Genomic DNA, 57,671 nt, shown 5'->3' on the forward strand with positions numbered 1-57,671 from the left:
AAGTGGTGAAGGTTTTGTAGATACAGCAGTGAAGATATTAATGTCAGTAGTAATAGGAGCATTAGTACTTGGTGGATTATATCTATTATTTAAGGATACAGTTCTTCCAACTTTAACTCAAAGAATAAAGGAGATGTTTAATTTTAAGGGCTAAAGTAACATTTCAAAGGGCTTGTGAGTTTAAACTTCAAGCCCTTTAACCTTTTGGAGGTGATGACCTTGGAAGCATTACTTGTAATGCTAATTGCAGGAATATTAAGTGGTTGCCTTGTGTATGTAAATTCACTTTTAAACGACCTTGTGCCTATAGCTCTTCATGCAGAAAAATATATGGATACTTTACTTGGCACTAATGGATTTACAGAAGTATTTAATATATTTTTAGGTTTTGGTATATCACTTATTGTACTTAAATTCTTAAAGAAAGGCTTTGAACAGTATATACTTTGGACAGAAGGGGATGCAGACGCAGATCCTTTAGTATTTCTTACAGGATTTTTTAAATCATTGGCTATAGCGGTAAGTTTTCCTACACTTTATCTATGGCTTACAACTATAGTTGAAGACTTAACTGGTAAAGTTATAAATTTAATAAGTAAAGGTATGAAAACAGATTTTTCAGCAATTATTACTGGAATATCAAGTGCAGGATTATTTACGGCCATAATATCTTTAATATTTTTTATATGTTTCTTTCTTCTATACTTACAGTTTCTTATGAGAGGAATGGAAATATTAATATTACGCATAGGACTTCCACTAGCTTGTGTAGGGATTTTAGATGCAGACAAAGGGGTATTTAGAACATATATACAAAAGTTTTTCCAATCAACATTAGCAGTAATGGTACAGATAGTTCTTGCAAAGGTAGGGGTAGCCTTAATGCTAAATACTCATGTATTTTGGGGAATAGCAGCATTGATTCTTGCCATTAAAACACCAAGATTTTTGCAAGAATTTATTATAATATCAGGTGGTCAAGGTTCAGGAGTAATGGGAACAATATATCAATCAGTAAGACTTGTGCAGATAGCAAAAGGGGTGTTTAAATAGTGGATTTGGTAAAAGAGATGGCAGATGCTTTTATGATATTAATAAGAGTGGGATCAGGATTTAGAATAGTTTATTGCTTTATTCGTATGGGGGCATCTGAGGAAGAGAGCGCTATGTATAAGAAAAGAGCTAAAAACACACTGATATTTTATATACTTGCAGAAAGTATATGGCAGATTAAGAATATAATTTTACAGTATTATACCTTATAGTGTCAGAAAATAATATATAATAAAAGGTAAGAATATAAAAAATATGGTTGGTGATGTGAATGATTAGGAACAGACAATTGGAACTTTTACTTTATTTGCTTAAAAATAAAAAAACAACATACAAGCAGTTAGCACGAGAATTTGAAGTAAGTACAAAGACTATTGAGAGAGATATCGATAGGCTTTCAGCTATGGGAGTACCCGTTCAGTGTATACAAGGAAAGCATGGAGGAGTATTCATTGATGAAAAGTACAAGCTCTCTACTAGCTTTTTTACCAATGAAGATATACAAGACATTATTTTTGCATTAACAGCATTTGATAGTTTCGGGAAAAAACAATGTAAGGAGAATATTTTGAAGAAGCTTTGCATGATTGCACCAGAGCTTGTTGGAGTTTTAGAAAATGATTCAAAAGAATATTTTGTATGTGATTTAGTGAGCGAAAAGGTTGATATGCAAAGTGAAATTTGCAAAAATATTAATGAATGCATGAATAAAGATGTGTTTTTAAAAATTTCTTTCAATAATTATAAGGCAGTGGTTGCACCTATCAGTTATGTTTTAAAACCAGATGGGCTATATTTATACTGTTTTAATGATGAGTATTATTTAATTTCCATAAGCAAGATTAAGCACACAGAAATCACAGAAAATGAATTTATAAGAGACTTCATACCATATAAAGAAAATAAAAAATTTAGCAGGTAAACTAGACAAATTGTGTCATGTTTACCTGCTATACTTTTATATGAGGTGAAGCGGATGAAGAAAAACATTTATGAACAAAAATCAGTAAAGGAATTAATTTTTATTTTTTCCATGCCTGCAATTCTATCGCTAATTGTGGAGACTTTGACATCTGTAGTTGATACAGCTTTTGCAGGACATCTAGGAGCACAAAGTGCCAATGCTCTTACTGCAATGGGGCTAATTTCACCATTGCTTTCTATTTTTACAGCAATGCAAACATTATTTGCAATTTCTACAGCTATAATGATTGCAAGACATTTAAATAATAAAATAGCTTTAAACAAGTACTTTTTATGTGGATTTATTATGACAATTTTTATATCTATAATAACATCTTTAGGATTTTATTTGTTTTTAAACCCTGTACTTTCTGCATTAGGGGCAGAGGGACAAGTATTATCTTTAGCAGAGCAATATTTAAAAGTACAATTATTAGGTAACATATTTAGTGCAGTAGGTTATACACTTACAAGTTGCATTCGTGCTTTTGGCAATCCAAAGGTAGAGGCAATTATTATTAGTTTAGCAGTTATTGTTAATGTTTTTTTAAATAGCATATTCACTTTTGGGTTTTCAATGGGGCTTAGGGGAATTTCTATTGGCACATTGCTTACAGAAATGCTGTGTGCTGGCATTGCTATATTGTGGCTATGTAGAAAAAAACTGTGGTTTAAGAAGTGTTCATTTAAACCTAGGGAATTTATAAGAATAGCTTTTGGTATGTTTAAAATAGGGATTGCTCAGACAGTTATACAAATACTTGCTGGTTGTACTGGCTTTATAGTAAATAATCGTTTGCTTAATTTTGGTGGCACAATATATATTGCAGCATGGAATGTATCACAAAAGCTTTATATACTTGCTTTGATGCCAATTGTAGGAATAACACAAGGGGTACAAACAATTATTTCATATTTTAATGGAAATAAAGAAGAAGTTAAAAAATCAAAGACTATTAAGATTACAATACTTTACTGTATGTTATATGGAATAGTTGCAACATGCATCATTTTTCTCATAGGAGATAAAATATTATTCCTTTTTGGGTCAACTAGTGAAATACATAGTGTAGCTACTTCGGTGATAAAAGTAATTTTTATAACATTTCCTTTTGTTGGTGTGCTTTATACAATTATGACTCTTTTGCAAGTTACGGACAGGGAGATTGAAGCGGTAATATTAGGGCTTACAAGACAGGTGTTTTCTATTGTCCCACTTATGATATTATTTCCTTTTATTTTTTCCAAGATGGATATTGGGATTACACCTGCATTTTCTATTTTTTTAGCAATACCAGTGGCCGACATTATCTCTACAGTAGTTGCTTTAATATTGTTTAAAAAATCCAAAAATAACTAAATAATGCTTTAACTTAGATATTAAAAGGAGATTCTTATTTATGAGTACAATAACAGAATTATTTTCAACATATGGAATACTAATTATTTTTATAGTAATTACTATGGAACATATGAATTTACCTGGTCTGCCAGCCGGAGTAATAATGCCTGGCATTGGATTATTAGTAGCACAAGGAAAGTTAAGTTTAGTAAAAGCTATTATTGTATGTTTAATTGCAGGTATTGTTGGCAGTTCTGTGTTATATATAATAGGTTATATTGGAGGAGCAAAACTTTTAGATGAAGTAGGCATGAGGTTTCCTAAAATAAAACCATCAATAAATAGGGCAAGGGAATGTGTTAATAATAATAGTAAAATCAAAATGGTAATATGTAGATTTATACCTGTGGTAAGAACTTTAATTGCTTTAGTAGAAGGAGGAATGAGAATAGATTTTGTTAAGTTTTTAATAGGATCATCTTTAGGAATTTCAATATTTAATGGGGTATTAATAATAGCTGGATATCTAACCGGATTAGCAATAATTTAAATGTAAAAAATAATATGTTTAAGAATAATTGCTTTAATAAAGAGAAGTATATTATAAAATTTTATGGAGGTATAGGATTGAATAATCAAGAAAAAGAAACTTTATACATCCCATTAGGTTTAAAAACAAGAACAGAAATCTTTGATGGCTTTGGCAAAGAAGAACTTTTTAAATCTATAATAGTTACATTAATTGCAGGAGTAATTGATTCCATTATATATTTTGTAAATAAGAGCACCACATTTTGTGTGGTGTTTATTTTGTCTTCAATTGCAGGCTCAGTTATGATGCTTACCAAAGATAAAAGCAATATTTCTGTAGTGGATCAGATAAAGTTTATGATAAGGTTTCACAAATCTCAAAAGATTTATAGATACAAGTATTTAGATGAATGGGGATTAAATAAATAATCAAGGTTAAATGTGAGGTAGAAAATGAAATATGGATTTAATATAGCCTTTTGGGATAGTGTAATTATTCTAAAAGGCTTTTTATATTTTTTAATACTAAATTATGCAAGCTTTTATGATATTAAGACTAAAACTATTCCAGATAAAGTTCATATACTTATAATTCTATTAGGATTAATTAGTATAAATCCCATAAATTCAATAGCTGGTTTGATGTTTGTTCCAATTCCATTTTTTATAACTGCTGTATTAAAAGGCGGTGGGATAGGTGGTGGGGATATTAAATTTATGGGTGGAAATGGATTCTTACTTGGAGTGAAGGGAGGGTTTATAGGAAGTTTAATAGGGCTTGTTATTGCAATTACAATAAATGCTGTATATTACAAACTTAAAAAAAAGGATAAGAATATATCCTTTCCACTAGCACCTTATCTTTCGGTAGGGTGTTTTTTATCATACCTATTATTTTAGAGGAGGAATTTTATAATGAAAAATCTATTTAAAAATAGAACTGTGGTAGGACTTTCAGCCATAATTTTATCTCTTATTATATGTTTTGGAGTAACACCATTATATAATAATGCATTACAATCAAAGGTTAAAGTTGTAAGGATAAGCAAAGATATAACAAAGGGAGAAATTATAAGTCCAGATAAAATTGAAATTGTAGAAATTGGTGGATACAATTTGCCAAAGGAAGTAATCAAAGATAAACAAAATGTAGTAGGAAAATATGCTATAGCTGACTTAAATAAAGGGGATTACATTTTAAATAATAAGGTTTCAAACAGTCCATTAGAAGAAAATAAGTATCTTTATAATCTTGATGGAAACAGTCAAGCAATATCTATAACCATAAAAAGTTTTGCAGCAGGACTTTCCGGAAAGCTTCAAACAGGGGATGTTATTTCAATAATTGCATCAGATTATGGTGAGCTTAGAGAAACAGTAATACCTAAAGAACTTCAATATGTTAGAGTCCTTGCATCAACTACAAGTAAAGGAACAGATAAGGTTTATAGTCAAAAGCAAACAAAGGAAAAAGAAAAGGAACAGGAATTACCTTCAACAATTACTTTATTAGTAAATAGAACTCAAGCAACATTACTTGCAGATTTGGAACAAAAAAGTAAAATACATGTGTCTTTAATATATAGAGGAACAGAGGCAAATGCTCAAAAATTTTTATATGAACAAAATAAAGTTATAGATAAAAAGGAGAATGGTAACACAGGGTTAAAAGAAAGTTTATCAAGGGGATATAAACCACAAAATTAGGAGGAAATAGGAATGAATAATCAAATAATTGCTATATGGGGAAATCCTTTTTCAGGTAAAACCTCATTAAGTATTAAAATAGCAGAAAAATTATCTTTAAAAAAGAAGAATGTAATAGTAGTATTTTCAGATATAATCTCTCCTACTATTATGACAGTTTTGCCATATATAAAAACAGAAAATAAATCTTTGGGAAGAATATTGTCAGCACCAGAGATAAATCAAGAAGAGATTATGGCTCAATGTATAGTCTTAGAAAAAAATCCACATATAAGTCTACTTGGATATTTGCAAGGCGAAAATATATTTACTTATGCTCAATATTCTAAAGAAAGGGCAGTAGACTTTTTAATACTTTTAAGACATATTGCAGACTATGTGATTATAGATTGCTCAAGCTTATTTGCCTATAATACTTTATCTGCAGTAGCTCTTGAGATGTCAGATAGTGTAATTAGGCTTTGTAGTAGTAATTTAAAAGCAGTAGCTTACTTTAATTCTTATTTACCATTACTTGAAGATAGAAAATTTAATGTAGATAAACATATTAAGGTTCTATCAAAGGTAAAGATAAGTGAACCGAGAGAACAAATAAAAGAAATTTATAGAGGTGTAAAATACGAGCTTCCTTATACTGAAGAGATAGAAAAACAATTATTAACTGCAGAACTTTTTAATAAGTTAAAAGATAAAAGTAGCTTTGAATACAGTAATACATTAAATGATTTAGTTTCAGTAATTTTAGAAGAAAGTGTAGGAATTAAAAGCAATAAAGTAAAAAACAGTATTGCTGAAATAAATCCTAAATACAAAAATACTTCCTTATTCAGGAAAGCTTTTATATTTGGTAAAGGAGGTTCTAAGTAGTGAATAATGCAGCGTTATTTTTTAACACAGGAAAAAATATTAAGGAATTTCCAAAGGTATTACAAGATGTGCAGGAGTATATTTCAAATAAATATTCAAATCTAATTTCAGATAATCCAGAAGAACAAAGGGAACAAATAAAATCTTATATTTCAAAATACATTATGGATTATTCTTTAGGGGTAGAAGGATTAAGTTTTGATGAACTTATAGAAAAGATATATTCTGAGATGGCAGAGTTTTCATTTCTAACAAAGTACCTATTTAGAAAAGATGTAGAAGAAATAAACATAAATCAATGGAAAGATATTAAAATAACTTATACTAATGGTGAAATACTTCCAACAAAGGATAAATTCAATTCTCCTGAACATGCTATTGATGTTTTAAGAAGGCTTCTTCATAAATCTGGAATGATTCTTGATAATTCACAACCAATAGTTAGAGGACATTTATCAAATAAAATAAGAATAACTGTGTTTGGAACCGGTGTTATAGATGATGATAAAGGTATTTCAGCATCTATTCGTATTGTAAATCCACAAAAATTATCAAAAGAGGATTTTGTTAATAATGGTACAGCTACAGAAGAAATGCTTGATTTTTTATGTATATGCCTAAGATATGGTATAAGTATGTGTGCTACAGGAGCAACTTCTTCTGGTAAAACCACATTAATGAGCTGGTTGCTATCTACTATTCCTGATGATAAAAGAATATTCACCATAGAAAATGGTACAAGAGAATTTGATCTTGTTAAAACAGATAAAGAAGGAAATGTTATAAATAATGTAGTGCACACAGTAACACGATATAGTGAGGATAAAAAGCAAAACATAGAGCAAGAAAAATTACTTGAAAGTGCACTGACTTTTAATCCAGATTATATATGTGTGGCAGAAATGAAAGGGGAAGAATCCTTTGCAGCTCAAGAGGCAGCAAGAACGGGACATGCAGTAATAACTACAACCCATGCAAATTCTTGTGAAGCTACTTATTTTCGTATGATGACCCTTTGTAAAATGAAATATGATATAAATGATGAAACCCTATATTCTTTAGTTACAGAAGCCTTTCCTATAGTTTTATTTACTAAAAAACTAGAAGACAATTCAAGAAAGATAATGGAAATAACAGAGTGTGAAATTTTACCTAATGGTAAAAGAAAAATTCACACTCTTTTTCGTTATCATATAAAAGAAAATAAAGTAATAGATGGTAAGGTAAAAATAATAGGTTACTATGAAAAAATAAATGATATATCAAAGAATCTTCAAAAAAGGTTACTTGAAAATGGGATGCCTTTAAGTATTCTCAAAAGCTTATTAAATCAGAATACAGTAAAGGAAGGTGAAGTAAAATGAATTTATTAAAACTAATAGCCTTTTTAGGAATAATTGCAGGAAGTTTTATGATTTTAGAAATGACACCTTTTGAATTCTTTGAAGCTATTTCAAATAAATTTAAAGGAAAGAAAAAATCAATAAAGGCAAGAATCAAAGAGACTACAAATAAGAAAAAGCCCAAGGGAACAAAACTTCTTATTGAGGAAACTAGGGAAATACTAAGAATTACAGGAAAAACAGAAAAGTTTTCAACTGTTTGCATAGGATCATTTTCCTTATTTACAATGGGTGTAATTATAGCTGTATCAATGAATAATTTCTTTTTAGTTCCTGTTCTTTCCGTAGGGTTTTCACTTATTCCATTTTGGTATATTAAATTTACAGCTAATTTCTTTAAAAAGCAGTTAAATGCAGAACTGGAAACAGCACTTTCAGTAATCACAACATCTTATATGAGAAGTGAAAGTATAATTACCGCAGTTGACGAAAATATAACCTACATAAACCCTCCAGTATCGGAGGTATTTAAAGGATTTTTAACTCAGACGAAGCTTATAAATTCTAATATAAAAATGGCTCTTGAGAATCTAAAAAACAAAATAGATAATGAAGTTTTTAAAGAATGGGTAGATGCAGTAATTGCTTGCCAAGAAGATAAGAACTTAAAAACTACATTAACGCCAATAGTTTCAAAGCTTTCAGATATGAGAATAGTTGGAGCAGAATTGGATTATTTGCTTTATGAACCGATGAAGGAATTTATAACCATGACTATACTTTTAATAGGGAATATACCACTTATGTATTTTCTAAATAAGGAATGGTACGAAATTTTGGTGTTCACAAGCAATGGAAAGGCAATACTTGCAGTTTGTTTAACAGTTATATTTATATCCATGGCAGCAGTAATAAAGATTACTAAACCTGTGGAATATAGAAGGTAAATATATTGACTAAGGTTATCATATGTGATAACATTTAGTTAAGAAATTCATATATTATAAAAAGGGAGAAGAAAAAGTGGAATGGAAAGTTGAATTTTACCAAAGAGAAAGTGGTAACATCCCTGTAATGGAATTCTTATTATCGCTTTCACCTAAAATGAGAGCAAAAGCATATAGCGAAATAGAACTTTTAAAAGAGCATGGAATTTATTTAAAAGAACCATATGTAAAATCTATTAAAGGGGAACAATATAAAGGAATATATGAGTTAAGGATAAAATTAGGATCAGATGCATCAAGAATATTTTATTTCACTTATCATAGAGATACTTTTGTATTATTAAATGGTTTTTTAAAAAAGACTAATAAAACTCCAAAAGCAGAGCTTGAAAAAGCTAGAAAATATAAAAGTGATTTTGAAAAGAGGTGTGAAGATGAGTAGAGCAAGTGTTGATTTTTCAATAATCAAGGAAGAACTTATGAAAGATAATGAGTTCAAAGATGAATATGAGAAGCTAAAACCACGATATGAACTTGTTTCTGAAGTAATAAAAGCGAGAAGAGAATTAAATCTTACTCAGGAAGAATTAGCTTCCCGTATAGGAACTCAAAAATCAAATATAAGCAGACTTGAAAGTGGTAATTACAATCCCTCTTTAGATTTTCTTAGTAAACTTGCAAAAGGCTTAGGAAAAGAAATTCACATTGAATTAAGATAATATAAAATAATTTGAACACGTAGGGCAAATGCTTTACGTGTTTTTTTGCGAGGTGAAAATATGTTAATAATATTGTTGATTTTCTCTTTATTATTTTCCTTTGGAGTATATATGATAATGGCAGATTTATTAAAGTTTCCAGATATCAAAGCTTCAAAGGCGGTACTAAGCATAAGTAGAAGAGAAAAGAAAAAGACACACAATGTTGATTTTTTAATACTTGAACTGTCAACTAAACTTTCTAAAAGGATAAAGATTAATGATTATAAAAAAAGAAAGCTTATAGCAATTTTAAAATCCGCAGAAATAAACTTAACTCCAGAAACTTATATAGCAAAAGCTTATGTTAAAGCAGGAATGGTACTATTAAGTATTATCCCTGCTTTATTTATTTTCCCTATGATCATTCCGGCAATTATATTTTTAGTTGTGGCAGTATATTTTAAAGAAATTAAAGCTGCTGAGGATAAGGTTAAAAATCAAAGAGAAGAAATAGAATATGAACTTCCAAGGTTTACATCTACTCTTACCCAAGAACTAAAAGCAAGTAGAGATATATTATCTATTCTTGAAACCTATAAACAAAATGCAGGGAAAGCTATGAAAAGAGAACTTGAAATAACTGTTGCTGATATGAAATCAGGAAGTTTTGAGGGAGCACTTACAAGGTTTGAGACAAGGCTTGGAAGCTCAGCATTATCAGAAGTAGTTCGAGGTCTTATAAGTGTTCTTCGTGGTGATGATGGAGTGGTTTATTTTCAAATGTTATCCCATGATTTAAAGCAACTAGAGCTTCAAAGACTTAAAACTTTAGCTGCAAAACAGCCTTCAAAGATAAGAAAATATTCCTTTGCAATGCTTATGTGTTTTGTATTTATGTATCTTACGGTAATGGGAGTCCAGATAATGAAAACCATGGACCAACTTTTCTAGGGAGGTGCTAGAATGATTAAACTTTTAAAAGAAAAGAAGGGTGAAGGATACATAGATACTGTAGTTATTGTTATTGCAGCAATTATGGTTATTTCTTTTGCAGTAAAGATATTTCCTATATTTGTAGCAAAAAATCAACTAAATAATTATGCAAATGAAGTTATGAGAACTGCTGAAATTTCAGGAGGAATAGGTACTGAAGTAAGTGTTAAGGAAGAAAGTCTAAAGGAACATATGGGAATAAATCCCAGAATATCGTGGCAGGCAGATTATATTAGTGGAACAAATAAAGTACAGCTAAATGATGAAATTACTGTAATTGTTACTAAAACTGTAGATATAGGTTTCTTTAGTTTTGGATCTTTTCCTATAGAGCTTAAATCTAAAGCTACAGGAAGGAGCGAAGTATATTGGAAATAAAAAATATAAAAGGGATATTGAAAGAGAAAAAAGGAAATGCCCTTCCACTTGCTTGTGCAATAGTTTTATCTTTGATACTTATATTTAGTGCAGTATCTGAATACATGAGGCTTCAAATTATAGCAAAAGGAGTTCGAGATGCCCTTCAAACCTCAATAATATCGGTAGCTTCACAAAATTATGATGATATATATAATGGACTTCGTGAAGGCTATAGTGGAGGATATACTTTATCATCATCTGATGTTTGGGAAAGTAAAGTAGATACAGGAGATGTATTTTCATATCTTGACAATCTTTTAGGTTTAGAGAAGGATGAAGCATATCACATTAAATATACATCAAAAGAAGCAGAATATAGGCTTTCAGACCTTAAAATTAATGTTATGAATACACCATTAGCTCCAGAAAATCCAAATAGTTTACCTAAATTTCAAGCGCAAGCTATTATTTATCTTGAAGTGCCTTTATCCTTTGGATGGGACAAGTTACCACCATTAAAATTAAATTTAAAGGTTAATGCAGGTTACACCGCAAAATTTTAAAGTTAATAACATGTCTACAGGTAATAATGTATACAACGTGTGAATAAAAAATAATTAAAAAATATCTGGACAATTTATGAAAAATATGTTTATTTTTTAACAAGGGCAGAAAAAACTATTATGTTAAAAAATTAAGGGAGGGAATGTCAATGAGAAAATTTAATTTTAATTTAAAGAAAAATTTAGTTGTATCACTTCTTATTGTTTTAGCTATATCTCTCGGACTAGGTTTAGCATTTCATATCAATAAAGCACCTAAAAATAAAGACAAGCAAGTTTTATCAGAGGTAAAGAAAAAAGATGAAGTTAAGGTAGATGAAATAAAAACAGATAATGAACAAAAAATTAAAGTTCCAGTAATTAATAATTCTAATGGTACAGAAAAATCTTCCCAAAGCAATGGAGAAAGTAATAATACGGGAAATGAAAAAACACAAATAGTACCTAAAAAACCAGAACCACCAAAGGAAAAGCCTAAGACTACTGATGATACAAAGAATAAAAAGAAAGTACCTACTTATCCTGAAAAAGAAGTAAAACCACAAAAAGAAACTACACCAAAGGGTGGAGAAAAAAATAGTAAAGGGCAAGTATATTTTCCCGGCTTCGGATGGGTTGATGATAGTGGAGCTAATAAAGGAGAAAACGTAACATCAGACGGAGATATTGATAAACAAGTAGGTACAATGGATTAGTAAAATAAAAATATTTTTTAGAGAGTACAATGATTAAAACTGTACTCTCTAATTTTTTTTGGAGGTATAAGCTCATGAAAAGAGTAACAGCATTTTTAATTTGTTTAATGCTAGTAATTTTTTGTGCTCCCATAAGTGTATTGGCTGAAGGAAATGGTAATTTTGATGGAGGAGGAGGTGAAATGGGAAATGGTTCATCTCAAAATTTTTGGAATCCAGGTAATGATGGGGTAAGGGTTACTGTTATTAGATGTAAAGATCAAATGCCAGTTACTACACCTATTGATTTTTCAAATAAAAGCCAGCCGTCTAAACTTGCCCATTTTGGGAAAAAATCTAAGATTCAGTACAGGAATGGAGCAAGGTTAACTCCAAATATAAATGGATATAGGTATTCAAAACCATCCAAGCCTATGCCAAGAATCATAGGTTCAAACAGTTATGCTATAAATATTGAAGCTACTAAAAAATATTTTTGTTCTGAATATGCTTTAAAACTAATTGCAAATCTTACAGGAATGAAATATGACAGGCTTATATGTGGAGAGTATAAAATACTGTTAGAGCCTATAGCCTATATGACATTTAGAGGTTCTTATATGGCAATAACTTCCCATGAAGCAGCTTTATATGACGAAAAATTGGGAGGAGGGCTTAGAGCAAAAATGGTAAGTTTATCTCATAAAAATTTGCCACTTGCTTTGTTTTTGCAAACTTCTGACTTAGGGTTTGCTTCTTGGTCAGGAGCTAAAAATCAAAAGGTATCAAATGCACAGATAAAAGCATATTTAGGTCTTGGTATTGTTAGATTTGGAGCAGCAGATAAGGGAGTGAATATTGATACTAAATCTTATGAATATAGATGTGATACAGATGTTATTACTTCAATAACTGTAAACACAGATAGAAGAAGAACACCTGACAATCCTGTATCTGTAACCTTTAGAGTAAATGGACAAAACTATACTGTAAGTAATATTTATATTCCAGAAGGAGAATCTCAAAAGGTTTGGTTTAAATGGCATACTCCTAAAACGCCACAAACATTAAATATTGATGTAAGAGTAAGTGGAGCATCAGCAGGTAAAGCCTATATTACAGCAAAAATTGTAGAACTTAAAGAAAATACTCCACCGAATCCAACGGCTAATGATAAAAATAAAGGTTTTAAAGCTTCAAGTATTCCAAGTAAAGCTCAAAAAACTTCTGCTAATTGGGGAAAATGGGAATGTTATTGGGAAGCAAAATGGGAATGGGAAGCAAATTGGAACTGGGTTAGCACTGGTGAAAATACAGGTCATTGGGTGGATAATGGTAAATGGGTTGATAGAGGTGATTGGAAATACAGATGGTTAAGTTATTATGCAAATTTTTCAGCTAATATAAATGTGAAGCCTGATAGTAAAGTACCAACGGCTTATTCAAAAACTATGAGATCAGGATATGGAATAAACTTAAATGTAACTGGTAATTTAAGTTCAAATGCACCAATGTCATCTATAACAGGCGCACAAAATGTTATATCGTATTATACTGAATTTAATTATAAAACTTATAATAGGGTATTAGATTTAATAGAAGGAGGATATTCCTCAAGTTTTCAGCTTAGAAAAAATAAATATTCTATCTATAATCAAAGGGTTCATTTTACCCCTATATGGTATCCAGATGGGATTTATACAGTTTATGCTGAGGTTATAGATGTATGGACACCAGATGGAATGCTTTCTGTTAATTTAAATGATTATGTAAATATAAAAGGCAGCTTATATGATGATTGGCATATAGGGCCACAGTTTTAAGAGAAAGAATAATTGAACTTTGTGGAGATCTACCTAAAGTTGAACTATTTGCAAGAGAAACTTGTGAAGGGTGGGTTTGCCTTGGAAATGAAATTGATGGATTAGATATTAGAGAAAGCATTAAAAAAGTGAAGGAGATGTAAAAATTTATGAGAGTATTAATAGTGCAACCACAAGCAAGACCTTATATTGCAGAAATAGAAAAAGGATTAGAGCCTATGCAAGAGATAGTTGGCGGTTCAATTGAAATGGTAGATTTAGATGATAATACAAGTCTTGTTTGCAATGAAGAAGGGAAAGTAAAAGGGCTTGAAGGAAATAGACGTATCGGCAGAGATATAGTTGCTGGTACATTTTTTCTTTGTGGATTTAATGAGGATGGAGAATCTATTTCCCTAACAGATGAACAGATTTCAAAATACTATGAAAGATTTAGAGAACCAGAGTATTATTCACAGGAAGAAGTAGAAGATTCAGCTTTTATGGATATATATTTATCAGATTATGAAGATGATATGGAACTATAGGAGGTGCAGTATGAAGCAGAGTATACCTATTATTATGTTATTACTTAGTTTAGTTGGAGGAGGAGTAATATTTTTTCTAAAGAAAAGTAATAACAAAAATAAGGCTACAGAAAGTAAGGAACGAATAAATGCTAATGATTTTGTAAATGTAAAAGATATTAAAGACCGTTACCTTTATACAAGGGATGGTTATATTATTATGTATATAAAAATTAATCCTATAAGTATTGATTTATTATCTGAAAGAGAAAAAAAGCTTTTATGTAAAACCCTTACAGCAGAGCTTTCCAGTGAACAAAAGCCTTATAAATTTTTAGCAGTATCAAGACCAGTAGATATATCTCCACTGATAAATGAGTATACAGGAATTATTGCAAACAGTTCTGACCAAAAGCAAAAGGACTTACTCAGAAATGAAATGCTTGTAATGAGTAACTACGCTTTATCTGGAGAAGTGGTTGAGAGACAATTTTATATTGTACTTTGGGAGAAGTATGAAGAAGATATTGAAAGAGAAATTTCTAAAAGATGTTATGAGTTTAAATCAAAAATTGAAAGTGGAAATATTCATTGTGAAATATTAAAACAACAGGACATAGTAAGGCTTTGCAATCTTATTAATAACCCTTCTTATACCAATATTGAAGATAGTGAGGTTGAAGCTACTATACCTATTTTTTAGGAAAACTAAGATTATCATATATAAAATAAAAATTACTAGGGAGATGTAATAATGATTAAAAATAAAAAGAATATTGGAACAGAAATAACACTAAATAATGCTCTTTTAAATATAATTACTCCTATGGGACTTGAAATTAAAAGAAATAGTCTTGTTATAGGAGAAAACACAGGAAGAATTTATGGAATAGTGAAATACCCTCAAAAAGTAGATTATGGATGGCTTTCTAAAATTACAAACATACCAAGCACCATTGTCAGTGTATCTTTTACACCTATTGATAATGGTGCTTTTATTGAGAGTCTTTCAAGAAATGTAATTCAAAGTCGAGGAGCTGCTGAAAGTGCCAAAGACCCATTATCACAAAAGAGAGCAGAACGTTCAGCTCAAGATGGAGAAAAGATAATGGTTCAAATAGACCAAAATGGAGAAACAGTAGGACTTATGGGAATTACAATTATGCCTATATCAAGAGAAGATGAATCATTTAATAAAGTTTGTAGAAAAACAGAAAGTACTTGTGCCATGAGTAAATGCAAGCCAAGAAATCTTGCAAATTTGCAGGAGCAGGCTTTTAAAAACATATCTCCTTTTTATACTTCTGATGAAAATATAGAGCAAATAGTAAGTAGAATAGTTCCACTATCCACCTTTGTAGGTGGATTTCCTTTTTCATCAAGTGGATATAATGATGGGACAGGCTATTATTTCGGAAGAGATTCAAGTGGAGGGCTTATCATACTTGATACATGGAAAAGAGGAAATGATAGAACCAATACGAATATGGTTATAATGGGTGTAGCAGGAGTTGGAAAGTCTACTGCAGTAAAACATATAGCATTATCAGAGTATATGAAAGGAACTAAAATAATATTTGTAGACCCAGAGCGTGAGTATAAAGAGTTATGTGAAGCTTTAAATGGAGATTGGATTAATGCAGGCGGTGGAAGCAATGGAAGAATAAATCCACTTCAAATAAGACCTACTCCAGTAGATGATAATGATGAGATTTATAAAGATGAAGGGCAAGGCATGGGAGATATGGCTCTTTATATTAAAAACTTAGAAATATTCTTTAGTCTTTATATTCCTTCCTTAACAGATAGAGAAAGAGCTATACTTAAGGATTCTATAATTGAACTTTACAATAACTTCAACATTACTTGGGATACGGATATAAATACTTTAAGTAATGAAGAATTTCCAATATTCATAGACCTTTATAATTTGGTAGAGAAAAAATCAAAGAGAAAAGAAAAAACACGTAAGGAAAGTGAAATAAATATATATGCAGATCTTGCTTTACTTTTAAAAGATATAGCTATGGGAAGTGATTCGTTCCTATGGAATGGCTACAGTTCTATAAAAACCAACACAAGATGTATATGCCTTGATACCCATGACCTTCAAAATACTAATGATAATATTAAGAGAACTCAATATTTCAATATACTTACATGGTGCTGGCAGGAGATGAGCAAAGATAGAAATGAAAAAGTATTGTTAATCTGTGATGAAGCCTACCTTATGATTGATACCAATGTGCCTCAAAGCCTTGTGTTTCTAAGAAATGTAGAAAAGAGAGCAAGAAAATATGAGGCGGGAGTAGCTATAATAAGTCATTCGGTAGTAGATTTTCTTGATCCTCAAATAAAAATGTATGGACAGGCATTACTTGATATACCTTGCTTTAAAATTATAATGGGTACAGATGGCAGAAATCTACAAGAAACAAAAGAACTTTACAATTTAACAGATGCAGAAGAAGAACTTCTTGCAAGTAAAAAGAGAGGAAATGCTTTATTGATGATAGGTTCAAAGAGGCTTCATGTAGTATTTGAAATACCGGAATACAAATTTGAGTATATGGGGAAGGCTGGGGGAAGATAAATTGAGAAAATTTATAATTTTATGTCTTATATTGTGGGTAATGATGGTATAATTAGAAGTAGGTTGTGTCTATAATAGGAAGTTCAGATACATGTTTGTTAGAAAAATAAATAGTTTTTTATCATACTTTATAAATTATTTAGTAGTTATTAAACGTAATTTATAAAGTTGTTAAATTCATTTAAGTATCAATATATTAGTAAGAGGTTAAGTTGAAACATATGAAAAGGAGGATAATTATGTTTTATCATAAATTTGAAGCTATATCTTCATGGTATGGATACGAATATCAAGGTGTACTTGCCATATACTATACATTAAAGAAAATAAATAAATTAATAAACAAAAAAATGGACATATATAAAATAAAAGATAAAGTAAGTGGGTACAGCGTAGAATTAGAGTATATGGAAGATTTTTCGATAAAGTTTAATAAACAGTATGAATCATTCCATCAAGTAAAGAGTGGAACAAGCAAATTAAAGAAAGATGATGTAATGGATACATATATGAAGTTACTAGAATTTGACTTTCAAAAACAAAAAGATATAAAAGGATATTTCCATGTAAATGTAAAGAACAAATTAGCACCTATTAAAAATGAACTAATTAATTGTATAAAGAAAGACCTATTAGAGCTTAAGGATAAGTTAGGGGATTTAAAAAGAAAAGATAGTATAGATTTTAGAAGTAGTAAAAAAGGAGGTTCTATACAAATACTCAAAGATTATATGAATGATGTTAAATGTGATAAAAATGATATAGACAAACGAAATAAATGTATTGATGAGTTAATATGTAACTTAGATGAAATAATAAATCATTATTTTAGCAGCGAGAATAAATATAAATCTATTATTAATCAATTAGTTGAATATGAAGAAACATTTGAAAATATAGATGATATAGAGAGGCAAATATATAGTGAGATAAATAAGTTACACAAATCAACTATAGATCATGAATTTAAAACGAATAATAAATCATATCAGGAAAAGGAATTATGTAGATTAGGTTGTTTAATAAACAAACATATTGATGATAGGCATAGTGGAGTTAAAGTTAGAGAAATTTTATTTAAAGATTTTATAGACATTTTTGATGAAGATTTAAACAACTGGGGTGTAAATATTGAATATTATGATTATATGTATAGAAAACAGCTATATAAATATTTTAATGAATATAAAATTGAAAAAGAAGAGAATAATGAATGTGAAAATTGTAATGAAAAATGCTATTTAGAAAAACAATCCTTATTTATAAGTAAGTTATCTCAAAAACATTTTAAAATATTTTTAGATAACATACATATTGGAAAACGTGATAACTTTTTTTCTTTCCCATCATATGACGAAATTAGAAAAACAATTTTTGAAAGCATGTGTGAAAATCATAAAATCGGAAAAGAAGAAAAATTGAATATAGGAATAGTGAAGGATAATAGTAGCTACTGGGTAATTGCTAATCTTGATAATAAAAATCGCACATTTATGAGAAAGTTATTTGACAATGATAATAACAATATAAATATATTAAGAGATGCAGATATACTTATAACGGATGATATTTCTATAAAAGAATTAAATGCTGCGAGACAACAATATATGCATATTCCTGAAGATGAATTAAAGCGAGTAATAGATATAGATGGTACGGGTAAAGAGAATAAAACAAATAATAATTATACTCAAATAAGAGTTAAGTCTGTAGTTAAATTAAAGGAGGTTAAGGAGGAGTTGTTATGAATAAAATTATATCAAAAATATTTAAAGAAAAGGGATATTCCACTAAAGAAGCATTCCAAGATATAGGGGAAAAGGGGTTCATAGGAAGTTGTATTACTGGAAAAAATGATTATTATTTTGTTATAGAAGTGACATCAGATAATTTAAGTAATAATAGAGTTGAGGATGTTATAGAAAAAATAATAGATAATTATTGGAATGATAATATTCTTAAAGAATATGGCGTTAATAGTGACTATAAGAAGAATACATCTTTAATAATTTTATTAAAACTTAATGACAAGAAAGATGAGTTAGGATTAAGCAATAATATATATGATATTGAGGAATCACCATTTTATTTTAAAAGATATGTTATAACTTATACCAACGAAGAAAAAGAAATACTTAATAAAGTTCAAGTTAGTGATTATAAAAAAATTATTTCTGATGGAAGTATATTTAAAAAGTATAAAATAGGAAGTGGATATGAAGATGGAATGGAGTATGTTTGCAAATGTGATAATTCCAAAACATTATTGTATGGAATAGTAGCAAAGTGCTACATAAAAATTCCGTTTATGGACTATAAATACGAAAATGAAAAAGAAATACCATTATTAGATAAATTACTTGAAGATAAATTCAATGAAAATGAAAAAAAAATTATATCGAATGTTGTTAATGGATTAAGTTGTGAAGATGTTAAGTATGATAAACTTATTGAATACATAGATGATCCTTCTGAATCAGAACTAGATGAAATTTATAAAAATATTATGAAAGAATTAAATGATGAATATAAATTACTATAATGGAGGATTTACTTATGGAATATTATATTAGTAAAATATATTTAAAAAACTTTAAATGTATTGGAACTGAAAATGGAATAATAATAGATTTTAATATTGACAATGGATTAATTGCATTAAGTGGACCAAATGGATTTGGTAAAACTACTATTTTTGATGCTATTCAAATATCATTTTGTGATGATATTGATAGAATAAAATGCATAAATGCAAAGAATAAAAATATAAAAGATAATATATATATCTATAAGAATAGAGAATTAGCTATAGTTGGATTAGAATTAAGGAATAAAGAAGATAAAAATATTATAACACTAGTTAAAACAATAAGAAAAAGTGAAAGTAATAATGAGACTAATAGGAAAGAAAGTATAGAAAGTTATTATAGTAATGAAGGTATCAATATAGATAAAATCAATAAAAAGGTATACGGACAAAAAATAGATAACTTATCAAAATTTCTAGAAGAAAAATTAGGATTAAATAACAATTATTATAATTCGTTTTACTATATTAGTCAAGAGAGTGAATCTAATTGTTTGAAACAGGGGTTAAACTGTAGAAAGGATATCTTTAATGCTTTAATGAAGATTGAAACACAAGTTAATGTTGAAAATCGAATTAGTGATATTTTAAATGAAAAAAAGTCAATGAACATAAAAATGGAAATAAAGAATAGAAAATTAGAATTAAAAAATAAAATAAAATCTTTGAATTTTAAAGGAAAAGAAAAAATTGAACATGAAGATTATATTATGGTTTTCAATGAAGATGATGGTGTAGAATGGGATAGTATAGAATTTAGCATAAAAGATAAGGAACCAATTACAGAAATTGAAAATATAGTAGAATTAATAAAAAATTATGAAGTATATAAAATTAGAAATAATAATAAATTAGTAAGCAAATATTCTAATGAAATCATTTTAAACAAAATTATTGATGTAGTAACATATACAGATTATGATAGTATGGTTGATTTAGAAAAGAATATTAGAAAAAAAATCGAGGATTTAAGAACATATAAAAAAATATATGATTCAAAAGAAAAAATTCAAAAATATAAATTTGACAAAGAAGATATTGGTGAAACTATAACATATTTAAATAATCAATTAAAATTAGAGTTAGAAATAGAAGAAATAAAAAGACAAATTAAAAATGTTGTTTTAGAAAATGAAAGATTGAGCAATAATAAAAATAACTTAAAAAAATTAAAAGAAAACATTAAGGAACTTAATACAATATTTTTGAACTCAACTAAGGAAGAAGAACAAAACGTTTGTCCATTTTGTAAAACTAACTTCAATAATTCTAAGGAATTACAATCTAAAATTAAAAAAAATATAGAGGAATTGGAAAAGCAAATACCTGTTAAAAATAAAGATGATGAGGAAAATCTGAAAAAAATTTTTGAAAATATAACTGAAAAAGCTGAAGAATATTTGAAAGAAAATAAAATAAATATAGAGGTAAATGATATAGATAATGTTATACAAAAATTATTACAATATAATACAGAACAAAACATTAAGGATGTTATTAAATGGTTTATAGATAACAAAATGTTAAAAAAAATAGTAAGTAAATGTAAACAAAATCAAATTGATGAATTGAAGAAGATTATACAAGAAAAAATGATAGAAGAACCACAAGAATATACTGAAGAACAGTATATCAATGATATAGGACTATGTGAAAAATATAAAAATAAATTAGAATTTAATTCGGAGTTTTTGGAAAAATTAAACAAAAAAGCAAGATACTTTAAATGTAAATTATATGAATTAGATTGTAAGACTAATATTGAAATCAATAATGATTTAAAGACATTATTTAAATTGAGTGAATTACAGTCTAAATTAGAAGAAATAAAAAAAGGGTATACTAGAATAATTAAAAATTTTAAAAAACAGATTATCAAAAATATAGAAATCCCCTTATATATATATACTGGTAAAATAATTCAGACATATCAGGGTGGATTGGGTGTTTTTATAAAAGAAGATACTAATACTGATAATATAGTTTTTACACCAAATCCAAATGAGACAGAACATGACATAGTAAATACATTTAGTTCTGGACAATTAGCTGCTTTTTCAATAGCGTTTTTACTTGTTGTAAATCAATTATATCTTATTAAACAAAAAGATAAATGTATACTTAAAACGATATTGATTGATGATCCAGTTCAAACAATGGATGATGTAAATATAGCTTCATTAGTTGAAATTTTACGTAATCAGTTTTCTAATTATCAAATTATAATGTCTACTCACGAAAGTGATAAGGTTAACTATATAAGATATAAATTTGAGAAATTTGGAATAAAAACAATGGAATATAATGTGAAAAAGAATTTTTTTAGTGATATAAAACTATGATTTTAAATATGTTTTAACTTCCCATTATCCATATAATGTAACATTTGTACAAGCATCTGCCCAAAAACCAGATGCCATTTTTTTACGCAAAATAAAATAAGGGGGCACGATACCATGGCATTAGATCCAAAATCAGCAGCCACCATTGCTAAAATAGCAATCCAAGCTACAAAAGATGATGAAACTAGAAACAGAATAATTTTTATTTCGATGGCACCGATTATTTCGGTGCTTTTAATTTTGGCTTTTATAGTTTATATCCTCACTAACCCTATTGAAATGTTAAGTGGCATTTTTCTTGGAAATGAGTTAAATCAAGTAAAAAACCTTAGAAGTCAATATGGATATGAACAGCTGATAAATCCAAATGACAACAGTTATTTAGAAAGTAGTGGTTTGGATTTTTCAGGGATATCCTTCAAAGATAGTTCTACAGAAGTAGTTTATTATAATCAAGCTGATGCAAGATGGAAAGACAAGTCTTATGGGAAAACTGGAACTATAGGAAGAAGTGCATGTGGGCCAACTTCACTTTCTATAGTAGTTTCAAGTTTTACAAACAAGAAAGTAGATCCAGTTCAAATGAGTAAATGGGCTTATGAAAATGGGTATTATTGCGAAGGTGTAGGATCTTATCATACATTAATACCTTATGGAGCAAAACACTTTGGACTTAAAGTAGAAGGATGTACAGCAAATGAGCCACAAAGGATAGTTGATGCGCTTTCTAAAGGAAAACTTATAATTGCAATTATGTCAAAAGGGCATTTTACAAGGTGTGGGCATTTTATTGTACTTAGAGGGGTAACTGTAGATAAAAAAATTTTAGTAGCAGATCCTGTAAGCAGGAGAAGAAGTGAAGAGAAATGGGACTTATCAATTATCTTAAATGAAGCAAATAAAGGAGCAGATGCAGGAGGCCCATTTTGGATTATTAGTAAAACATAAAATTATTGGAGGTAGAAGAATTTGAAAAAGAAATTATTAATTGAATTATTTATATATGCAACTATTGTAATAGTAGGACTTATATTACTCTTTACTTATAAACCTAAACAAAAATCTATAGATATACCATCAGATTATAAAATTGAAAGGAGTGATAGCAGTGCTTTTGTATCTTTCAAGCAATGAAAATATAGAGATATTTGATTTTTTATCAAAAGAAAAAGGTATGGTTATAAAGAAGCTATCAGGGGAATTCTATTTAAAAAAATTTGTAATTCATGATATGAGAAATCTCAGTCATTACGCATATTTTGTCATTGATGTAAAAGCTCTTAAGGATACCGAAAATGAAATAATTGAGGCAATAATAGCTTTTAAAACTATGTATGATTCTAGAATTATTATTTTTGCAGAAGGAATGGATAGACAGGATGAAATTATATCAAAGCTTATAGAAGAGAAGATTTATAACATTGTAATATCTAAAGAAATACCAGAGATTAAAAATGAAATTTTAAAATGTATAAGTGATGAGGGAATGATAGAGGATGAGTGGATAGAGCAAAATGACATAAATCAATATTTAAAAGAACCCTTTAAAAATCAATATGTATTTAAGCATAAAAATATAAAAATAGCAGTTGCAGGAGTATCATCAAGAGTTGGTACAACTACAACTGCTTTTAATATAGCAAGATTTTTATTTGAGATAGGAGCTAAGGTTAGTTATACAGAAGCTAATAGCAATGAGCATTTAAAAGAAATTGCAGCATACTATGAATTTTTAAAAGTGGAGAATTATTATAAGTACAGAGGAATTGAGTATTATCCTAACAAGCAATTTCCTAATGGATATAACTTTAATGTTTTTGATTTAGGAAACTTAAATAAAGGGAGTGCAGCAATATTTAAAAGCTGTGATATTAAAGTGTTATGTAGTGGAAGTAAACCTTATGAGATTATAGATACTTATGAGACAACTAAATTTATTCAGGAAGATAACTATAATATTCTTTTATCTTCAATATCTAATGAAGATAACTTAAAGATAAGAAAAAGCTTTGATAATGTTAAAGCTAATATCTATTTTGGGACATATTCTCCAAGTTTATTTGATGGAAAAAGCAATGAAAAAATATATAGAGATATAGTTAAAGATTATATTGTTGAGATATAGTTGGGGGAGGAAATTGTAATGAAAAAAGGTGAGATACTTGAGAAAGTATACAAATCAAAGCTACCAAGCAGAGCAAAACAAGTAATGTTTTATCTTATAAATAGGGCTAATGCAGAAGGAACTTGCTTTCCTTCTGTAAAAACCATAGCTAGTGATTGTGGTGTGTCAGAAAGGACAATACAAAGAACTATGAAGGTTCTTATAAAAGAAGGATTCCTAATTAAGGAGGAAAGATACAGGGATAATGGTGGACAAAGTTCTAATCTTTATAAGCTGAAAATAGATTTTGAAAATGATAATGTTAAAATTAATGATAATAATAAGGATTTTGAAGAGGAAAATGCGATAGATCAGGAAGAAAATAAAACTGACATAGAGGGTATTGAAGCAGTTAGTTTTGATTACTATAAAGAAGAAAAAAGTGATGTAGAAAATAATTTAGAGAAAGAAAACAATGACATATTAAATATAGTAATTATTACTTGTTTGAAGAAGATAAACTGTATATATAAAAATAAATTTCGTCCCATGATTTTTTATAAAGTAGGTAAAAAAATTAAGCACAGTAGAAGAATACCAACATTAAATTTACTATGTCATAGGGTGGGGGACAATTTGTATCCTCCATGAACTATATAATATAAGGTTTATAAGGATATTGAAAAATAAGTATAACTTAATATATATGATATCTTATAAATAGATAGTGAAATATAAAGTGATATGTCTAAATTTACTATAATTCTATATTAGGAGGAATTTCTGATAAGAATTTATATATACGATGATGTTTTGTAACTTGTGCAGAACTTGAAGATATTATTTTATATTTTCAGAAACAAATAAGATAACTGAATTTTATGTAAAAATTCAACATATTGTTGAACAATTTATAAACTTTAAAATATAGGCTATAGGTATATAAAAGACTTTCAAGAATCCATATTATAAATAAAAAGTTCATCCTCAACAGCGCAAAATCCTGGGAAAGGACTTTTCTATAAACTAAGCTATTTTAATACTTATATAAAAATGTTATAATTTTTGATAGAAAGTAAAAAAACAAAAACTTTTATATTTCAACATCAAAATGAATTTTTAGGTATACATTTTTTATCTACAAGATTTCTACATTACCTATAAGGATTTGAAACCCTTCATAAGTTATCTTAAAAACATCTTTAATTTCACCATTTTTATAATATCTACAAGGAATTGGTGTTAATATGGGATGATAAAACCTTATATTTCAATACATAAAATTATATTACTTATGTAATTTTTGGGGTTTACATCAAAAGATCAAAATATTGAAAAATTCAACTTGATTTAAAGAGGAGGTTATTAAATTGACCGATAATTTAAGAAAAGAAATAAAATCGAAAATTCAAAATGGTGAGTTCAATTGTGAAAAAGAACTTACATTATCAATAATTAGTGGAAAATGGAAGGTTGTAATATTATGGCATTTAGGACATGAAGGAAAACATAGATTTAGTGAATTACAAAAACTTTTTGCTAAGATATCTCACAGAATGTTGAGCAATCAATTGAGAGAATTAGAGGAAGACGGAATAGTTTATAGAAAAGTTTTTCCACAAGTTCCACCAAAAGTAGAATATTCTCTAACAGAACTTGGAATGACTTTAATACCAATTGTGGATATGCTTTATGAATGGGGTAAAAAAAGAATGGATGAGATAAAAAAGGAAATTGAAGATATATAAATTTCAATCTAGAAAAGCTGTAATGGAATTAACTTTATTTGGGACAGTAGATATATTTGTGTAAACTAAAATTTATCTATTCTCTCATTTATTTTTCATAATGTATAATTAATTCTTGTTTTTTCTTAAAATTACACACTTACTTCTATATTAGTTAGCGACTCTTGGGAATAAAGGTGGTAAAATTCATTTAGAGTTATATATCTTAAACATGAATGTAATCTTCTATTATTATAAAAATTAATAAAATTCTTTACTATACCATATGCTTCTCTATAATTCTGAAATTCATTACTTTTAAAACATTCATCTTCAAGTATTCTGTGGCAAGATTCCACATGTGCATTTTTATTTGGGGTTTTACTGATATTCTTTCATGATGTAATTTAAATTCTTCACAACAGCATTCTTTAAATTTATAGATTATAAATTCTGGCAAGTTATCGGTTCTTATAACAGGTCTTGTAGAATCTTCTGCAAACATATCCTTTCTAATTAGGCTTTTCCTTAGAATCCTTGACTTCACAATTAAAACCTATATGATAATCTACGAAGATATATATAATATTTAGCATATAGAAAAATTTATCTTCTCCTTCAATGTACCTATATTTTATATCCATTTCTAACAATTGGTTTGAACTTGTTATAATTCTGTTAGCAGCAATGTTTCGCTTAACTTAAGGTTTTATAACCCTTTGATTCTTTAGGATATCAAGTTCTTTGCATAATATATACCTTTAATTCTTTTGTATAACTTATGTCTCTCATAAGTTACCTACAATCAGTTTTTTATTCTATATAATTCAAAAGCAATTGGCCAAATATTCTTAAGGATTTAAGAGTAATCTGCCTAACCTAATGTAGCCAATCCAATATGATATCCGAGTTTTTTGTGTCTAAATTAAGACACTCCACCCAGTCCATAAGTAACTATAAAATAACTATATTACAAATAAGTGCATTCTATACTATATGAAATAATAATAATATAATACTTTATGTAAGTTAAATAATTAATAAATGGAGGAAAAATTTATGAAGAAAAAAGTGTTATTTATTATCCCGCCGGAGCGTTTCAACGAGGATGAATTAAATCAACCAAAGGACATATTAACAGATGCAGGAATAGAGGTTACTGTAGCAAGCACAATAACTGGTGAAATAACTGGTGACTACAATGGTAAAGCTGTCTCTACTTTAGTTTTTTCATCTGTAGATGTAAATGAATATGATATTGTTGCAGTTATAGGTGGTTCAGGTACAATTGATTATTTATGGGGCAATAAAATTCTAATTAAATATTTAAAAGATGCTCATGAAAAGAATATTATTGTAGCTGGTATTTGTGCTGGATCCGTTGCTGTTTCTGAAACTGGATTGCTTTCTGGACGTACAGGAACTTGTTATCCTGTTGATATTATGAAAAATAAGATAAAAGAAAACGGCGTAACTTATTTAGAACAAAATGTTGTGAAACATAATAATATAATTACAAGCAATGGACCAGAAGGTGCAAAAGATTTTGGAAATACATTACTGAGTTTGTTTGTATAATACATCATAAGAAAGTAAATTGGTATTATAAAAATTAAATTTTATTATTATGTTTAAATTATAAAAAGGTAGGAATATTCAATGATAAAAGTAGTTGCCAATTTTTTTGTTCAAAAGAATAAAATTAATGAATTTATTGAATTGTCCAAACAACTTGTAGAAATGTCAAGAAAAGATAGTGGGTACATAAAGTATGAATTATATCAAGATAATCAAAACCCTAGAATTTTTGCAATAATTGAAGAATGGGAAAATAAACAAGCTTTAGATGAACACTTAAATTCTAAACATTTCATCAGAATTGTTCCAATATTAGAAACACTTGTTTCGAAGAAAATAGAAATAAATGTATATAATAAATTAATTTAAGAAACTTATTCTAATTTTTAAGAGTCAAAAATTTACAATATAGAATTATTTTAAAACAATGAAGCCACTTGATTATTTAAGTGGCTTCAAGACTATTAGTTTTAATTTTCTAGTTAATGAATTAATAAACTAATTTTATATGAAATTAACTGAAATTCCTAGATGATTGTATCGATTTTACAATAAAAAGCATCGTTTTTGAAAAGAATATTGAAAATAATTAAATTAAAGTGTAGTTTTATAATGGTTGTTTTTTTGATATTCATTATTAGTACATAAGGCATATTTTATAAAGGTGTGTTACATAAAGAAGAATTAAGTGTTTTGAAGGGAGGACGTTAAATGGATGTGAAACACATAAATCCACTTATAGATTCTTGTTTAAATATAATGCCTCAGATTGGTTTTAAGTAGATTAAAAAGCAAGGTATTAGTATTAAAGAGAAGACTATAAATATCTTAGGTGTAATGCTAACGTTAGGATTAGTTGGAGATATCAAAGGCATTGTTAGCTATTATTTTCATGAAGGAAGTGCTAACTTTACTGAAATTGGAATAAATTACAATATTTCCACACCGATACTAATGTATGGAGGCAATTTTTAAACAAAGACCAATATTATAAAATTTTATGTATAAATGTTTTACTTGATGACATACCTATGGAAATTAATATTGCATTTGAAAATGTTTAAATGATAAGTATTACATATACAAAATAGAAGTTGGTTATTAAATTTTTTAGTGACAATATTATTCATAAATAGATAATAAAACCAATAGATAATATAAAAAGTAGAATGAAAAGATTGCAAGTGTTGAAGGGGATTTAAGAAAGAGGATATGTATAACTACAAAAGATGAAATAGGAGAACCTTCATTAGAATTATAGGTTAAAACTATGATTACATCTAATACACAAGGTGTTTTGTATGTTTTTAAAACACCTTGTATTATTATTAACATATATGAATGTATCTATACCATTTCACTTGTTTGTTCAAGTTTCATATACATTTTTTCTTGTTGTTTTGTGGTGAATTGGAAGTAAATTTCAGTATTAGAAACAGACTTATGTCCAAGCCACCATTGAAGTTCTTTAATATCCATTTCCGATTCAGCTAAATGAACAGCAGTTGTGTGTTTAAGGGCATGAAAGTGATGTTTACTTTTATCGCTTATATTGGCTATTTTACAATATTTTTTCATTAAATAATCCAAAGTTTGCCTAGAAATAGGATTGTTTTTTTGGCTTTTAAATAATATTTCACAATTACAGGATGTTTTATAACTACTTATGTATGTATCAAGAGCTTTTTTAGTTTTAGGATCAAGCCTTATGGTATTGTTATTACTACCTTTTAATCTTCTACAGTAAAGAGCTCCATTATTTTCATTGTAATCATCTAGCTTTATAAGAGCAATTTCAGAGGCTCTTAAGCCACACCTATAAGCCACCCTAAATAATGCTAAGTCCCTAACGGCATGAGAGCTATCAGAAGACATAATTGCATTAAAAAATTTAGTTGCTTCTTGTTGTGTTAAATATTTCATTTTGTTGTCGGAATTTTTTTGCATAGTTGTTCTCCTTTGGATAATTGTACAAAATAAATATTTTGTATAATTAATTATACCAAAAGATAGAAAATAATCAAACTTTTTATGAAAAAAATTCGACTTAATAGCATATAATGGTTTATTTTGCCTAAATCTAAATAATATATTGGGAAAAATGAAACAAAATGTAATAATAGCAAATTTAGATAATACTGAATTGAATAAATTTTATACAAAATATTTATTTTGCCTAATCAATAATACAAGCTATTAATTCAAATGTAAATATAAAAAAGCAAACTATAAAGGAACTATTATCCATAGGAAATTAAATAATAAAACTTAAGATTTGCATTTTATTTTTCTAAATTAAACTTTATCTATTAATTCAAATCCCAAGAATGTTATCGATTTTGCAATGAAAATTATCAATTTTGAGAAAATTACTTAAAGTAACCAAATAAAGGTGTAACCTTTAAAGGTAAAAAATAGAAAGTTTATATGATAAATACATTTGTACATATTTAGGAGGAGATAAAAATGAATTTTTTTAAAAATCTTAAAATATCCATCAAGTTGGTAACAAGTTTTTTTATAGTTATCTTTTTAATGGTTATTATTAGTACAGTAGGCATATTGAATATGAGCAAAATCAACAAGTCAACTAATGGGTTATATAATGACAATATAGTTGGAATTACATCAATTAATACTATAAATAAGAATTTATTAACCATTTACCATGAAACTGAATTAATGATGTATATTAAAGATAGTAATAAATTAAATGAAATGACTGAAAACATTAAAAACCTTGTAGCAGAAGATGATAAAGAAGTTGAAGTGTATAAAACAGCAATTACCAAAGATGAAGATAAAAAATTAATGGATGAATTTGAAAAAAGATTGGTAGTTTATAGAGTAGCTAGAGGAGAATATGTGAAATTTATTAATGATGGAGATATAAGTAAAGCGACAAATAAATTACCTGAAGTTGCTAAAAAGAGAACTGACATGATGGAAGTATTAGACAAGATGGTTGAACAAAATAAAAAATGGGCTAAAGAAGCTATTAATACTAACAAAGATATATTTAATGACTCACTTAAATTAAGTATTGGAATTATAGTATTTTCAATTATATTATTAATTGCAGGTGGATTATTAATAATAAGAGCTATAACAAAACCATTAAATAATATAAAAGCTTTAGCTGAAAGATTATCTAATTATGACTTTTCAACTCCGATAGTAATAGGAAATGCTGATGAATTTGGACAAACAGGAGAAGCGTTGAATAAGGCGCAAGAAAACGTAGGTTCTTTAATAAAAAGTGTTATGGATAGTGCTCAAGAGATAAGTGCATCTAGTGAGGAATTATCAGCAACTGTTGAGGAAATGAGTTCAAAATTTGAAGATATAAATGCCTCAACAAGAGAAATTAATTCTGGAGTACAAGAAACCAGTGCTACAGCGGAAGAAGTCTCAGCATCAATGCAGGAGGTAGATTCTAGTGTTTCCGTATTATCAAGTAAAGCTGTAGATGGAAGCAGTAATGCCATTGAAATAAAGGATAGGGCAACTAAGGTTGAACAGGATAGTAAATCAGCAGTTAAAAACACGAGAGTGATTTATATTGAAATGGAAAAAGAAGTTTTAAAGAATATTGAACAGGGAAAAGTTGTTGAAGATATTAAAGTTATGGCAGATACCATTGCAAGTATAGCAGAACAAACTAATTTATTAGCACTTAATGCAGCTATAGAAGCAGCAAGAGCAGGAGAACAGGGAAGAGGCTTTGCTGTAGTTGCAGAGGAAGTAAGAAAACTGGCAGAACAGTCTTCAATTACTGTAGAAAATGTTAAATCTACTATAGAGAGAGTACAGGGAGCTTTTCAAGATTTATCTAAAAATAGTAGTGGATTATTAAATTTTATGAGCGATAAAGTAGTTCCACAGTTTGAAGGTTTTGTACAAATAGGGGAGCAATATCAGAATGATGGAAGTTTTGTAAATGATATGTCAGAAGAATTAGCTTCTATGACAGAAGAAATTTCAGCAACCATAAACCAAGTTAGTGAAGCAGTTCAGAATATGGCAGAAATGGCTCAAAGATCTTCAGAAAATTCAAATGGAATACAAGAAAGTGTTAATGAATCTACTAAAGCTATGGAGCAAGTAGCACATACAGCTCAAAATCAAGCAGAGCTTGCTCAGGAACTTAATGAAATGGTTCTAAGATTTAAAGTTTAAAATTATGAAGTTATTTACAGGGTGAAAAGAAGCAAATTAACAGAATTAAAAAGTAATAAAGGAGCAGTAATATGGTTAAAAAATCTAATGATAGAATAAAGAAAAGATTATTTAAGTCATATCTAGGAATGTTTATTTTGTTTTTTATTTCAATTATAGTGATTACTTTTGTTTCGTTTATGGGGGCTAAAAAGACGTTAACAAAATTAGGGGAAGAAGCTTTAAAAAATAGAATTAATATGGGTATTGAAATGATGGACATGCTAGAAACTCAAGTTGAAAATTCTAAGATAACAAGAGAGGAAGCACAGGAAGTATTTAGAACTAAAATGCTAAATAAGAAAAGCAGTGATGGTAAGACTAGAGGATTAAATAAAAAACTAGAGCTTGATATTGAAGCATATATGTATGCTATAGATAGCAATGGAAATGAAAAGATGCATCCTTTTAAGGAAGGAGAGAATATTTCAAAGGTAGTTGATAATAAAGGCCAAAATGTTACTAAACTTATTATTGATGAAGGGAAAAATCCTAAAAATGGGGGTATAATAGCATTTTCATGGAAAAATCCCGGAGAAAAGAAAGCTAGAGATAAGGTAAATGTAGTAGCTTATTATGAACCTTGGGATTGGTATTTAAATGTAGGGTGTTATTATCAAGATTTTTATGGAAACATAGTATCTATATTTGTCGATATACTTATAGTAACTGTGGTTATTTTATTATTAAGCATATTTCTTATAAGATCTATAATATCCAAGAAAGTTGAACCATTAAATAAATTAATTGAATTAATGCAAAGAATAGGTGATGGGGATTTAAGTTCTAAAACAGATGTTAATTCAAAGGATGAATTAGGATATATGGCTAATATATTAAATAATACCTTAGATGAAATAAAATCCATAATAGTAAGTCTTAAAAGTGTTTCAGAAAAAATAAATGAAAAGGTTAAGTATGTAAATGAAGCTAGTGAAAGCACTCTTGAGGCATCTCATCACATAACAGAAGCAATAGAAGAAATTACTTGTGCGGCAGGGGATACCACAAGGGATATGGAAGTAAGCGTTAATGCAGGAAGACTTAACTCTAATGTGCTAAACATATTAAAAGATTTAGAAGAAAAAAGTTCAGAAAACTTTAATTTATCAGAAGAAACTGCTAATAATATGAATTTATTAACTGAAAAATCAAATACAATAGTAGAGATAATAAATACCATAGAAAATATATCTAAACAGATTAATTTATTGGCATTAAATGCGTCTATTGAAGCATCGAGAGCAGGGGAAGCTGGAAGAGGTTTTGCGGTAGTGGCTCAAGGAATAAAGGATTTGTCATCACAAACAGAGGAGGCTACAATTCAAATAAATGAACATATAAATGAACTTATAAAAGCAATTGAATATTCAGGAGAAAGTGTTATAAAAACAAAACAATCTTCAGAAATTCAAAGAAATACTATAAAAGAAACACAAGGTATCCTTAAAGAAGTTATAAGATTTATAGAAGAGATTCCAAAACATATAAAAAACAATGTTGATAAAATAGAAGAAACTTATAACAAAAAGGATATGGTAAATAACTCTATGAATTCAGTACTAAGTTTAACACAAGGCATATCAGCAGCTACAGAAGAAATAGCATCCTCAATAACAGAGGTCAATAGGAATATATCAGAAATAGATGACATGATAAAAGATTTAGATAATAATGCAAATGAGTTAAGTCAAAAATCAGATAAATTCAAAGTATAGAAAAATACAGTTTTTTATAATTATATATTTAAATATATAGTTATATGTAGTGAGCTGAAGCAATGGAGGGGTATATGGAGTACAAGGGAGTTAAAAAGAAATTTTCATCAATGGATTTTTATAATATAGACTTTTCTATTGAAAATTTTAAAAAGATATTTAACGAAAAATTATCAGATAAAAAGGACGTGGCAGTAATACTCGCATCTATATCTAATCTTAAGCACTATAACTATGTATTAGGGTATGAATATGGTGATTATATATTAGAAAATGTTTTTGATAAGATAAATAATTTTATTAAAAAAAAGGGGATTATTTGTAGATTCGGAGGAGATACATTATTAATACTTTTGTATGAAAAGTCTAGAAAAAATATTATAGATCTATTAAAAGGAATCATAAATGACTTTAATGATCCTATTGAAATTGGTAATGAAAGAATAAGAATTCTATTTAATATGGGGATAGTTCAATATCCCCGTGATTCTAAAAGCCTCGATGATATTTTTAAATATGCTGAAATAGCGTTAGATTACTCCCAAAAAGATGGGCAAGATATTTACAGATTTTTCACATCCGATATGTATGAAAACAATAATAGAAGATGGGAACTAGAAAATGATGTTTTGAATGCTATAAGTAATGAGGAATTTATTTTATACTACCAGCCTCAAGTAGATATTTCTAAAAACAAGGTATGTGGAGCGGAAGTGCTTTTAAGATGGAATCACCCTAAATATGGAGTACTAACACCTATAAATTTTATTGATTCAGTTGAGGAAAATGGGACAATAAGGGAAATAGGTAAATTTATTTTTAGTGAAGTTTGTAATGAAATAAATAAATACAAAAGCTTAGTATATGATGATTTGAAGATGTCTATAAATATATCGGAAAAACAATTGTCAGATGATTCATTTTTAGATTCTATAAAGAACATACTTAAAGAAAGTAAAATAAATGGCAAATTTATTAACATAGAGATGACTGAAAGACTACTGGTAAGCCCTACAGATAAAACCTTGCATATTCTTAAGGAATTAAGAAATATGGGAATTGGAATTTTAATTGATGACTTTGGAACGAAATACTCATCTTTAAATTACTTGTGCAACTTGCCGATAACTGGAATAAAAATAGATAAATCATTTATAGATAAAATCTCAAATTTCGACAAAGAGTTTATTGTTATCAAACATATAATTAATCTTGCACATGAATTAGGGATTGAAGTCATAGCAGAGGGTGTAGAGTATAAGGAACAATTAGATTGTTTGATTAATATTAATTGCAATAAAATTCAAGGATTTATTTTTGGTAAGCCTATGCCATTACAAGATTTTATAAAACTAGTTACTTCAACATTCTATCTTAAATTAAAATGAATACACCTATCTTATAAAGCGGGTGATGAATTGTTATTTAGCGTTAGATAAGTAAATTTTCTTATATAAATATTAAGATAAAAGAAAAAATAGTGATTTTATCATTTTTATAGCGTAATATCCTTATAGATGATCGCAGAATTGAAAATTTAAAAATGTTGATAACTTTTGAGAATTTACTTAAAAACCTAAAAAAAGAGCATGACAAAAAGCCTTTTGATAAAAAGGCATGCGTAGCATGTGGACTGATGTTTAATTGTGGATATATTAATTAAGCAGCTATTTTAAGAAGTTATTTATACTTCTAATATATTAAATATTATTTATGGCGTAAAGCAGTATAACATTTATAAGTTTAGAAATAGCAGTTAGATATAAATCAGCATGCATAGTTGATCTTAGATGTTCGATACATGGATTGAATTTAAAAGAAGATAGGCATCGTACAAATAGGATAACTTTCATGCCATTCTGGAGAATTTATTTGAACACCTGGATAAAGTCTAAAATCGTTATGGGGATAAACGTAAGTCATGGATCACTTTTTTTATAAGCAGATGGATTTTAACATGTATGATAGCATTTTCATTGATTATCTTTACGAGATTTTGGGTAGGTAAATTTAAATCTTAAGCTTCTGTTTTTGCCTTTACAAGAACCTCCTGATTTACAAGAATCTTTAGTTAAAGTGCAAAGAGTGATAACTTTAATATCATACTCTAAATCTCCAATCTTACTATTAGCTTGATTTCGAGGATTAAGATGAATAAATACTTTTTTCAAAAATGGAAAAATTACTAGATTTAATGAAGCATTATCATAAAAATATTTTTGTTCTCTTTCTCTATATTCTATTAGTTTGTGTGGTAACATTTATTATTTCATAGTGGAGGAAAATATAAAAAACTAACGACTAAAAAGTTAGGCGAAGCAACGCTTGCGGAATTCCGGAAGCCACTAATAATATCCTTAAAAAAGGAGGAATACATATGCCTAGAAAACCTACTAAAAAAGTATTGTTTGGTATTCAAAAACAGCAACTTAAACATTTAACTGCTAATGAATATAAGGTTCTTAGAGAATTATGTGTATTAACTAAAAATATATACAACGTAGCTTTATATAATGTTAGACAATATTATTTTACTGAAAAAAGTTTTTTAGGTTACAATAGCAACTATCAGCTTTGTAAGTACAATAAGAATTATCAAATGCTTAATAGTAATTCAGCTCAAAAAATTATGAAAATTGTTGATAGAACCTTTAAGTCTTTTTTTGCATTAATTCAAATGGCTAAAAAAGGTGAATACCAATATAAAGATATCAAATTACCTAAGTATATACCCAAAAATGGATTCTTTAATTTAATATTTGGTGAGTTTAATACTTCTAAAAATAGGTTTACTGTACCTATGTCTCCTGCTTTCAAAAGATTATATGGAAAAGTTGAGATTAATATACCGTCTAATTTAAAAGACAAGAAGATTAAAGAGGTTAGAATACTACCTAAAGGTAATGATGCAAGGTTCTTTGAAATTCAATGGATTTATGAAATTCAAGAATTCAAAGGAAATTTAGATAAAAGCAATATACTTGCCATTGATTTAGGTATAGATAACTTATGCACTTGCATTACCAATAGTGGTAAGGCTTTTATAATTGATGGTAAAAAACTAAAATCAATAAATCAATGGGCTAATAAAGAAAATATAAGAGTTCAAGGTATAAAAGATAAGCAAAAGATTGAGAAGACTACTAAAACTCAAAGAAAACTATGGAGTAAAAGGCAAAATAAAGTTAATGACTATCTAAATAAAACTGTAAAAACTATTATAAATTATTGTATAAGTAACAATATAGGTACTATTGTTGTTGGATACAATCCTACTATTCAAAGAAAAGTTAATTTAGGTAAGATTAATAATCAAAACTTTGTTAATATTCCAATAGGTATTATAAGGGAAAAACTAAATTATCAATGTCAAAGATATAATATAAACTTAATAGAACAGGAAGAAAGTTATACGTCAAAAGCTGATTTTTTAGCTAATGACAGTATGCCTATTTATAATGCTTTTGATAAAAAGGTTTATATTTTTAGTGGTAAAAGAATATCAAGAGGGCAATATAAATCATCAACAGGGGTTATATTAAATGCAGATATTAATGCTTCTCTTAATATAATGAGAAAAACCAATACAACCGATATTGATTTAATTTACAAAGAATACTTAAATCCAATAAGAATTAAAATAGCTTAAATGTAAACTGATAGTAGAAATACTTACAGTATAGGGCGTACTTGGACACGCTGAAAGGAATAAGGTTTCCTAATTATTTAGGTTTACAATAATAACAAACTTCCTTATAAAAAAGAATCTCTAACCTTAATGTAGGGAGGTGGGGAGGGTTCAAAAGAATAAAACTAATTAAACAACACATTTATTAGTAGAAGATAGGATTTTAATATAATGAAAGTAGGTAGAAGTATATAGGATGTTTCATAGTAAATTAAGAAACTGTTGCAAGGAATCTTTATTATGTAAAAAGAGTACTAAATTAAGGGTTGTTATATATTTGATTTTAGTAGTGATATCAATAGAAATTTCTTATTTTAAAATTTCTTCAGCTATTCAAAGAGATATAGGTGAAAAAGCCATACTTGTTGTAGAAGATTTGACCAAATGTATCACTATAGATGAAAAGGAAATTAACCGATTACTTTCTTTAGATTTAAATCAACTAATAAAAGATAATATAAATCTAAAATTTGAAAATAAAGCAAGAGATTTAATGAAATATTTAGATATAAAATATATTTATGTTATATCTGCAATACCTGATTCACAAGTAAGATATACGGTGGAGAAAGGCGAAGAAAATTTATATAATAAACCAGAAGGAACACCCTTAAATGCTGTTTATTTACTAGATGCTGTAATAAGTGATATTGAAAGAAATAAGGATATGACTGATGGAAAGTATTCAAAAAAAGATAGATATACTGTCATTGATAATGAATATACTAAGGTTTATAAGAATAAAAAACCAACATACTTTTTGAATAAAGATAAATGGGGAGAATATTTGACGGCGTATGTTCCGTTTTATGATACTAGTGGAAAGTTTATAGGGGTTATGGGAGTTGATATTTATCTTAAACGATATCTAAGAGTACTAAATAATAACATGTTTAGTGTGGTTGGAATTAGTATAATTAACATTATCATTATTATAATTGCAATAATTGAAATAATTAAACTAAGAAACGAAAATTACTCTGTTAATAAGAAAGTAGAAAAACTGTCAGTATGTTCGCTAACTTATGTATTAAATAGAGGAAGTTTCATGGAGAAATTTAAAGATGAGTTTGATAATAGTAAGAAACAGAAGGGACATTTAGCTATAATATTCATAGATGTGGATTATTTTAAAGAATACAATGATAATTATGGACATATTGCAGGGGATAAAGTCTTGATAAAAGTAGGTGAAAGTGTAACTAGAGTAATAAATAAATACTCGGGAATTGTGGGAAGGTATGGGGGAGATGAATTTATTGTACTCTTAAGTGAGGTAGAGGCTTCGGAAACGGAAGCTGTGGCTACAGAAATTTCAAAAGAAATAAATAAGCTAAAAATAAAAAATGAATACTCTCCAATTAGCAAATATCAAACAGTTAGTATTGGTGTTGCTAGTATTATTCCGACTAAAGAAACAATAGAAGATTTAATAAGTTATGCAGATAAAGCATTGTACAAAGCTAAAAGAGAGGGAAGAAACCGTACATGTGTATGGATAGAAGACTTTAAATAGATAATAATAACAATTATAAATAATAGAAATAATTTAATGGAGTCACATAGTTTTTATGTGGCTCTTCTTTTTTGGGTAAAAGGTAGGCATAAGGGATGGACAATATTTCAACAAATAAAAGACAATAAGAATTTATTAGAGGGGAGCCATAGAGCTTCCTTATTTTTGTGGAAGGAGTAGAAAAATGTCTGAAAAAATAAATGAAAACAATAATTATGAAAAAGTGATGGAGTTCATGAAGGAAGAAGAAAGAAAGGAAAAAAATCATAATAGGAGATATTACAGACATAACATTTCACTTGAGTATCTACAAAAACAAAATGTACCCGTAGAATTCCAATATTTAAAAAGTGGGTTTGGCTATGAAAAGGAATTTGATGAGCCATTAGATTTTATTGACTTAATTAAAAATCCAGAGTTAGCAAAAGCCTTAAAAATTTTAAAACAATTAGATATAAGAGTTATTGAACTTAAGTATAGATTAGGATTTTCACTATACGAAATTTCTTTGAAATTAGGAATAAAATATGATGCAACTAAAAAAATACATATAAGAGCTTTAGCAAAGCTTAAAAAATTTTTAGATAAAACTTAAAAAATTTTAAAATATTTGTCCCTTTTTTTGTTCTCGCGTGGCTATATAATAAGCAGGTAATTTAGTTAGTTTTATTGTTCTTTGAAAACTTAATATAGAAAAATATTACTATGTAGCTTCAATAACCTAAAAGAAACATTACTAGACTTATATAACATTTAAAATGTTAAAAAAATAACATAAACTGTCTTAAAACAGAAAGAAAACACAATATATTGATTATTATTATATTGAAAATCAACATATTGTGTATAAAGTTCATTTTAAGACAGTTTTTATATAAAAATAAAATGCAAGGAGGAATAAAATGACTAAGAAATTAGAGGATTTAATAAAAATACCAACAGAGATTAAGGATAATAAAAAGCACTTTTATCATAATACAAAGATTTTATTAAAAATGTATCCAAAAGTATTATGGAAGATAAATAATGAGCTTGATGATATTTATGAAGAATGTTCACAATGTACAACCTTATCATTAAAAGAATTTATAGATATTTTGGATGAAGATATAAATAAATCAAGGTTAGAAGAACGTCTTAAAAATATAATTTATAGTAATTCCATTGTTAAGGTTATTGATAGAGCTATGGAAATTTTGAAGAGCTATCCATCAAATGGAGAAATTTATTATGAATTATTAAAACATTCATTTATGGCAGTAAATAAACCTGGAGAATCTAATTTATTAGAACAATTTTCTATGTCTAGGAGCACTTATTTTAGAATGAAAAGAGAAGCTATTAATTTATTAGGAATAATTTTATGGGGATATGAATTACCAAGAATTATTAATATGATTTAATAATATTTCAATTCTAAAATATTGAGACTAAATAGGCACTATCTTGGTACGGACACTACACTTTAATACTGTTAACATATATACAATAGGAATATTATGGAGTCTTGAAAGTCCTGAAATGCTAATTAAAGCATGGAAGGGCTTTTTTTATGCCATAAATTTCTAAACTCAATATAAATAATCTCAAAAAGAGTCGTGCGATTTTTCGTACGGCTCTTTTTGGGGTTTAAGAAGGAAGGAGTAGTTAATAGTGTTAAATGAAGAAAAAGAAGAAAAGTTTTTAGAGATTGAGATGGTTATTGAAGAAGAGTTAAAGAAAGAAAAAAACAATGAAAGGAGGTATTACAGACATAATATTTCTCTTGAATATTTAGAAAATCTTAATGTGCCAGTAGGGATTTTTTGTGAAAAAGATAGTACAAGCTTTAATAAAGAAATGGAAGCTTTATTTGACTTTATAGATTTAATAAGCAATGAAAGATTGTTACAGGTTTTAAAAAAAATAAATGAGTCAGATTTTAAATTATTAGAACTTAGGTACAGATATGGTTTTTCTCTAAATGAAATAGCAATAAAGCTACAAATTAAAAATACTACTGCGAGGCAAAGGCATATAAGAGTTTTAGCAAAGTTAAAATCAATGATTGAAAAAAATATATAAATATTTCTTTAAAAATGTAACATTTAAGCTTATTCCAAGGCTATATAGTGAGGGCATTTTTATAAGTGCTTCAAAAGCTCCTTGAAAACTTAATATACGGTATATCAGGAGAACTACCTTTGCTACTAGAAATGGTAAGCAACAGAAGCAGAGCGCCATGAACATTATGTATGCGAGCGATTAAAACTGGCTTTAAATAGTCTGTGGAAAGACTAATTGCGATGATAAGCAAAGGGATAAATAATGATACTTCTGCCTTGAACGCTTATCGGCATTGGGCAGCCCACAAGGAATGATGGGATAACGCTCATTTGGCTTGAGAACTTATAGCCATGTTAGCTTATATGATGTTTTTCTAAAAACAACTTGATATATCCCCTTAAGTTGTATCAGGGAGGTTGAGAACAAATATGATACAAAAAATTACTGTTTAAGCAACTTGCTTGACAGCAGAAACTATGCGGTGGAGTTTGAATATTTAATATCCACCGTATTCTTGTGCTGTCAGGTATTGTACATATAATATGAGGAGAGAAGATTATGTATGATATAAAAATAGTAGATGAATTTAATTTAAAAAAGTACATTGAAAATCATAGAATTAAGGGAATATATAAATATCTTTTTACTTTTGATAAAAGCTATATTTTTATTATGAAAGAAAATAAAAATATCAATACTTATTATGTAATTTCTAGTATAAGCAATGTTATGGTATCTATTTTAAGAAGCAAAAATGAGTATTCAGATAGTATAAGAAATAAGCTCATAGAAAAATTTATTAATACACCTTATTATGAAATGACTCTTAAAGATGATCCACAGGACATGATTGAATTTATTTTTACAAAGCTTATGGCTGAAAATGGGTTTAAGGTTAGAAAAAATCAAATAGAACTTTCTAAAGTAATGTATAAAGGTATTAAAAAGAATCATATTGAAATTTGTGAAGCAGCAGTAGGAATAGGTAAGACTTATGCTTATATAGTGGCTAGTATTGTATATGTTCTTTATGAAAGACATAGAAGAATTAAATCAGGATTGTATACAGCTTTAAATAATAAAGAGATAGCAATTCCTTGTGTTATTTCAACATCCAGTATTGAATTGCAAAAAGCTATTGTAACAACATATGTACCTATATTATCTAATATTTTAAAGAAGAATAAGATTATAAAGAACAATTTAAGCGCAGTTTTAAGAAAGGGTAAGGAGCATTATCTTTGTGTTAATAGATACAATAGATTAATAAATTATATAAGAAATAGTGAAAAAGCTGTGGACAAAGAGTTATTGATAAAGTTAAATGAACTTGGAATTCTACATAATGGAATTGACTTAGATAAATATAAGGGGTTGAAGAATCATGTTATTCAAAAGATTAATGTTCCTAAAGGTTGTGGCAGTTCTTGCCCCCACTTTAATGAATGCAAGTATATAAAGTACATGGATTATCTTAAATCCTCAAAACATGATTTTCAAGTATGTAATCATAACTACTATTTGGCTGATTCAGTTAAACGATCATTAGGTAAAAGAACTCTTATTCCAGAACACTTTGTAGCAGTTATTGACGAAGCTCATAAATTGCCTGAGGCAGCTCTTCAAATACTTGGAGAAAGCTTTGGAAGTGAGGATATAACTGTAATGAGTAACATTTTAAATAGTAGTTTAAAAGGTAATAAGACATATTTGAAAAAAGCTAAAGAAAAATTACAACAGCTAAGCACTTTAAGAAATAAGTTTTTTAATAGTTTAATATCTAAAATAAATATAGATATGATAGGAGAAGAAGAGTCAAAAATAAATATAGAAATAGAAAGGTATGAAAAAAATATACTTTACAATATGTACAAAAACATTATTAATATTAAAAGGTATTGTGAAGAAGATATTTCTAAAGGAAGAAGTTTGGAAATTATGATTGAAGAAATTGAGAAAAAAATTAAAGTTTTTATGAATACAAATAAAATCACTTGTTGGCTTGAAAATCCTAAAAGTAAGAAATTAATTAGTCTTTGCGGTACACCTATAGACATAGAAGAGCAGCTCAATAAAATATTATGGAAAAATGGTATTCCTAAAATATTGACTTCAGCCACATTATCTGACGACAGAGGTTTTAAATATTATAAAAGTAAAGTTGGAATAGATAAGGTAAGCAAAAATTATTTGGGGGAAATTAGTTTACATTCATCCTTTGATTATAGAAGTAATACCTTGTTATATATCAGTGAAAATATTCCTTTTCCCAATAAACAAAGTGAGGAATATATTAAAGTCTTAGCAGACGAAATAATAAAAATAGTGGAAGCTACTTTTGGACATGCAGTAATTCTATTTACTTCATATTCTTTAATGTCTAAAGTATATGAAGTAGCACGTCATAAAATAAATTATACAGTTATGAAAATGGATAAAAGTGAAAAAAACATAGTAGAAAAATTTAAAAATAGTAGAAACGGAGTTTTATTTGCTACAGGCTCCTTTTGGGAAGGGGTAGATTGCCCTGGGGATATTCTTTCATCACTTATAATAGTAAATCTGCCATTTCCAACACCGACACCAATTCTTGATTATAAGAAAAAACAATATGAAGAGCTAAGCCAATTTATTGAGCAGATTATATTTCCAGAGATGCTTATTAAACTAAAGCAAGGTATGGGAAGACTTATAAGATGTGAAACAGACACAGGGCTTATTGCTATTTTAGATTTTAGAATAAGTAAGAAAGGTAAGTATCGAAAAAGACTACTTGAAGCTCTTAAAGAATATAGAGTAACAGATTCTATTCATGATGTTGGAAGATTTTTCAGAAAAGTTAAAAAAGAAGAATATTTTTTATAGCAATATAAAGCAGTTACAGAGGTAGCTGCTTATTTTTGCTTGTTATTAAAAAGAAGTTAGGGGGAGATTTCTTAATGGATAACAATATAAAATATAGTGTTCAGTTAGCTATGTTAAATCAATTGCTTGGGCTCAAACTTATTACAGATAAGGAATATAACACGATTAAAATGGAGTTGATGAAAAAATATAATATTATGACAATTAATGCTTGATTCATTGTGTATTCAGATATATAATTAAAACTAATAAGCTGTGGGAATACACTTTGTGAGGAGCGATTTGAATGGTGGATGTTAAAGTAATAAAAGCAAGCTCAGGCAGAATTGATAGACGTAATGCAAAAGTAATAGATAGATTGAGAGTTGGGGCTTACTGTAGAGTAAGTACTGATTCAGAAGAACAATTAAACAGTTACAATTCTCAGGTAGAGCATTATAGAAATATGGTTGAAGCTAATCCACAGTGGAGTCTTGTTGATATTTATGCTGATGAAGGCATAAGTGGCACAAAAACAGATAAGAGAGCAGAGTTTCAAAGAATGATAAATGATGCAGTAGATGGGAAGATTGATTTAATAATAACCAAGTCAATTTCAAGATTTGCTAGAAATACTTTAGATACTTTGAAATATGTAAGATTATTGAAGGATTATAACGTTGCAATTTTATTTGAAAAAGAAAATATCAATACTTTAACAATGAATGGAGAAATGTTATTAACTATCTTAAGTTCACTAGCACAACAAGAAAGTGAATCTATTTCAACTAATGTAAAAATGGGACTAAAAATGAAAATGAAACGTGGAGAGCTTATAGGTTTTAATGGCTGCTTAGGATATGATTATGATACAGTAAATAAAGTAATAACAGTAAATAAAGAAGAAGCTAAAATAGTCAGATATATTTTTAAAAGATATATTGAAGGTGTAGGATGTTTTGTTATTGCAAAAGAGCTTACACAATTAAAATATAAAACTAAAAAAGGAAATACTAATTGGAATGATAGTTCAGTTAGAAGAATTATAACTAATGAAAAATACAAAGGAGATTTATTATTAGGAAAGACTTTTACTGTTGACCCAATATCCAAAAGAAGACTTGATAATATGGGGGAAGAAGAGAAGTATTATATAAGTTCTAATCATGAACCTATAATATCAGAAGAAGTATTTAATGAAGCTCAAAAAATACTTGAAAAGCGTAGTGCAAAGAGTAATAACAAAGGAAGAGGAGAAAAGTATAGTAGAAAATTTGCTTTTAGCAGTAAAATAGAATGTGGCTTTTGCGGTGGCATAGCTACTAGACGTAGATGGCACAGTAGTACAACTCACGAAAAAACTATCTGGCATTGTTATGTATCTACTAAAAAAGGTAAAAAGTATTGTCCGGACAGTAAAGGAATAAATGAGAAGATTATTGAGAACGCTTTTATTGAAGCATTTAATATGTTTTGTCTACAAAATAAAGATATAGTTACAGAATTCATGGAAACTGTAGAAAATACTCTTAATAACACTAATACAGCTAAAGAATTAAAAAGAGTTGAAAAAGAAATAATTTCTTATGAAAATAAGCTGAAAAAGTTAGTGGATATGAGAATTGATGAAATAATTGATAAAGCTACTTATGAAATTAAATTCACAGAGCTTTCTACCGCATTAGAAAAGTTTAAGGCTGAAAAAGTTGATTTAGATGCTTCTAATGAAAATAACATTGATATTAAAAAAAGAATAAATAGTTTTAGAAAAGTATTTGATAGTAATAAACCAATTAAAGAATTTGATAGAATAGTTTTTGAAAGTGCAGTTAATAAAATTATTTTAGGTGGAACCGATGAAGATGGAAATAAAGATCCATATATGATAACATTCATATTTAATTCTGGTATGAGTCATTCACTAAAAGGTAAACATGTGTTAGAATTAGATGTAAATAAAAATGACGAAGAAGTATGTTCCTATAGAGAATGCGACACAAGACAAGTCAAGAAATATTTCTTAAAATAGTAGGTGGGGCATAGTTAGAAGGAATCAGCAAGGGAAAATACTAAAAGAATTTTGGGATATAATAAGGACAAAGATGAAAATTTGATTATAAAGGAATAATAAGCAAAAGTTTCAAGAAGAATATATAGCCATTATCAAAAATATACAGGAGATGCACTTCTCCAAAAGACCATAACAACAGACTTTCTAACACATAAAAGAGTAAAAAATAGAGGGGAGGTTCAGCAGTATTATGTGGAAGATAGTCATTCAGCAATCATTTTAAAAGAAACATTTCAAAAGGTTCAAGATGAAATAAAGAGAAGAGCAAATCTTGTAGGATACTCACAAAAAACTAAAAGCAGATATACAAGTAAATATGCCTTTTAGGAAAGATAATATGTAGCAACTGTGAAAGTAAGTTTAGAAGAAAAAGATGGGGGACATGTGAGAAATATAAAAAGTATGTGTGGCTTTGTGTAGATCAGATCATATAGACAACGGGGTTAAGGATTGTAACATAAAAGCAGTAAGTGAAGAAAAGTTAAAGAATGCTTTTGTAAAATCCATAAATAAGATTATTAACAACAAAGAAGATTTTATTAAAAAGCTTATGAAAAATATAAATATGGTTTTAGAAAGTCAAGAAGATGAAGCAGGTAAAGGTTATACGTAGTTTGGTTAAGGAGATATTGTAATTTAAGAAATAGAGGCAAAGGGTACTACTATGGTAGGTGTAAAATACTTACTGTAGTAGATTTTTATTTTGTAGAATAATGTATAAATTTGATGAACTGAATTAATGTTAAAATAATGTAAAAATATGTACAATTAAATTGTAGAATTATATTTGTCTATGGTGGTGAAAAATATAATGAAAATAATTTTGAGTAGAAAAGGCTTTGATTCTAAGGCAGGAGGATATCCAAGCCCTTTGTTTATAGATGAAAAATATCATGTATCGTTACCTATACCAGAAGACATAGGGGGAAACTCTGTTGATACAGAGATAACTTACAGTGATATTTATTTAAAAGAAGGAAATACATATGCAGATGTTATGGATTCATTAGGTATTAAAGGTTTTGAAAAGAGATATGTACATTTAGATCCAGATGTAAATGCTAGTACTAAGAAAAATCGTGATGCTGACTGGAGAGGCATATTTGGGCAATGTGGTACATCACAATCGCATTTAGCAAATCAAAAGGTTGAAGAAGGAGATTTGTTTTTATTTTTTGGATGGTTCAAATATGTAAAGAAAATAAATGGCAAATATACATTTGTAAATAAAACAGATAAACAAGTTATATGGGGATACCTTCAAGTAGGTAAAATTGAGAGTATTTCAAAACAAGAAAACTATGAGGAATGGAAACTTAGTCATCCTCATTATCATGATAGGAATAGGAAAAAAAATACGGCGTATATTGCTAGAGAAAAATTAAGTTTTAACAGTACATTGCCGGGTTATGGTTGGCTTAATTATGATGAATCATTAGTGTTAACTTATGGTGGGCAGAGTAATAGATCACTATGGAAACTACCTCGGTTTTTTCATCCACAGTTTAATACAAAAATGACATTTCATGAAAAATTAACTAGTCCCAAAGGAAAGCCAATTTGGCAATTAAAAGATGAGTATTGTCTATTGCAGACTGTTGGAAGAGGACAGGAGTTTGTGATAAGTGGCAATTCAGAGGTAGAAGAATGGGCTAAGAAGTTGATTAAATAAAACTATTATATAGTTTAAAATAGTAATATATAAATTTTTATTTATGTAGTGTATAAAAAATTATAAAATAAGAAGTTGTAAATACGGGAATATAATAGTAAATTATTTATATAGCATCATAATAAATAGTGATTTATGGTTAAGTTAATTCGTAATTGTATTATTATATGAAGAAAATAGGTATATAATCAAACATAAATGTAAATTAGGAGAATAAGGGGATAATGAAAAACGAAAGTAAAATATCAAAGAATAAAAAAAAATTAACCGGTGTGCAAATAAAACGTTTAGAAGAATTTAATAAAATCCGTGAAGAGTTGGTTGAACAAGGATATAAAGAAAAACAGTTAAATGTAAGTGCTTTAAGAGCAAATATCATGGTGTTAGTAACTACAGGACCAATTGCTGTTATTTTTTATTTATTATTTTTAATAATTTATGGAGAAAATTATAGATATATGAGATTAGATATAGTATTTTGGCTTATTGTATTTCTAGGAGTTGTGGTACATGAATTAATTCATGGAATTACGTGGGCAGTTTTTTGTAAAAAAAAGTGGAGAGCTATAGGATTTGGAGTAGATTGGGCAACACTTTCACCTTATTGTTGTTGTAATGAAGGTCTTGCATTTAAAAAATATGTTTTGGGTTGTATAATGCCCACTATTGTTGTAGGATTATTACCATATATTATTGGATTAATATTAGGAAATTATTTTTGTACTATGTTTGGGGTAGTCAATATTATAGCAGGCGGTGGAGATGTATATGTTTTATGGTTGATTCGTAAGGTAAAGAATGCGATAATAGTCGATCATCCTTATTTAGTAGGATGTGTTGCATTTGAAAAATAGTTCAATCTAAATGAGTATAATCTTTAGTTTTAATTAAGACGTATTATTAACTAATTACAATTAACCTAACAATGAATTCTAATTTATTAAAGGCTGTAGAAACATAATTTAATGTATAAATCTTTTATATTATGGGTAAAAAAGCAAAGTTATATTAATTCTATAACTTTGTTTTTTTATGCCTATAAATAAGAAAAATAAGGTGATATATTGATATATATTTCAATCTTGTAGAAGCTATGTTCGAAATAATTAGAAGGTTGAAATATGAAGAAATTAAAAGAAATAATTTTCATATAAAATACTTAAAGTTAAAATTATACAAATAATTATTGACAACAAAACTGAAAAGAATTAAACTAAAAGTATACCAATTAAGTAGAGTTTTAGAGGAGATAATATGAAAATAACTCAAGAAGCTGATTATGGTTTACGCGTAACACTTTACCTATCTAAGTTAGAGTATGGAGCAAAAGTGGATGCAGCAACTATTGCAGAACATGAGAATCTTCCTCGTAGGTTTCTATTAAAACTGCTAAGAAAACTGATTGCAGTTGGGATTATTAAATCCTATAGAGGTATTAATGGTGGGTATTCTCTTAATAGACCACCAGAAGAAATTACACTAAAAGATGTCATAGAGGCCATAGATGGTCCAATATGTTTAAATCGTTGTATACTGGATCCGAGCTTATGTACTGCTAAAAAAGGTACAAAATGTGAAGTACATAGAGCTATTAGTGGAGTTCAAGAAAATCTTGTTTTGCAATTATCAAAAATTAATTTTAAAGATTTAAAAGAAGGGGAATATTAATTCCCTTTTTAAATAATTAAAACTATACCAAAAAGGTATAGATAAGGAGGAAATTTAATGAATACTTGTGGAAATTGTACAACCTGTAGTAGTGCCGATAAGGTATTAGAAAAATTTATAGCAAATTCTGAGGTGGATACTTCTCATCATAGAGTAGAAAAGCAAAAAGTAAAATGTGGTTTTGGACAACAAGGTGTCTGTTGCCGTTTATGTTCAAATGGACCATGTCGTATTACACCAAAATCTCCTCGTGGAGTATGTGGGGCTAATGCAGATACAATTGTTGCACGTAACTTTTTAAGAGCAGTAGCAGCTGGTTCTGCATGTTATTTACATATAGTTGAAAATACAGCACTTAATTTAAAGAAAACTGGAGAGAATAAAGGAACTATTAAAGGAGTTAATGCTTTAAATCACTTAGCAGAACTTTTTGGAATAAATGAATATGATATGCACAAGAAAGCAACACTTGTAGCAGATACTGTTTTAAAAGATCTATATAAACCTAGATATGAAAAAATGGAACTTGTTAAAAAGCTTGCATATGCTCCTAGATTTAAGGAATGGGAAAAGCTTAACCTTCTTCCAGGTGGTGCGAAGGCAGAAGTATTTGATGCATTAGTTAAAACTTCAACTAATTTAAATAGTGATCCTATTGATATGGTTATAAATTCTTTAAACTTAGGAATTTCAACTGGCTTATATGGACTAGGGTTAACTAATCTTTTAAATGATGTTATGCTTGGAGAACCTGCAATACGCCAAGCAAAGGTTGGATTCAAAGTAGTAGATCCAGATTACATAAATATAATGATTACAGGTCATCAACATTCAATTATAGCTCATCTTCAAGATAAACTTGTGGAAAAATATATTACTGAAAAAGCAAAAGCTGTTGGAGCTAAAGGGTTTAGGCTTGTTGGTTGTACATGTGTTGGACAAGATTTACAACTTAGAGGTAAACATTATAGTGAAGTTTTCTCAGGACATGCGGGAAATAACTTTACAAGTGAAGCTCTTGTTGCTACTGGTGGAATAGATATTATTGTTTCAGAGTTTAACTGTACTCTTCCAGGATTAGAGCCAATTGCTGATAAATTTGATGTTAAAATGATTTGTCTTGATGACGTAGCTAAAAAGGTTAATGCAGAGTATCTTAAGTATTCATATGAAAAAAGAGAAACTATTACGGATAAGGTAATTGATGAAGCTTTAAATAGTTACTCAAATAGAAGAAAAAATGTAAAAATAAATATTCCAATGGATCATGGATTTGATGATGTTGTTACTGGAGTAAGTGAAAATTCTTTAAAAGAGTTCCTAGGTGGTTCTTGGAAACCTCTTGTTGATTTAATAGCTAGTGGCAAGATAAAAGGAGTTGCAGGGGTAGTAGGCTGTTCAAATCTTACTGCAAAAGGTCATGATGTATTTACTGTAGAATTGACAAAAGAACTTATTAAAAGAGATATTATTGTTCTTTCTGCAGGATGTTCTAGTGGAGGATTAGAAAATGTAGGATTAATGTCTCCTTCAGCTGCTAAGTTTGCAGGGGATAATTTAAAAGCAGTATGTGAGAGTTTAGGAATTCCTCCTGTTTTAAATTTTGGTCCATGTCTTGCAATTGGAAGACTTGAAATGGTTGCATCACAACTAGCTGAGTATTTAAAAGTTGATATTCCACAGCTTCCGTTAGTATTATCTGCACCACAATGGTTAGAAGAACAAGCACTTGCAGATGGTGCCTTTGGATTAGCTTTAGGACTTCCACTACATCTTGCGATTCCACCTTTCATTACTGGAAGTGAGAATGTAACTAATGCGTTAACTGAATGTTTACCATACATTACAGGTGGACAATTAATTCTTGAAGATGATGTAATGAAAACTGCGGATCGTTTAGAGGAAATCATTGTTAGTAGAAGAAAAAACTTAGGTTTAGCATAGTTTGTGGAGGATTAACTAATGAAGAGGATTATAATTGATAGGGCTTTATGCCAAGGGTGTTTAAACTGTACCTTAGCATGTATGGCTGAGCATAATGAAAAAGGGAAATCCATATTTGATTTAAAACTTCAAGATAGTAAAAATGAGAGTAGAAATCATATAACTTTAGATTCAAAAGGAAGATTGACACCTATATTTTGTAGACATTGTGATAACCCAGAATGTGTTGCTACTTGTATGAGCGGTGCTATGACAAAAGATCCTTCTACTGGTGTTGTAAAATATGATGAAAAGAAATGTGCATCTTGTTTTATGTGTGTAATGTCATGTCCTTTTGGTGTTCTTAAAGCCGATGAGACTAATAGAAAAGTTATATTGAAATGCGATTTATGTAATGGAAGAGAAATTCCAAGATGTGTTGAAAATTGCCCAACTGGAGCTATTTCCTTAAGTAAGGAGGTAGAGTAAATGAAGTACGTAATTATAGGTGCGAGTGCTGCAGGTATAAGTGCGGCGAGAACTTTAAGAACAGTAGATCCTAACTGTGAAATAGTTATGATATCTAAAGATAAAAATGTATATTCAAGATGCATGCTTCATTTAGTTATAGGTGGAGAAAGAGATCTTGAATCAATATCTTTTATAGAGAAGGATTTTTTTGAAAATAATAAGATAAATTGGATTAAAGATGTTCAGGTAGCTTTAATTAATGAGAATGAAAAGGAAGTAGTTTTAAAAAATAATGTAAAAATTACTTATGACAAATTATTAATAGCATCTGGTTCTTCTGCTACAATTCCTCCTATTAAAAATTTAATAGAGGCGAATAATGTTTCTTGCCTTAGAAATATTGAAGATGCAGTTTCAATATCTGAAAAGTGTAGATATGGAGATGATGTTGTAATTATAGGGGCAGGGCTTGTTGGTATTGATGCTGCTATAGGTCTCATTCATAAGGGTGTAAGAATACATTTAATTGAAATGTCCGATAGAATTTTACCACTTCAATTGGATAAAAAGGCGGCTTCAAAATATGAAGAGTTGCTTTTAAAGAATAATGTAGAGATAATAACTAACGCTTCTGTTCAAGAAGCAGTATTAGATAGAGAAGGTGCTGCTCAAGGTGTGGTTTTAAGTACAGGCAAAATCATACCATGTAAATATATAGTAGTTGCAGCAGGTGTTAAAGCAAATGTTGATTTTTTAAGCAATTCATCTGTAAAGGTTGAAAGAGGAATTGTTATTGATAGTAACTGTAAAACTACTGCTCAAGATATATTTGCAGCAGGTGATGTAACAAATTTAGCACCAATATGGCCTGTTGCAATAAAGCAGGGAAAAACAGCGGCACTAAACATGGCTGGTATTGAAACTGTTCATGAAGATAATTTTGCTTTCCAAAATTCTATGAACTTTTTAGGACTTGATACTGTATCTTTAGGTATAATTCAAGCACCAGATGAAAGCTTTATAACAAGTGTATGTGAAACTAAAAATAGTTATAAAAAAATTATTCATAAGAATGGCAGAATATATGGAGCCCTATTACAAGGTGACATATCTTATTGTGGAGTTTTAACCCACTTAATAAAAAATAAGATTAATATATTAAGTAAAAATAAAAATGTATTAGATATAAGTTTTGCTGATTTTTATGGTATAAAAGATAATGGTGAATATTATTTCAGATAAAAATTATGTATTTTAACAATTGAGTTTAACATATAGTACGAAACCCACAAAATCTAACTTTTAGTTTTGTGGGTTATTTTAATGTAACGAATGATTTAGTTAATAGATTTATTATATATAGGTAATTACACTGTAAGAAGAAAAGACTAAAATTGACATAAGTTATTTAAATGATTTATTATAGAACAAAAAGGAAGTGAATTTATCATGTCTGCACGTAAAAAAGTAGTTAGCTCCATGCAAAGATTGTAGTATGTGAAAAACTTTTGCTTGGAGCCAAATATATGAATATTAAGTTTTTCGTATTTTAATCAATCTTTGCATTCTCATTTATATACTAAATGTAGAGTGGGGCGAAGAAATTATGAAATATGAAAAAGCACAAAATATATTACCACATAATATAATTGAAATGATTCAAGAATATATTGATGGTGGATATCTTTACATACCTAGAAAAAATGAAAACAGAAAGTCTTGGGGGGAAAATACCCAAACTAAAATCTATTTAAAAGAACGAGATAAAGAAATATTTAATAAGTATTCCCAAGGAATAGCTGTTAAGGTTTTATCTGAGCAGTATTTCTTAACGGAAAGCAGTATTAGAAGAATAATTAGAAATGAAAGAAATAATGATTAATATAAAAGGCGTATTTTTCACAGTTTTTACTATGAAAAGTATGCCTTAAATTTTTATTATTTATTACATAGAAGTTATGGTGTTTTTATATTTTAACTTTAGTTTATACATAGATAAATCCATTTTTAATAGAGGCTCTTGTGATTATAAACATTACAGATTTATTTATGAACTTGGGCTTTACATTCTATGATGTTATTATTTATTGAGGAAATACAAGGGAATAAAGTTTTTAGTAATAGTTTTATATTGTAATCTTTTACAAAAGTAATTTATAAATAATTTTTTATAAAATAGTAACATAGTACAAAATTTTAGAAGAAGTTTTTAATAGGAGGCAGATAATAATGAGTAAAGAAAAAATAAATCTTCCACAAGAATTATTTGATAATACACCTTTGGAACCAACAAAGGTTTTTGATAATTTATACTGTATAGGTAGCAGAAGTGTTGTAACATGGGTGCTAAAAACATCTGAAGGGATTATTCTAATTGATTCTATGTGGGATAATCGTGATGCACAATTAATTATTGATGGTATGAAAAAATTAAATTTAAATCCAGAAGAGATTAAATATATTATCATAACACATGGACATGGAGATCATTATGGTGGTGCACAATTTATTAAGGATAATTATAAAGCGAAAATAGCTATGAGCCAAATAGATTATAACTTTATGAATAATGTTAAATGTGGAGCGAATGGACCTAGATCACCAAAATGTTTAGTGGATATTAAAATAAAAGATAGACAAAAAATACAATTAGGTGATATCACGGTAAATATTATAGATACACCAGGACATACGCCAGGTTGCATATCTTTGATTTTTCCAGTTAAACAAAATGGGAAGGTTTACAATGTAGCTCAATGGGGTGGTCTTGGAGTTCCAAATGATTTAGAAGCAAAGATAGATTACAGAAAATCTATTGATTATTTTGAAAAGTATGTACAAGCTCAGCAGGTAAGTGTTGAAATTACAGCACATTTATTTTGTGAAAATGGATATTCGAATTTAGAAATAGTAAGAAATAGAAAATGCAACGAAGAGAACCCGTTTATAATAGGCCAGGCAGGTATTAAAAATTATTTTAATAATTTAAGAAAGGAAGTAGCGGATAAAATCTCAGAACAAAAGGAACAGGAATAGTTATTATAACATTTGGTTAGTTATTTTACAGGTTATAATCAAGATAGAATGGTTTTATATTATTAAATATTAAAAGTTTATTCAATATAAGTTTACTATTTTTTAACATATTAACAATTGTTTTAAAATACTACATGTGTACTTAAATAAGTTAACGAAAATCCTTATATCAATGATTGTTAGTGTATTTTATATTAAAAATTTATTGATAAATAGACTTATTTTTATTAAAAATTTGATTTAACGCTTTAGCTGTATAAATTGAGAAAATAACAGGAATTATTGTATAATATTTATAATAAGTTCATAAAATGGAAAGTTGAAAAATACTATATTCAACAACATGGGAGGCGTTAGATGAAGAATAAGAATAAGTTAATTATGATGTTGATATTTTGTTTAGTAGTATTAGGTGGTTGTGTAGATACAGACTATGAGGTAAAAAGACTAAGAAATAAAACAGAAATAAAGTATTCTAAAAAACAATTAATTAAAATGACCCATGAAAAATATAGTGATAGTTATAGAATATTCGGGAACTCAGTAAACAATTTTCAAAATAAAATTCATGCTTGTAAGTATAACAATAGAATATATTATTGTGGTAAAGATATAAGAGGAATATATAGTGTTGAATTAAGTGGAAAAAATGAAAAAAATATTAATAATGATAGAGCTACATTCCTTAATGTTTATAAAGATAGATTATATTATATAAATAATATTGCTAATAATAATACGGAACTTGTATCTGTTAAACTTGATGGAAAAACGGATAGAAGAGTTATATGTGAAAATGTAGGTCAGATTCTTATAAGAAATGATAAGCTTGTTTATGTAACAAATTTAAAATGTTTAATGGGTAAAATTCCAGCTTATGTAGGAGGTAAGATGATAAGTTATGGATTGAATAGGAATGGAAAGAAAAAAATTTTTGATGCAGGGTATGGTTCATCTGTAATTATTGATGAAAAAACTGTTTTAGCATCGTCGCCTATAATTCAAAGTTATATTAGTGCAAATGGAAAAAGAATTTATCCTCAATGTTCTAAAAACCATCCTAAAATACAGTTTTTGGGCGCATATGAAAATTATATTGTAGTTTTATTAGATAAATCTACAGATAATGTTGATGATCAGGTATGTGCAATTGAAAAAGATGGAGCTTGTTATAAAATCATTCCTTGTAAAGATGTTAAAAGCAAAATTTTGGTTGGCAAAAATTTTTATTATTATAACAAGAATAAATTTATGAGTTTTGATTTAATAAGTGGTAGAAAAATAAAATTATTTGAGTATGAATATAAGGATAGTGATTTATTTGATTTTGAGGGAATTATATACACAAGAATAAATAATAAATTTATAGCTATGTATGACACAAATAAAAAAAAGGTAACAGATGAATTTAGTAATTATTTAGAAAAGAAAATAGATAATTAAACAATAGATTATATCTAATTATCACTACTATAAATTAGTGATAATTAGATATAAGTTTATTAAAATAAAAAATTTAATGAGGAATATTTTCTTTAATTAATTTCATAAAAGAATCTGGTGAAACTACTCTTACTTTAGAATTTTTATTCAGTTTATCTACAACATTTTTAATATTGTTCATATCTTTACTCCATGCATGAACATAAACAAAGGTATATGCATTGGGATCTTTTACATTTGTATATCCTTTTTCAATTCTGTCATTTATATTTTGAATAAGTGTATTTTCATCTTCAAGTTCATGCCAAAGTAAATCCCTACAAGATACAATAGGTTTATTATTTGACCAAGATATTTTACCATGATAGTCATCATGTTTGTGATAATTAAGGTAAAATAAACCATCAATATTGGAGTGACATGTGAACTTATTCCAGACTTTATTATCATAAAAAGAATCATCATCAATTATAACTACATAATTTTCATCAACATTTTTCATATATTTATTTAAAGATTTTGTATATGTTTTTAATTTGTTTTTAGGAAACTTACTAGGATATATATATCCCATACCAGAAGGTGGTACTAAAAAATTATCTTTATTTAATCCGGTACTAGCATCTTTATAATATTCTTTAAATACAGTGGGAGCTAGATAGTAAAGTGATGGACTTATTGTCCATCCCATATTAAATTGTCCTCTATTTGGTGAACCATACCATTTAGGTGAATTATAATTACTACCAAGAAGCCATTGTTGATTATCACCATCGGACATAACAATAGTTACATAATGAACATTATCTTCTTTTTTTATTTTCTTACTAGATTTTTGTTTTATTGGATTAGATGGAAAGGCACTTAAAACAGTTAAATTGTATGACCAATCAGATGCTACCATACTAATTCCATATTTTGATGTAATGGATACATTTTCATGCTCATCAGGTCCCCAACCTAAACATATCCCATTAGTTTTCATAGATTTAAAAACTTTTTCTCTTAAAGTTTTATCAGAAATACTATCTTCGTAAAAAATTAAGGATTTTGTCATTATGGCATAATCTCTTAGAGCAACAGCTTTACTAGGAGATAACTCTATAACAGTAGAATGATTTAATCCAGAATTCCACAAGTTATCATATGCCCAATTTTTATCCGTATTTCTACAATCTTTAACTAGATTTGTTATACCGCAATTTCTAACTAAACCTTCAAGATTTCTATCTATAGCTATACAATTTTTTAAAGAGGCAAGAGAACAAGCGTTATTAATAGAAGGATCTTTTAAAGAATTACGACTATAAAGTACATATCCATGTATAAAAGGCCTAAATTTTTTTATTAATGTCCAAGGATTTTCAACTAATTCATAAGTGACACCGTAATGATTTTTTAGATCTTCAAGCCAAATTTTATAATCAGGTTGTAAAGAGTTAAGGGTATAAATTTGAGACTCTGATCTATTAGAAATTAAACCTTGAAGTGTGGCTATCATAGTTTTTTCTTCTTCAATCATATAATCCTGAGATATAACATAAAGATGTTTAGGAATTTTTGAATTCTTTATATAAGGATTGTTATTGGAAGTGATAGGAATTTTATTCTGTTGTTTTATTTCATAATTATTATTAGTAGAATTACATGGATTTAATGTGGTAATACTTTGGTTATTTTTTTTATTAGGAGTAACTACTGTATATATGTTAAACGAAGTAAAAAAAATGGTACAAATAAAGAGAGAAATAATTAATTTTGATATATGTTTTTTAAAAAAATTTTGCATATATATTCACCTCAAATTTATTACTTAATAAATTTAGTATGATCAGTTATAGAAAAAATATAAAATTTTTTAGTTACTTTCAACTAGATAGGAAGTAACTTTTTTTAATTAAAGGAAAGGTTTGCTAGAAACATTGCCAGGAATACCAATGATTTTTTATATAAATATCCAAAATACCTGTGTTATAATTTAAACACAAAATTAAATTGTTAATTAAAAATTCATAAATATGTTATAAACCATAATTAAAAATCTATAAATATA

The 57,671-nt window shown here is 27.9% G+C and carries 61 protein-coding genes (1 of these 61 only partly in view); 56 read left to right on the plus strand and 5 right to left on the minus strand.

What is annotated here, in order from left to right; genetic code table 11:
- The 31 genes from QOZ93_RS04060 to QOZ93_RS04210 all read left to right on the plus strand — a co-directional run.
- Nucleotides 1-154 carry the 3' portion of a DUF6133 family protein gene (locus QOZ93_RS04060; protein WP_050607393.1) on the plus strand. The gene continues 77 nt to the left of window position 1, outside the view, so 154 of the gene's 231 nt are visible here — the last part of the coding sequence; its start codon lies off the left edge, out of view; the stop codon is at nt 152-154.
- 65 nt (nt 155-219) lie between these two features.
- The gene (locus QOZ93_RS04065; protein ID WP_050607394.1) at nt 220-1,053 is read left to right on the plus strand and encodes a conjugal transfer protein TrbL family protein; all 834 of its coding nucleotides are present in this window, start codon (nt 220-222) and stop codon (nt 1,051-1,053) included.
- Entirely contained in the window at nt 1,053-1,265 is a 213-nt protein-coding gene (locus QOZ93_RS04070) for a mercury transporter (protein ID WP_307355193.1), read from the plus strand. Before QOZ93_RS04065 ends, QOZ93_RS04070 begins: the two co-directional genes overlap by 1 nt.
- A 59-nt stretch (nt 1,266-1,324) precedes the next feature.
- Nucleotides 1,325-1,975: a helix-turn-helix transcriptional regulator gene (locus tag QOZ93_RS04075; RefSeq protein ID WP_307355194.1), complete on the plus strand. Its 651-nt coding sequence runs from the start codon at nt 1,325-1,327 to the stop codon at nt 1,973-1,975.
- Nucleotides 1,976-2,029: 54 nt separating this feature from the next.
- Nucleotides 2,030-3,376 (plus strand): MATE family efflux transporter, encoded by a 1,347-nt coding sequence (locus tag QOZ93_RS04080; RefSeq protein WP_307355195.1) that lies wholly within the window; start codon nt 2,030-2,032, stop codon nt 3,374-3,376.
- Between the two features lie 40 nt (nt 3,377-3,416).
- Nucleotides 3,417-3,908 carry a DedA family protein gene (locus tag QOZ93_RS04085; RefSeq protein WP_307355196.1) on the plus strand — a complete coding sequence of 164 codons (492 nt, stop codon included), beginning with the start codon at nt 3,417-3,419 and terminating at the stop codon, nt 3,906-3,908.
- Between the two features lie 77 nt (nt 3,909-3,985).
- Nucleotides 3,986-4,318 carry a hypothetical protein gene (locus tag QOZ93_RS04090; protein ID WP_050607398.1) on the plus strand — a complete coding sequence of 111 codons (333 nt, stop codon included), beginning with the start codon at nt 3,986-3,988 and terminating at the stop codon, nt 4,316-4,318.
- 24 nt (nt 4,319-4,342) lie between these two features.
- Complete coding sequence (locus tag QOZ93_RS04095; RefSeq protein ID WP_307355197.1) at nt 4,343-4,789, plus strand: prepilin peptidase; 447 nt, start codon at nt 4,343-4,345, stop codon at nt 4,787-4,789.
- Nucleotides 4,790-4,804: 15 nt separating this feature from the next.
- Nucleotides 4,805-5,596 carry a Flp pilus assembly protein CpaB gene (cpaB, locus tag QOZ93_RS04100; RefSeq protein ID WP_307355198.1) on the plus strand — a complete coding sequence of 264 codons (792 nt, stop codon included), beginning with the start codon at nt 4,805-4,807 and terminating at the stop codon, nt 5,594-5,596.
- A gap of 12 nt (nt 5,597-5,608) precedes the next feature.
- Entirely contained in the window at nt 5,609-6,463 is an 855-nt protein-coding gene (locus QOZ93_RS04105; protein ID WP_307355199.1) for a ParA family protein, read from the plus strand.
- Entirely contained in the window at nt 6,463-7,827 is a 1,365-nt protein-coding gene (locus QOZ93_RS04110; protein ID WP_307355200.1) for a CpaF/VirB11 family protein, read from the plus strand. The genes QOZ93_RS04105 and QOZ93_RS04110 overlap by 1 nt, the downstream gene beginning before the upstream one ends.
- Entirely contained in the window at nt 7,824-8,753 is a 930-nt protein-coding gene (locus tag QOZ93_RS04115; RefSeq protein WP_307355201.1) for a type II secretion system F family protein, read from the plus strand. The genes QOZ93_RS04110 and QOZ93_RS04115 overlap by 4 nt, the downstream gene beginning before the upstream one ends.
- A 76-nt stretch (nt 8,754-8,829) precedes the next feature.
- The gene (locus QOZ93_RS04120; protein WP_307355202.1) at nt 8,830-9,195 is read left to right on the plus strand and encodes a type II toxin-antitoxin system RelE/ParE family toxin; all 366 of its coding nucleotides are present in this window, start codon (nt 8,830-8,832) and stop codon (nt 9,193-9,195) included.
- Nucleotides 9,188-9,472, plus strand: a complete 285-nt coding sequence (locus tag QOZ93_RS04125) for a helix-turn-helix transcriptional regulator (RefSeq protein WP_050607405.1) — start codon at nt 9,188-9,190, stop codon at nt 9,470-9,472. The genes QOZ93_RS04120 and QOZ93_RS04125 overlap by 8 nt, the downstream gene beginning before the upstream one ends.
- Before the next feature lie 60 nt (nt 9,473-9,532).
- A complete protein-coding gene (locus tag QOZ93_RS04130) occupies nt 9,533-10,405 on the plus strand; it encodes a secretion protein F (protein ID WP_425544902.1) in 873 nt (290 codons plus the stop codon).
- Nucleotides 10,406-10,417: 12 nt separating this feature from the next.
- Complete coding sequence (locus QOZ93_RS04135; RefSeq protein ID WP_307355203.1) at nt 10,418-10,825, plus strand: DUF4320 family protein; 408 nt, start codon at nt 10,418-10,420, stop codon at nt 10,823-10,825.
- Nucleotides 10,816-11,370 carry a hypothetical protein gene (locus QOZ93_RS04140; protein WP_307355204.1) on the plus strand — a complete coding sequence of 185 codons (555 nt, stop codon included), beginning with the start codon at nt 10,816-10,818 and terminating at the stop codon, nt 11,368-11,370. Before QOZ93_RS04135 ends, QOZ93_RS04140 begins: the two co-directional genes overlap by 10 nt.
- Before the next feature lie 149 nt (nt 11,371-11,519).
- The gene (locus QOZ93_RS04145; protein ID WP_307355205.1) at nt 11,520-12,065 is read left to right on the plus strand and encodes a DUF6550 family protein; all 546 of its coding nucleotides are present in this window, start codon (nt 11,520-11,522) and stop codon (nt 12,063-12,065) included.
- A 74-nt stretch (nt 12,066-12,139) separates the two neighbouring features.
- A complete protein-coding gene (locus tag QOZ93_RS04150) occupies nt 12,140-13,867 on the plus strand; it encodes a DUF8193 domain-containing protein (RefSeq protein ID WP_307355206.1) in 1,728 nt (575 codons plus the stop codon).
- Entirely contained in the window at nt 13,843-14,010 is a 168-nt protein-coding gene (locus QOZ93_RS04155) for a hypothetical protein (protein WP_425544901.1), read from the plus strand. The genes QOZ93_RS04150 and QOZ93_RS04155 overlap by 25 nt, the downstream gene beginning before the upstream one ends.
- 6 nt (nt 14,011-14,016) lie before the next feature.
- Nucleotides 14,017-14,394: a DUF3846 domain-containing protein gene (locus tag QOZ93_RS04160; RefSeq protein ID WP_307355207.1), complete on the plus strand. Its 378-nt coding sequence runs from the start codon at nt 14,017-14,019 to the stop codon at nt 14,392-14,394.
- 10 nt (nt 14,395-14,404) lie between these two features.
- Nucleotides 14,405-15,076, plus strand: coding sequence for a hypothetical protein (locus tag QOZ93_RS04165; protein ID WP_307355208.1), 672 nt, complete (start codon nt 14,405-14,407; stop codon nt 15,074-15,076).
- 51 nt (nt 15,077-15,127) lie between these two features.
- The gene (locus tag QOZ93_RS04170; protein ID WP_307355209.1) at nt 15,128-16,966 is read left to right on the plus strand and encodes a VirB4 family type IV secretion system protein; all 1,839 of its coding nucleotides are present in this window, start codon (nt 15,128-15,130) and stop codon (nt 16,964-16,966) included.
- 239 nt (nt 16,967-17,205) lie between these two features.
- Entirely contained in the window at nt 17,206-18,714 is a 1,509-nt protein-coding gene (locus tag QOZ93_RS04175; RefSeq protein WP_307355210.1) for an ABC-three component system protein, read from the plus strand.
- Nucleotides 18,711-19,508, plus strand: coding sequence for an ABC-three component system middle component 1 (locus QOZ93_RS04180; RefSeq protein WP_307355211.1), 798 nt, complete (start codon nt 18,711-18,713; stop codon nt 19,506-19,508). Before QOZ93_RS04175 ends, QOZ93_RS04180 begins: the two co-directional genes overlap by 4 nt.
- Before the next feature lie 14 nt (nt 19,509-19,522).
- Nucleotides 19,523-21,895, plus strand: a complete 2,373-nt coding sequence (locus tag QOZ93_RS04185; RefSeq protein ID WP_307355212.1) for an AAA family ATPase — start codon at nt 19,523-19,525, stop codon at nt 21,893-21,895.
- Nucleotides 21,896-22,009: 114 nt separating this feature from the next.
- On the plus strand, nt 22,010-22,843 hold the full coding sequence (locus QOZ93_RS04190) for a C39 family peptidase (protein WP_307355213.1): 834 nt from the start codon (nt 22,010-22,012) through the stop codon (nt 22,841-22,843).
- Nucleotides 22,844-22,864: 21 nt separating this feature from the next.
- Complete coding sequence (locus QOZ93_RS04195; RefSeq protein WP_196247236.1) at nt 22,865-23,029, plus strand: hypothetical protein; 165 nt, start codon at nt 22,865-22,867, stop codon at nt 23,027-23,029.
- On the plus strand, nt 23,004-24,020 hold the full coding sequence (locus QOZ93_RS04200) for a hypothetical protein (RefSeq protein WP_307355215.1): 1,017 nt from the start codon (nt 23,004-23,006) through the stop codon (nt 24,018-24,020). Before QOZ93_RS04195 ends, QOZ93_RS04200 begins: the two co-directional genes overlap by 26 nt.
- Before the next feature lie 18 nt (nt 24,021-24,038).
- Nucleotides 24,039-24,650 (plus strand): helix-turn-helix domain-containing protein, encoded by a 612-nt coding sequence (locus tag QOZ93_RS04205; RefSeq protein ID WP_307355216.1) that lies wholly within the window; start codon nt 24,039-24,041, stop codon nt 24,648-24,650.
- A 719-nt stretch (nt 24,651-25,369) separates the two neighbouring features.
- Nucleotides 25,370-25,747 (plus strand): winged helix-turn-helix transcriptional regulator, encoded by a 378-nt coding sequence (locus QOZ93_RS04210; protein WP_307355217.1) that lies wholly within the window; start codon nt 25,370-25,372, stop codon nt 25,745-25,747.
- A 131-nt stretch (nt 25,748-25,878) separates the two neighbouring features.
- Here QOZ93_RS04210 and QOZ93_RS14065 read toward each other — a convergent pair whose 3' ends face one another.
- The gene (locus tag QOZ93_RS14065) at nt 25,879-26,085 is read right to left on the minus strand and encodes an integrase core domain-containing protein (protein WP_422723866.1); all 207 of its coding nucleotides are present in this window, start codon (nt 26,083-26,085) and stop codon (nt 25,879-25,881) included.
- Nucleotides 26,004-26,231 carry a hypothetical protein gene (locus tag QOZ93_RS04215; protein ID WP_307355218.1) on the minus strand — a complete coding sequence of 76 codons (228 nt, stop codon included), beginning with the start codon at nt 26,229-26,231 and terminating at the stop codon, nt 26,004-26,006. The genes QOZ93_RS14065 and QOZ93_RS04215 overlap by 82 nt, the downstream gene beginning before the upstream one ends.
- Before the next feature lie 554 nt (nt 26,232-26,785).
- Here QOZ93_RS04215 and QOZ93_RS04220 point away from each other — a divergent pair.
- The 3 genes from QOZ93_RS04220 (at nt 26,786) to QOZ93_RS04230 (ending at nt 28,279) form a co-directional block, all read left to right on the plus strand.
- Nucleotides 26,786-27,304, plus strand: coding sequence for a DJ-1/PfpI family protein (locus QOZ93_RS04220; RefSeq protein ID WP_307355219.1), 519 nt, complete (start codon nt 26,786-26,788; stop codon nt 27,302-27,304).
- An 81-nt stretch (nt 27,305-27,385) separates the two neighbouring features.
- Nucleotides 27,386-27,673, plus strand: coding sequence for a putative quinol monooxygenase (locus tag QOZ93_RS04225; protein ID WP_307355220.1), 288 nt, complete (start codon nt 27,386-27,388; stop codon nt 27,671-27,673).
- A 468-nt stretch (nt 27,674-28,141) separates the two neighbouring features.
- A complete protein-coding gene (locus tag QOZ93_RS04230; protein ID WP_307355221.1) occupies nt 28,142-28,279 on the plus strand; it encodes a hypothetical protein in 138 nt (45 codons plus the stop codon).
- Between the two features lie 372 nt (nt 28,280-28,651).
- Here the strand turns inward: QOZ93_RS04230 and QOZ93_RS04235 are convergent, their stop codons facing one another.
- A complete protein-coding gene (locus tag QOZ93_RS04235; protein WP_307355222.1) occupies nt 28,652-29,251 on the minus strand; it encodes a tyrosine-type recombinase/integrase in 600 nt (199 codons plus the stop codon).
- Nucleotides 29,252-29,770: 519 nt separating this feature from the next.
- Between QOZ93_RS04235 and QOZ93_RS04240 the strand changes: the two genes are divergently transcribed.
- The 3 genes from QOZ93_RS04240 (at nt 29,771) to QOZ93_RS04250 (ending at nt 34,628) form a co-directional block, all read left to right on the plus strand.
- Nucleotides 29,771-31,483, plus strand: coding sequence for a methyl-accepting chemotaxis protein (locus QOZ93_RS04240; protein ID WP_307355223.1), 1,713 nt, complete (start codon nt 29,771-29,773; stop codon nt 31,481-31,483).
- A gap of 71 nt (nt 31,484-31,554) precedes the next feature.
- A complete protein-coding gene (locus QOZ93_RS04245) occupies nt 31,555-33,240 on the plus strand; it encodes a methyl-accepting chemotaxis protein (protein ID WP_307355224.1) in 1,686 nt (561 codons plus the stop codon).
- A 74-nt stretch (nt 33,241-33,314) separates the two neighbouring features.
- Nucleotides 33,315-34,628, plus strand: coding sequence for a putative bifunctional diguanylate cyclase/phosphodiesterase (locus QOZ93_RS04250; RefSeq protein WP_307355225.1), 1,314 nt, complete (start codon nt 33,315-33,317; stop codon nt 34,626-34,628).
- A gap of 585 nt (nt 34,629-35,213) precedes the next feature.
- Here QOZ93_RS04250 and QOZ93_RS04255 read toward each other — a convergent pair.
- Complete coding sequence (locus QOZ93_RS04255) at nt 35,214-35,501, minus strand: hypothetical protein (RefSeq protein ID WP_307355226.1); 288 nt, start codon at nt 35,499-35,501, stop codon at nt 35,214-35,216.
- A gap of 116 nt (nt 35,502-35,617) precedes the next feature.
- Here QOZ93_RS04255 and QOZ93_RS04260 point away from each other — a divergent pair, with 116 nt between their 5' ends.
- The 19 genes from QOZ93_RS04260 to QOZ93_RS04350 all read left to right on the plus strand — a co-directional run bounded on the left by QOZ93_RS04260 (nt 35,618) and on the right by QOZ93_RS04350 (nt 55,618).
- Nucleotides 35,618-36,889: an RNA-guided endonuclease InsQ/TnpB family protein gene (locus QOZ93_RS04260; RefSeq protein ID WP_307355227.1), complete on the plus strand. Its 1,272-nt coding sequence runs from the start codon at nt 35,618-35,620 to the stop codon at nt 36,887-36,889.
- 235 nt (nt 36,890-37,124) lie between these two features.
- On the plus strand, nt 37,125-38,444 hold the full coding sequence (locus tag QOZ93_RS04265) for a sensor domain-containing diguanylate cyclase (RefSeq protein WP_307355228.1): 1,320 nt from the start codon (nt 37,125-37,127) through the stop codon (nt 38,442-38,444).
- Nucleotides 38,445-38,628: 184 nt separating this feature from the next.
- Nucleotides 38,629-39,039 (plus strand): sigma-70 RNA polymerase sigma factor region 4 domain-containing protein, encoded by a 411-nt coding sequence (locus QOZ93_RS04270; RefSeq protein WP_050607428.1) that lies wholly within the window; start codon nt 38,629-38,631, stop codon nt 39,037-39,039.
- Nucleotides 39,040-39,346: 307 nt separating this feature from the next.
- Nucleotides 39,347-39,847, plus strand: a complete 501-nt coding sequence (locus tag QOZ93_RS04275) for a hypothetical protein (RefSeq protein WP_307355229.1) — start codon at nt 39,347-39,349, stop codon at nt 39,845-39,847.
- Between the two features lie 250 nt (nt 39,848-40,097).
- A complete protein-coding gene (locus QOZ93_RS04280) occupies nt 40,098-40,508 on the plus strand; it encodes a sigma factor-like helix-turn-helix DNA-binding protein (protein WP_307355230.1) in 411 nt (136 codons plus the stop codon).
- Between the two features lie 540 nt (nt 40,509-41,048).
- Nucleotides 41,049-43,355, plus strand: coding sequence for an ATP-dependent DNA helicase (locus QOZ93_RS04285; protein ID WP_307355231.1), 2,307 nt, complete (start codon nt 41,049-41,051; stop codon nt 43,353-43,355).
- 74 nt (nt 43,356-43,429) lie between these two features.
- A complete protein-coding gene (locus QOZ93_RS04290; protein WP_307355232.1) occupies nt 43,430-43,570 on the plus strand; it encodes an SHOCT domain-containing protein in 141 nt (46 codons plus the stop codon).
- 71 nt (nt 43,571-43,641) lie between these two features.
- Entirely contained in the window at nt 43,642-45,363 is a 1,722-nt protein-coding gene (locus QOZ93_RS04295) for a recombinase family protein (protein ID WP_307355233.1), read from the plus strand.
- 171 nt (nt 45,364-45,534) lie between these two features.
- Nucleotides 45,535-45,732 carry a recombinase family protein gene (locus tag QOZ93_RS04300; RefSeq protein WP_307355259.1) on the plus strand — a complete coding sequence of 66 codons (198 nt, stop codon included), beginning with the start codon at nt 45,535-45,537 and terminating at the stop codon, nt 45,730-45,732.
- A gap of 79 nt (nt 45,733-45,811) precedes the next feature.
- Entirely contained in the window at nt 45,812-46,018 is a 207-nt protein-coding gene (locus QOZ93_RS04305) for a hypothetical protein (protein ID WP_307355234.1), read from the plus strand.
- Between the two features lie 198 nt (nt 46,019-46,216).
- The gene (locus tag QOZ93_RS04310; protein ID WP_307355235.1) at nt 46,217-47,077 is read left to right on the plus strand and encodes an Nmad3 family putative nucleotide modification protein; all 861 of its coding nucleotides are present in this window, start codon (nt 46,217-46,219) and stop codon (nt 47,075-47,077) included.
- A gap of 224 nt (nt 47,078-47,301) precedes the next feature.
- Nucleotides 47,302-47,931, plus strand: coding sequence for a DUF3267 domain-containing protein (locus QOZ93_RS04315; RefSeq protein ID WP_307355236.1), 630 nt, complete (start codon nt 47,302-47,304; stop codon nt 47,929-47,931).
- 400 nt (nt 47,932-48,331) lie between these two features.
- Nucleotides 48,332-48,745: an RrF2 family transcriptional regulator gene (locus tag QOZ93_RS04320; protein WP_307355237.1), complete on the plus strand. Its 414-nt coding sequence runs from the start codon at nt 48,332-48,334 to the stop codon at nt 48,743-48,745.
- Nucleotides 48,746-48,802: 57 nt separating this feature from the next.
- Complete coding sequence (gene cooS, locus QOZ93_RS04325; protein ID WP_307355238.1) at nt 48,803-50,689, plus strand: anaerobic carbon-monoxide dehydrogenase catalytic subunit; 1,887 nt, start codon at nt 48,803-48,805, stop codon at nt 50,687-50,689.
- Between the two features lie 18 nt (nt 50,690-50,707).
- Nucleotides 50,708-51,157, plus strand: a complete 450-nt coding sequence (locus tag QOZ93_RS04330) for a 4Fe-4S dicluster domain-containing protein (RefSeq protein ID WP_307355239.1) — start codon at nt 50,708-50,710, stop codon at nt 51,155-51,157.
- Nucleotides 51,158-52,381 carry an NAD(P)/FAD-dependent oxidoreductase gene (locus QOZ93_RS04335; RefSeq protein WP_307355240.1) on the plus strand — a complete coding sequence of 408 codons (1,224 nt, stop codon included), beginning with the start codon at nt 51,158-51,160 and terminating at the stop codon, nt 52,379-52,381.
- 364 nt (nt 52,382-52,745) lie between these two features.
- The gene (locus tag QOZ93_RS04340; protein ID WP_307355241.1) at nt 52,746-53,021 is read left to right on the plus strand and encodes a CD3324 family protein; all 276 of its coding nucleotides are present in this window, start codon (nt 52,746-52,748) and stop codon (nt 53,019-53,021) included.
- A 347-nt stretch (nt 53,022-53,368) separates the two neighbouring features.
- On the plus strand, nt 53,369-54,175 hold the full coding sequence (locus QOZ93_RS04345) for an MBL fold metallo-hydrolase (protein ID WP_307355242.1): 807 nt from the start codon (nt 53,369-53,371) through the stop codon (nt 54,173-54,175).
- Between the two features lie 357 nt (nt 54,176-54,532).
- Complete coding sequence (locus QOZ93_RS04350) at nt 54,533-55,618, plus strand: DUF5050 domain-containing protein (RefSeq protein ID WP_307355243.1); 1,086 nt, start codon at nt 54,533-54,535, stop codon at nt 55,616-55,618.
- Nucleotides 55,619-55,691: 73 nt separating this feature from the next.
- Here the strand turns inward: QOZ93_RS04350 and QOZ93_RS04355 are convergent, their stop codons facing one another.
- Complete coding sequence (locus QOZ93_RS04355; protein WP_307355244.1) at nt 55,692-57,407, minus strand: GxGYxYP domain-containing protein; 1,716 nt, start codon at nt 57,405-57,407, stop codon at nt 55,692-55,694.
- Nucleotides 57,408-57,671 lie beyond the last annotated feature (264 nt).

It is taken from the genome of Hathewaya limosa (assembly GCF_030815255.1).
In the GTDB taxonomy this organism is placed as follows: domain Bacteria; phylum Bacillota; class Clostridia; order Clostridiales; family Clostridiaceae; genus Hathewaya; species Hathewaya limosa.

Bases quoted from the DNA above. Each gene is read 5' to 3' on its own strand.
- QOZ93_RS04075 (WP_307355194.1), top strand. From the start codon at position 1,325: ATGATTAGGAACAGACAATTGGAACTTTTACTTTATTTGCTTAAAAAT.
- QOZ93_RS04080 (WP_307355195.1), top strand. From the start codon at position 2,030: ATGAAGAAAAACATTTATGAACAAAAATCAGTAAAGGAATTAATTTTT.
- QOZ93_RS04085 (WP_307355196.1), top strand. From the start codon at position 3,417: ATGAGTACAATAACAGAATTATTTTCAACATATGGAATACTAATTATT.
- QOZ93_RS04095 (WP_307355197.1), top strand. From the start codon at position 4,343: ATGAAATATGGATTTAATATAGCCTTTTGGGATAGTGTAATTATTCTA.
- cpaB (WP_307355198.1), top strand. From the start codon at position 4,805: ATGAAAAATCTATTTAAAAATAGAACTGTGGTAGGACTTTCAGCCATA.
- QOZ93_RS04105 (WP_307355199.1), top strand. From the start codon at position 5,609: ATGAATAATCAAATAATTGCTATATGGGGAAATCCTTTTTCAGGTAAA.
- QOZ93_RS04115 (WP_307355201.1), top strand. From the start codon at position 7,824: ATGAATTTATTAAAACTAATAGCCTTTTTAGGAATAATTGCAGGAAGT.
- QOZ93_RS04125 (WP_050607405.1), top strand. From the start codon at position 9,188: ATGAGTAGAGCAAGTGTTGATTTTTCAATAATCAAGGAAGAACTTATG.
- QOZ93_RS04130 (WP_425544902.1), top strand. From the start codon at position 9,533: ATGTTAATAATATTGTTGATTTTCTCTTTATTATTTTCCTTTGGAGTA.
- QOZ93_RS04135 (WP_307355203.1), top strand. From the start codon at position 10,418: ATGATTAAACTTTTAAAAGAAAAGAAGGGTGAAGGATACATAGATACT.
- QOZ93_RS04145 (WP_307355205.1), top strand. From the start codon at position 11,520: ATGAGAAAATTTAATTTTAATTTAAAGAAAAATTTAGTTGTATCACTT.
- QOZ93_RS04150 (WP_307355206.1), top strand. From the start codon at position 12,140: ATGAAAAGAGTAACAGCATTTTTAATTTGTTTAATGCTAGTAATTTTT.
- QOZ93_RS04160 (WP_307355207.1), top strand. From the start codon at position 14,017: ATGAGAGTATTAATAGTGCAACCACAAGCAAGACCTTATATTGCAGAA.
- QOZ93_RS04165 (WP_307355208.1), top strand. From the start codon at position 14,405: ATGAAGCAGAGTATACCTATTATTATGTTATTACTTAGTTTAGTTGGA.
- QOZ93_RS04170 (WP_307355209.1), top strand. From the start codon at position 15,128: ATGATTAAAAATAAAAAGAATATTGGAACAGAAATAACACTAAATAAT.
- QOZ93_RS04175 (WP_307355210.1), top strand. From the start codon at position 17,206: ATGTTTTATCATAAATTTGAAGCTATATCTTCATGGTATGGATACGAA.
- QOZ93_RS04180 (WP_307355211.1), top strand. From the start codon at position 18,711: ATGAATAAAATTATATCAAAAATATTTAAAGAAAAGGGATATTCCACT.
- QOZ93_RS04185 (WP_307355212.1), top strand. From the start codon at position 19,523: ATGGAATATTATATTAGTAAAATATATTTAAAAAACTTTAAATGTATT.
- QOZ93_RS04190 (WP_307355213.1), top strand. From the start codon at position 22,010: ATGGCATTAGATCCAAAATCAGCAGCCACCATTGCTAAAATAGCAATC.
- QOZ93_RS04205 (WP_307355216.1), top strand. From the start codon at position 24,039: ATGAAAAAAGGTGAGATACTTGAGAAAGTATACAAATCAAAGCTACCA.
- QOZ93_RS04215 (WP_307355218.1), bottom strand. From the start codon at position 26,231: ATGTTTGCAGAAGATTCTACAAGACCTGTTATAAGAACCGATAACTTG.
- QOZ93_RS04220 (WP_307355219.1), top strand. From the start codon at position 26,786: ATGAAGAAAAAAGTGTTATTTATTATCCCGCCGGAGCGTTTCAACGAG.
- QOZ93_RS04225 (WP_307355220.1), top strand. From the start codon at position 27,386: ATGATAAAAGTAGTTGCCAATTTTTTTGTTCAAAAGAATAAAATTAAT.
- QOZ93_RS04230 (WP_307355221.1), top strand. From the start codon at position 28,142: ATGCTAACGTTAGGATTAGTTGGAGATATCAAAGGCATTGTTAGCTAT.
- QOZ93_RS04235 (WP_307355222.1), bottom strand. From the start codon at position 29,251: ATGCAAAAAAATTCCGACAACAAAATGAAATATTTAACACAACAAGAA.
- QOZ93_RS04240 (WP_307355223.1), top strand. From the start codon at position 29,771: ATGAATTTTTTTAAAAATCTTAAAATATCCATCAAGTTGGTAACAAGT.
- QOZ93_RS04245 (WP_307355224.1), top strand. From the start codon at position 31,555: ATGGTTAAAAAATCTAATGATAGAATAAAGAAAAGATTATTTAAGTCA.
- QOZ93_RS04250 (WP_307355225.1), top strand. From the start codon at position 33,315: ATGGAGTACAAGGGAGTTAAAAAGAAATTTTCATCAATGGATTTTTAT.
- QOZ93_RS04255 (WP_307355226.1), bottom strand. From the start codon at position 35,501: ATGTTACCACACAAACTAATAGAATATAGAGAAAGAGAACAAAAATAT.
- QOZ93_RS04260 (WP_307355227.1), top strand. From the start codon at position 35,618: ATGCCTAGAAAACCTACTAAAAAAGTATTGTTTGGTATTCAAAAACAG.
- QOZ93_RS04265 (WP_307355228.1), top strand. From the start codon at position 37,125: ATGTTTCATAGTAAATTAAGAAACTGTTGCAAGGAATCTTTATTATGT.
- QOZ93_RS04270 (WP_050607428.1), top strand. From the start codon at position 38,629: ATGTCTGAAAAAATAAATGAAAACAATAATTATGAAAAAGTGATGGAG.
- QOZ93_RS04275 (WP_307355229.1), top strand. From the start codon at position 39,347: ATGACTAAGAAATTAGAGGATTTAATAAAAATACCAACAGAGATTAAG.
- QOZ93_RS04285 (WP_307355231.1), top strand. From the start codon at position 41,049: ATGTATGATATAAAAATAGTAGATGAATTTAATTTAAAAAAGTACATT.
- QOZ93_RS04290 (WP_307355232.1), top strand. From the start codon at position 43,430: ATGGATAACAATATAAAATATAGTGTTCAGTTAGCTATGTTAAATCAA.
- QOZ93_RS04295 (WP_307355233.1), top strand. From the start codon at position 43,642: ATGGTGGATGTTAAAGTAATAAAAGCAAGCTCAGGCAGAATTGATAGA.
- QOZ93_RS04310 (WP_307355235.1), top strand. From the start codon at position 46,217: ATGAAAATAATTTTGAGTAGAAAAGGCTTTGATTCTAAGGCAGGAGGA.
- QOZ93_RS04315 (WP_307355236.1), top strand. From the start codon at position 47,302: ATGAAAAACGAAAGTAAAATATCAAAGAATAAAAAAAAATTAACCGGT.
- QOZ93_RS04320 (WP_307355237.1), top strand. From the start codon at position 48,332: ATGAAAATAACTCAAGAAGCTGATTATGGTTTACGCGTAACACTTTAC.
- cooS (WP_307355238.1), top strand. From the start codon at position 48,803: ATGAATACTTGTGGAAATTGTACAACCTGTAGTAGTGCCGATAAGGTA.
- QOZ93_RS04330 (WP_307355239.1), top strand. From the start codon at position 50,708: ATGAAGAGGATTATAATTGATAGGGCTTTATGCCAAGGGTGTTTAAAC.
- QOZ93_RS04335 (WP_307355240.1), top strand. From the start codon at position 51,158: ATGAAGTACGTAATTATAGGTGCGAGTGCTGCAGGTATAAGTGCGGCG.
- QOZ93_RS04340 (WP_307355241.1), top strand. From the start codon at position 52,746: ATGAAATATGAAAAAGCACAAAATATATTACCACATAATATAATTGAA.
- QOZ93_RS04345 (WP_307355242.1), top strand. From the start codon at position 53,369: ATGAGTAAAGAAAAAATAAATCTTCCACAAGAATTATTTGATAATACA.
- QOZ93_RS04350 (WP_307355243.1), top strand. From the start codon at position 54,533: ATGAAGAATAAGAATAAGTTAATTATGATGTTGATATTTTGTTTAGTA.
- QOZ93_RS04355 (WP_307355244.1), bottom strand. From the start codon at position 57,407: ATGCAAAATTTTTTTAAAAAACATATATCAAAATTAATTATTTCTCTC.